Genomic DNA, 55832 nt, shown 5'->3' with positions numbered 1-55832 from the left:
CAACGCCCGAAGGTCCACCATGCCCAAATCCTCGTCCGCTGAACCCGTCGAGGAACGCATCCAGGACATCGACCTCGAGAGCGAGATGCAGGGGTCGTTCCTGGAGTACGCGTACTCCGTGATCTATTCGCGCGCCCTTCCGGATGCGCGCGACGGGCTGAAGCCGGTGCAGCGCCGCATCCTGTTCCAGATGGCCGAGATGGGGCTGCGCCCCGACCGCGGCCACGTGAAGAGCGCGCGCGTCGTCGGCGAAGTGATGGGAAAGCTGCACCCGCACGGCGACTCGGCCATCTACGACGCGCTGGTCCGTCTCGCGCAGGAGTGGGCCCTGCGGCTCCCCCTCGTCGACGGCCACGGCAACTTCGGTTCGCTCGACGACGGTCCGGCCGCCGCGCGGTACACCGAAGCTCGCCTCGCCGGCGCGGCGCTCGCGCTGACAAACGACCTCGACGAGGACGTCGTCGACTTCGTCCCGAACTACGACGGTCAGTTCCAGCAGCCCGCGGTGCTTCCGGCCGCGTTCCCCAACCTCCTGGTCAACGGCGCCAGCGGCATCGCGGTCGGCATGGCGACCAACATGGCCCCGCACAATCTGATCGAGGTCGTGGCCGCCGCCACCTATCTCCTCGAGAACCCGGAGGCCACGACCGAAGAGCTCATGGAGTTCGTCCCGGGTCCCGATTTCCCCTCCGGCGGCATCGTCATGGGTCTGGACGGGATCAAGGACGCCTACACGAACGGTCGTGGAGCGCTGAAGGTCCGCGGCAAAGTCGCGATCGAGTCCCTCGGGCCCCGGCGCACCGGCATCATCGTCACCGAGCTGCCGTACATGGTGGGCCCCGAGCGCCTGATCGAGAAGATCAGGGACGCCGTCCAGTCGAAGAAGCTGCAGGGCATCAGCGATGTCACCGACCTCACCGATCGCCACCACGGTCTCCGCGTCGCGATCACGGTCAAGACCGGCTTCGACCCGAACGCGATTCTCGAGCAGCTGTACCGGCTCACCCCGCTGGAGGACTCCTTCAGCATCAACAACGTCGCTCTCGTCCAGGGCCAACCGCGCACGCTCGGCCTCAAGGAGCTGCTGAGCGTCTACGTCGGTCACCGCATCGAGGTCATCACCCGACGCAGCCGGTACCGACTCGCGCGCCGCGAGGAGCGACTGCACCTCGTCGAGGGTCTGCTCATCGCGATCCTCGACATCGACGAGGTCATCCAGGTCATCCGTTCCTCCGATGACAGCGAGCAGGCACGCAGCCGCCTGCGCACCGTGTTCGACCTGTCCGAGCCGCAGGCCGAGTACATCCTCGAGCTGCGTCTGCGCCGCCTGACCAAGTTCTCCCGCATCGAGCTGGAGACGGAGCGGGATGCCCTCAAGGCGGAGATCGCGGCGCTGCTCGAGCTCCTCGGCAGTGATGCGCTGCTGCGCGCCCAGGTCGCCACGGAGCTGGACGCGGCTGCGGATGCCTATGGCACGCCTCGTCGCACGCTTCTGATGAACGCGAAGCCCGCGGCGCCGCGGCGTGCGAAGGCCGGCGAGACGGACCTGCAGATCGCGGATGCGCCCACGCTGGTCGCCCTGTCCACGACGGGGCGCGCCGTGCGCGTCGACGTCGTCGGCGACCAGGAGATCAGCCGCCCTGCACGTCGCAGCAAGCACGACGCGATCGCGTCCACCGTCGAAGCCACCGTGCGCGGCGAGGTCGGTGCGCTGACATCGACCGGACGCCTGCTGCGCTTCTCCCCCGTCGATCTGCCGTCCGTTCCCGCCAGCTCGGTACAGCTCGGTGCAGGCACGCCGCTGCGCGACTACCTCGGGATCACTGCGCGCACCGAGCGGATCGTCGCGCTCGTGCCGCTCGGCACCGAGACGCCGTTCGCGATCGGCACTGCGCAGGGCACGGTCAAGCGGATCGTGACCGCAACGCTTCCCGTACGGCCCGAGCTCGAGGTCATCGGACTCAAGGCGGGCGATACGGTCGTCGGCGCGGCATCCGCGGCAGACGACACCGAGCTGGTGTTCGTCACGACCGATGCGCAGCTGCTGCACTTCTCCGCATCGGCGGTCCGGCCTCAGGGCGCACCGGCCGCAGGCATGGCGGGCATCAAGCTCGGCGCCGGTGCGACGGTGCTGCACTTCGGCGTGGTCACCACGGATGAGGAGGCGGTGGTCGCGACGGTGTCCGGCGCCGAGGGCATGATCCCCGGGACCGATCCCGGCCGCGCGAAGGTCTCCTTCTTCGCCGAGTACCCCGCCAAGGGCCGCGCCACCGGTGGTGTGCGGGCACACGCCTTCCTGAAGGGCGAGGACCGTCTGACCGTCGCCTGGGTGGGCGATGAGCCCGCCTACGCTGTCGGGGTCGACGGCGCTGTTCGGACGCTTCCGGTGTCCGGCGCCAAGCGGGACGCCTCCGGTCAGCCCGTCGACGGCGTCATCGGATCGATCGGCCGTCCGGTCGTCTGATCAGCCGTCGGCGCACGTGGCGGCCAGCGTGTTCTGGTCGGCCCTGGTGGGCCGCGCCGGCAGCACCCCGGACCTCCCAGCGACCGGCGATGGACCGCGGGAGGCGCGGACAGCGATCAGGCGTCGATGGCCTCGCGGGACAGTCGATCCGAAGACTCGATGATAAACTCGCGGCGCGGAGCGACCTCGTTGCCCATCAGCAGCTCGAACACGCGTCCGGCAGCCTCGGCATCCTCCATGCGCACACGGCGGAGCAGGCGACCGGAGCGGTCCATCGTGGTGGACGCGAGCTGCTCGGCATCCATCTCGCCCAGACCCTTGTACCGCTGGATCGGCTCATGCCAGCGCCTGTTCTGCTTGCGCAGCTTGGCGAGCAGCGTGTGCAGCTCCTGTTCGCTGTAGGTGTAGATCGTCTCGTTCGGCTTCGATCCGGGGTTCATCACGATCACGCGGTGCAGCGGAGGGACAGCCGCGAACACCCGCCCCGCTTCGATGAGGGGGCGCATGTAGCGGAAGAACAGCGTCAGCAGCAGCGTGCGGATGTGCGCACCGTCCACGTCGGCGTCGCTCATCAGGATGACCTTGCCGTACCTCGCCGCCTCGATGTCGAAGCTGCGACCGGATCCGGCACCGATCACCTGGATGATCGACGCGCATTCGGCGTTCGAGAGCATGTCGCCGATGGATGCCTTCTGCACGTTGAGGATCTTGCCTCGAATCGGAAGCAGGGCCTGGAACTCGCTGTTGCGCGCGTTCTTGGCGGTTCCGAGCGCCGAGTCGCCCTCGACGATGAACAGCTCGCTGCGGTCGACCTCTTTGGTGCGGCAGTCGACGAGCTTGGCCGGGAGCGTGGAGGACTCCAGCGCGCTCTTGCGCCGCTGGGTCTCCTTGTGCGCGCGAGCGGAGACACGCGCCTTCATCTCGGCGACGATCTTGTCGAGGAGCTGGTTGGCCTGGTTCTTGTCGTCGCGCTTCGTCGACGAGAACCGAGCGCCGAGCTCCTTGCGCACGACCTGCGCGACGATCTGGCGCACGGCGGGCGTGCCGAGCACCTCCTTCGTCTGACCCTCGAACTGCGGCTCTGCCACCTCCACCGTGAGCACGGCCGTGAGCCCGGCGAGCACGTCGTCCTTCTCGAGCTTGTCGTTGCCGACCTTGAGTCGGCGGGAGTTCTGATCGACCTGCGCGCGCAGCACCTTCAGCAGCTCCTGCTCGAAGCCCTGCTGGTGCGTGCCGCCCTTGGGCGTGGCGATGATGTTCACGAACGAGCGCATGGTCGTCTCGTAGCCGGTCCCCCAGCGCAGCGCGATGTCGACGCGGCAGTCGCGCTGCACCTCCTGGGACGCCATCGTCCCGTTCGCCTGCAGCACCGGCACCGTCTCGGTGAACATGCCCTCTCCCTGGATGCGCCAGGTGTCGGTGACCGGGGCGTCGGTCGCGAGGTACTCGACGAACTCGCTGATGCCGCCTTCGTAGTGATACGAGGTCTCGTTGACCCCGTCCGCGCCGTCTTCCCCGCCGGCAGCACGCTGGTCGCGCACGAGGATCTCCAGCCCCGGCACGAGGAAGGCGGTCTGGCGCGCCCGCGTCTCGAGCTCGGCGAGCTGGAAAGCGGCGTCCTTGGTGAAGATCTGGCGGTCGGCCCAGTAGCGCACACGCGTTCCGGTGACGCCCTTCGCGACCTTGCCGACGACCCGGAGCTCGCTCTTCTCCTCGAACGGGGTGAATACGGCATCCGGACGCGGTGCGCCCGTGTCCTTGAACACACCCGGCTCCCCGCGGTGGAAGCTCATCGCGTAGGTCTTGCCGCCGCGGTCGACCTCGACATCCAGGCGCTCGGAGAGCGCGTTCACGACAGAAGCGCCGACACCGTGCAGACCGCCGGATGCCGCGTACGAACCGCCGCCGAACTTCCCACCGGCATGCAGCTTGGTGTAGACCACCTCGACACCGCTGAGCCCTGTGCGCGGCTCGACATCCACCGGCACACCGCGACCGCGGTCGCGCACTTCGACGCTGCCGTCGTCGTGAAGGACCACGTCGATCTTGGAACCGTTGCCGCCGACGGCCTCATCGACGGAGTTGTCGATGATCTCCCAGAGGCAGTGCATGAGCCCTGGCGAGCCGTTGGACCCGATGTACATGCCCGGGCGCTTGCGGACCGCTTCGAGCCCTTCCAGAACCTGAAGATGATGGGCGGAATACTCGGAGGTCACAGTCTTCAAGTCTAGGTGCGACAGCGCTCTGAACGCCGTCGACACTCCCCGGCGGGCCCAGGCTCGGGGCCGGCGCGTACGCGCTGAGCGAAACACGCCGTGATCCGGGCATGCGCACAGCCGGAGCGTGGTTGTATTGAGCACGCTCCCCAGCGAACCCGACAACCGAGGAGGCACCGAGATGAATGCAACGACAGAACGTGAGACCTCCACGGTGGAGTACCGCCTGACGGCAATGGATCGCTGTGATTCGTGCGGAGCTCAGGCCTACATCGCCGCCGAGGTCAACGGATCGGAACTGCTGTTCTGCGCACACCACGGTCGCAAGTACGAAGAGAAGCTGCGCAGCATCGCGACCAGCTGGCATGACGAGACCGCACGCCTCATCGAGGCGTGACCGCCCGGCGCCGAGCCGGACTCAGATCACGACTCGGCGCACCCGCGGCGACAGCCGCGTGAGGATCTCCTCGCCGACGGTGTCGATGCGCTCCGCCAGATCCGTCGCGCTCGGCTCGCCCTGCTCTCCCGGTCCGAACAGCCGAACCCGCTCACCCGGCGCCGCACCCGTCCAGCCATCCACCATGATCGCATCCAGGCCGATCTCGCGCACGGTGACCGGACCTGACGTCGTGCCGATCTGCGCACCCACCAGCGTGGACGGATAGCCGTCGAGCGATCCGATGCCGATCGACACGACTCCGGCCGACGCATCGACGACGGACGCCGTCAGGGTCGCGATCGGACGGACACCCTCGAGTTCGGGCCCTTCGGCCGAGCGGATGCCGTAGCAGAACGCCCCGATCCGCGAGAGCGACTCGCGCAGCTCGGGGCGCCACCACGACGCGGCGGACGCCGTGAGGTGGAGCACCTCGGGTGCCGGGCCGGTCTCCTCGACGTGGCCGACCGCTTCGCGGAAGCGCGCCTGCGCGTCATCGTCTTCGGCATCGCTGGCCTCCGCGATGTGGCTCCATACGCCCACCAGACGCAGCGATCCTTCATCCTCGCCCGCGCGGGCCTGCGCGACGGCGCCGGGCCATTCCTCGGGGCGTACGCCGTTGCGGTGCAGCCCCGTGTCGATCTTCAGGTGCACGCGCGCCGTGCGAGAGGACTGCGCCGCGACCGCGCGGACACGCTGGAGGTACTCGACCGTGCCGACTCCGAGATCGATGTCACCAGTGAGTGCTTCGGCGATCTCGTCGTCGTCGGACGTGGCCCACGCGAAGATGCGTCCTCGGGCGCCGAGCTGGTCGCGCAGCTGCAGGCCCGTCCGCACGTCGTACGCGCCGAACCATTGCACCCCGGCATCAGCGGCAGCCAGGGCCGACCAGCCGAGACCGTGCCCGTAGGCGTCGTCCTTCATGACCAGCATGAGCGCGGACGGCTCGATGCGCGCACGCACCGCTTCGATGTTCGCGAGGAACGCGGTTCGAGATATCTCCAGTGCCGGGCGCATCACGCCTCCCATTCGCGTCGGGCGTGCAGGCCGGCGACCGTGACGAGCTCGGGGATGCCGAGCCCGGTGGCCGCGCGCCAGTGTGCGAGTTCGCCGGCGACGACCCCCCGTCCGCCGAAGAAGGTGACGTCGTCTCCCGGGGCAGCGTGAACGTCGCCGACGTCGACGACGCAGACGTCCATCGCGACGCGTCCCACGATCGGTCGGCGCACACCGGCGACCTCGACGTCCGCACGATTGCCGAGGGCGCGGACGATCCCCTGCGCGTAGCCTCCGGTCACCAGCGCGACGATCGTGTCGGCGGCGGCGCGGTACGTGTAGCCGTAGGAGACCGCTTCGCCGGCGCGCAGCGGTTTGGTCGACATGACCCGACCGCTCAGGCTCATGACGGGATCGGTGCGCAACGTGCCGTGCTCGTCCGGCAGCCCGTAGAGCAGGAACGGGTCGATGTCCGCCACGCCGGTCGTCGCAGCGTCCAGCCCCGCCCCTCGCAGCCTCCGCACGGTGTCCTCGTCATCGACGAGCGCTCGACGCACGCCCTGCTCGATCAGCGCCGTGGCGACCTCGGAGACGCCGTGGCCCCACGCATCCCGTCGAAGGTCCGCGCGGGTGCCTCCCGCTGCGATCGCGGCACGGACAGCGGCGTCGAGCGCCACGCGCGACAGGATCGCACTCGGCAGGGCGCTGCTGGCAGCGGATGTCACCGGATCGCCTCCGTCACACCTTGATGGTCTTGAAACCCTTGTCGCGGGTGGGGCGCATCAGGATCTTCGTACGAGCGGCTTCGGCGTACTCGTCGAGTTCGCCCGAGACGACCGTCGCCGGCTCGAAACCGCGCCGCTCGCCGACCGTGCCGATCAGCACGTCGGTCAGCGCCGGGTTCAGCGGGAGCACCGGACCCTGGACATTGCCCGCGAACGCATTTCCGCGACGGACGAACTCACCGCGTCGCTCGCCGCGCGCGAAGCTGCCGTGGCCCTCGCGCACGACGCCGTAGGCGGCATCCGCATCCGTGAGGGTCCATTCGGAGGCATGGTCCTCGAAACCGACGACCGCGCCATCCTCCGTATCGACGATGATGTACCCGACCCGACGGTCGCGGACACGAGCGACGCGATACGGCAGGATGCCGAGACCGGACAGCTTCTCGCCGCCGGCGCTCTCGACGCCCTCACCGAGAAGCTCAGCGGATCCACCGATCGAGAACAGCGTTCCGCCGTCGGCGACGAAGGCCTCGAGCTCGCCCGCGCGGGCGGCCAGGTCGGCGTGGACGCCCCGCAGCGCGGAGAGCGGGCCGTTGCCGATCACGAGAACATCGAGATCGGCAGGCAGTTCCTCGCCGCGGTTCACCTTCACGCTGACGGCGTCGATCCCGCGGGCGGCGAAGCGCCGCTCGATCGCGAGGACGTTGCCTCGGTCTCCGGTGATGCCGAGCTCGGTCGGATACAGCTGGGCGATCGTGACCTGGGTCATCGGCGGGCCACCTCCTGGTCACCATGGCCGAGGATCCGACGGCCGATCATCATGAGCTCGTAGTTGACGAACCAGATCTGCCGGCCCGCCGTGGTCGTGGGAAGCGAACGCATGAGCGCCACCGCCTTCTCCATGTCGGGCTCGACGGTGCCGATCTGCACACCCGCATAGGCGAGCGCGAGGGCCAGTTGATGCGCCTTCTCCCCCGTGACCACGTCGACGCGCTGCAGCGCGGCGAAGTCGACGTCGTACAGCCAGGACGTATCGGGCGTCCCATCGTCGATCGCCATGAGCGTGCGCTCGGGCGTACCGTCGAGCGCGTCGAGGTTCATCTGCAGGCTCGGCGCGTTCTTGAACATCACGAACTCGACCTGCTCGCCGGCGGGGTCGCGGTGCAGCGGGATGACCTCGCCCCGTCCGTACGCCGGCGCCATGCGCGAGAACCCGTCTGCGGCCTTGGCCGACGAGAAGCGGTCACCGAGCACGCGGGAGGCGACGGTGAGAGCGGCCGCGGCATCCGCCGCGTAGTGCAGTCCTCGTGCCGGCAGCGTCAGGTCGACGTCGACGTCGTCGACGCTCACCGTGATGTCGCGTCCGGCGACCGAAAGCACCTCGCCGTAGGCCGGGTGCGACAGGCTCCCCGTGACCCCGCTGCGGGTGTCGTCGGCGTTGGCCAACCCGTGCGCGGCGGCCGCGACGATCTCCGGCGCGACGCCGAAGAAGGACAGCTCGCCCTGCAGAGTCGTCGCATCGATCTTGCTGAGATACGGGTCGTCGCGGTTGACGACCACGTGACCCGATGCGCGCGTCGAGGCGTCGAGCATCATGTCGGCGACGCGCTCGGTCTCGTAGAAGCGGAACAACTGGTCGACCTGGACGTTGAGCGAGAGGATCACCGCCGGCGAGAGCCGGTCGGCGAGCTCGGCCGCATATCCCTCATCGACCTCGAGCACGGCCACATCCGCACGGATGCGACCCGTCAGCGTCGCGTCGGCCAGCAGCGCGCTGGTCACGCCCTGGGGAAGGTTGGCACCGGTCGGGTTGGTGAACACCTTCAGACCGTGTGCGCGCAGCACCTCGCTGACCATGTGCGTCGTCGTCGTCTTGCCGTTCGAACCGAGGACGAAGATCACGCCGAAGGGGAACTGATCCGCAAGGGTCGGAAGCAGCGTCGGCGCGAGACGGTTCGTGAGGTAGCCGGGAAACGCCGATCCGCCACCGCGCAGACGCGTGGCGAAGCGGGCGAGCTTTCCCGCGAGTACGGGAAAGACGTACCGGATGCCTGCGGAGCGCGCCTGAGGAGCGGCCCCCATCATTCGAGGTAGTCCCGCAACGACTGCGAGCGGCTGGGGTGACGCAGCTTCGCCATCGTCTTGGACTCGATCTGACGGATCCGCTCACGGGTGACGCCGAACGTGTCGCCGATCTGGTCCAGCGTCTTGGGCTGACCGTCGCCGAGGCCGAAGCGCATGCGGATCACACCCGCCTCACGCTCCGAAAGGGAGTCGAGCAGCTGCTCGAGCTGGCGCTGCAGCATCGTGAAGCCGACGGCGTCAGCCGGGACGACCGCTTCGGTGTCCTCGATCAGGTCACCGAACTCGCTGTCGCCGTCCTCGCCGAGCGGAGTGTGCAGCGAAATCGGCTCACGGCCGTACTTCTGCACCTCGATGACCTTCTCCGGGGTCATGTCGAGCTCCTTGGAGAGCTCCTCGGGGGTGGGTTCGCGACCGAGATCCTGCAGCATCTGGCGCTGGACGCGCGCGAGCTTGTTGATGACCTCGACCATGTGCACCGGGATGCGGATCGTGCGGGCCTGGTCGGCCATCGCGCGCGTGATCGCCTGGCGGATCCACCACGTCGCGTACGTCGAGAACTTGAAGCCCTTGGTGTAGTCGAACTTCTCGACAGCACGGATCAGACCGAGGTTGCCCTCCTGGATGAGATCCAGGAACTGCATGCCTCGACCCGTGTAGCGCTTGGCGAGCGAGACGACCAGACGCAGGTTGGCCCCGAGCAGGTGGCTCTTGGCGCGCTGACCGTCACGGGCGACCCATTGCAGATCGAGACCGAGCTGGCTGGTCTTCTCCGCCGCCGTCATCGTCGACAGCTTCTCCTCGGCGAACAGACCGGCTTCGATGCGCATCGCGAGCTCGACCTCTTCGGCCGCGTTAAGCAGTGCGACCTTTCCGATCTGCTTCAGGTAGTCCTTGACCGGGTCGGCCGTCGCACCCGTGATCTGGGTGGAGTAGACCGGCACGTCTTCGTCGTCGTTCGACGAGATGACGATCGCCCCAGTGGGCAGCGGCTCGGTGAAAGCGGGCTTCTTGGCGTCGTCCTCGTCGTCGCCTTCGGCAGCAGCGGACTCGTCGACGTCGGCGTGGTCCTCTTCGACAACGTCCTCATCGGCCTTCTTGCGCCTCTTGACGGGGGCCTTGGCCTCCGCCTTCTTCGCAGGGGCCTTCTTCGCCGGTGCCTTGGCGGCAGCCGTCGTCTCTTCGGGCTCGACGATCTCGGCGTCGGAAGCGGTCTTCTTCGTCCGGGATGTCTTGGTCGTGGCAGCAGTCACGTTTCGCCTTTCACGAGCGGGCGTGACCCGCTCGGAACTTTTCGGACACTAGTAAGACCCTTGTCAAGTCTGCAGCCTGGGGCTGCGTCTTGACAACGGGTCGGACTACCAGTATCGCACATGTGCGAGGGTGCGGCGCGCCTCACGCCAATCCGTGTCGATCGTCCTCACCCGGAGGGCGCGACGCGAGGTAGCGCTCGAGCTCTGCGGCCAGCTCGTCGGCGCTGGGAAGATCGCGTTCGCTGAACCCGCCGGCGTCGGCTCGATCCGTATCGGTCGGATCGTAGCCCGCCATGTACGCGTCGTACCGGTGCTCCAGCGTCGTCAGCATCTGGCGGAGCTCATCGCTGGCCAGCACCTGATCGTCGACCTTCTTGACGAAGTCCTCGCGTTCCGCGTGCACGGCATCCATGGAGAGGACGAGTCCCGTGGCGCTCATCAGACGATCGGCCGCCGCGGTCACAGCATCCGGATTCTCCGTCTCGGCGAGATAGTGCGGCACCAGCAGCACGAACCCCGCCACTCGGTCACCGCGCTCGACGAAGCGGAATTCCAAGAGGTGGCCAGCGGTGGCCGGCACCTGGGTGCGTGGGCGCCAGATGGATTGCGCGGCGATCAACTCGGAGCGGTTGCCGCTGACGGTCGTCCCGATCGGACGGGTGTGCGGTACCGGCATGGCGATCGCGTGCACCCAGCTGACGCTGGCGACCTCGAACTCGGCGGCGAGGTCGAGCATCGCCTTCGAGAACGCGTTCCAGGCGAAGTCCGGCTCGTACCCCGAGAGCAGCAGGAAGGGCTGCCCCAGGACGTCGTGAGCCAGGGAGAGTTCGAGCCGAGACGGCCGGAACTGCGTCAGATGATCCTGCTCGAAGACGATCACGGGACGACGCGCGCGGTAGTCGAGCAGCACATCGTTGTCAAAGACCACGAGCGGTTGCGGATCGGTCGTCTCATGGAGGTGGTCGATGAGCCCGGATACGGCGCTGCCCGCATCCGTGAAGCCGGTCAGGAGCATGACGAGGGGCAGACCGGAAGGAACGGTCGGCGCGTTCGCCACACGTTCGAAGAGATCACCGGAGAAGGGCATATCCCCATGCTACGAGCAGCCCCGGATCGACGGGCCGGTGTCGCTGTCAGCGAACACGGTGCGAATCAGCCCGGGCTCGACGGGCGACGCATCCCTAGGATGGGAGCATGACGCTTCCCGTGCTCTCGCACACCACCGACGCATTTCCCGGGAGCGCTGCAGACGCCGCAGTGCTCGTCATCTCCGAAACCACCCCTGAAGCACTCGCCGCCTATCCTGGCCTGGCCGAGGCGCTCGAGGGCGTCGGCTTCACCGGCTCGGCGCACGCCTTCGCCCGCGTGCATCTGCCGGAGGTCTCCTCCGTGCCGCTCGCGGTCGTCAGCGCAGGCAGCCCCGCGACGACGTCGTCGGTGCGGGATGCCGCCGGCACTGCCGCGCGAACGCTGACCGGCTTCGCCACCGTGTCGATCGGCCTCACCGAAGATCTGGCGCAATTCGCCGCTGCGGCGGCCGAAGGCGCGGTCTACGGCGGCTACCGATTCGACGGCTACCGCTCCGAGACGGGAAAGAGCCGCGCCGACAAGATCATCGTCCACGGCGAGACGCTCGTGGATGCCGATATCGCCCGCGCCCAGACGCTCGGCGACGCGATGGCGCTCGTGAAGGACCTCGTCGCGGTGCCTGCGCAGTGGCAGAGCCCCGACGATCTCGCACGCAGCGCCGTCGAGAGCGTGGCCGACGCCGACATCTCGGTCGAGGTGCTCGACGAGACCGCGCTCGCAGAGCAGGGCTTCGGCGGCATCCTCGGCGTCGGACAGGGTTCCGACCGCCCGCCGCGCCTCGTGCGCCTGAGCTACTCGCCCGCAGATGCCGGCCGCCATATCGCTCTGGTCGGCAAGGGCATCACCTTCGACACCGGCGGCCTCTCGCTCAAGCCCGCGGCCAGCATGGTCGGCATGAAGTTCGACATGGCGGGTTCCGCGACGGTCCTCGCCGCGATCCGAGCGATCGCCGCCCTGCGGCTTCCGGTGCGCGTGACCGCTTGGATGTGCATCGCGGACAACATGCCGTCCGGACGCGCGACCCGCCCCGGCGATGTGCTGCGCATGCTGGACGGCACCACGGTCGAGGTGCTCAACACGGATGCCGAGGGCCGCCTCGTGCTCGCGGATGGTCTCGTCGCCGCGAGTCGCGAGAATCCGGATGTCATCATCGACGTCGCGACGCTCACCGGCGCGATCCTCGTGGCACTCGGTCACCGGCACACCGGTGTGATGGGCTCTGACGATGCCGTCGCCGAGTACCTGGAGGCCGCGGGCAGCGTCGGCGAACCCGCGTGGGCCCTACCGCTGCCGGAATACATGGCGGAGTCGCTCCAGTCCCCCATCGCCGACATGATCAACGCGAACATGGGCGACCGGGCAGGCGGGTCGATGTTCGCCGGTCTCTTCCTGCAGCGCTTCATCGGCCGCATCGGAGAGGGCGACGACGCACCGCGCATTCCGTGGGTGCATCTGGACATCGCCGGCTCCAGCGAGCACAGCGGCGCGCCGTACGGATTCGTGGACAAGGGACCGACGGCCGCGACCGTCCGCTCTCTCGTCGCCTTCGCTGAAGCGGCGGCTGACGCGAACAAGCGGGAGGACGTCGCATGAGCGCGCACACCTTCGATGTCGTCGTCCTCGGCGGCGGAAGCGGCGGATATGCCGCCGCGCTGCGCGCGGCGGAACTCGGCAAGAGCGTCGCGCTGATCGAGAAGGACAAGGTGGGCGGCACCTGCCTGCATCGCGGTTGCATCCCGACGAAGGCGCTCCTGCATGCGGCCGAGGTGGCCGACCATGTGCGCGATGCCGCATCCGTCGGAGTCACGGCGACGCTCCAGGGCGTCGACCCGGCAGGCGTGCGCACCTACCGCGAAGGCATCGTCGCCAAGAAGTTCAAGGGCCTCGAAGGACTGGTAAAGGCTCGCGGCATCACCGTCGTCGCCGGAGAAGGCCGATTGAATGCCGACTGTACGGTCTCGGTCGGCGACGACGTGTACACCGGCGTCGACGTCGTGCTGGCCACGGGGTCGTACAGCCGCAGCCTGCCTGGCCTCGAGATCAGCGGGCGCATCCTCGCGAGCGAGCAGGCCCTTGCGCTGGACGAGATCCCGGAGCGGGTGCTGATCCTCGGCGGCGGCGTCATCGGCGTCGAGTTCGCCAGCGTGTGGCGATCGTTCGGTGCCGAGGTCACCATCATCGAGGGACTCGAGCACCTCGTCCCCAACGAGGACATCGCACTGAGCAAGGGCCTGGAGCGCGCGTTCCGCCGTCGCGGCATCCAGTACTCGCTCGGAACCCGATTCCAATCGGCGCAGCAGGATGATTCCAGTGTCACGGTCACACTCGAGGACGGCCGGACGTACACGGGCGACTACCTGCTCGTTGCCGTCGGCCGCGGCCCGGCAACCGATGGACTCGGTTTCGCCGAGGCCGGGGTCACGCTGGACCGTGGATTCGTGATCGTCGACGAGCAGCTGCGCACCGGAGTGGCGGGGCTCTGGGCCGTCGGAGACATCGTCCCCGGTCTGCAGCTCGCGCACCGTGGGTTCCTGCAGGGGATCGCCGTCGCAGAACGGATCGCGGGGCTCTCCCCCGCGCCCGTTCCGGAATCGCAGATCCCCAAGATCACCTACTCGAATCCCGAAGTCGCGTCGGTCGGATTGTCCGAAGCCGCTGCCGTGGCCGAGCACGGCGCCGACGGCGTCGTCAGCTACGAGTACAACCTCGCCGGCAACGGCAAGAGCGAGATCATCGGCACCGGCGGGCTGGTCAAGGTCGTACGCCAGAAGGACGGTCCTGTCCTCGGCGTCCACCTCCTCGGCGATCGCGTCGGCGAGCTCATCACCGAGGGCCAGCTGGCCGTCGCCTGGGAAGCTCACCCCGAGGACATCGCACCTCTCATCCACGCTCATCCGACGCAGAGTGAGGCGCTGGGCGAGGCCTTCCTCGCACTCGCCGGAAAACCACTGCACGCGCTCTGAGCACCAACCGGCGTCCAGGTCAGTAAGCTTGATGCGTCACATACTTCCTTAAGGAGACTCTGTCATGAGCACATCCGTGGTCCTCCCCGCTCTCGGAGAGAGCGTCACCGAGGGTACGGTCACCCGCTGGCTCAAGCAGGTAGGAGACACCGTTCAGGCTGACGAAGGCCTGCTCGAGATCTCGACCGACAAGGTCGACACCGAGATCCCCTCGCCGGTTTCCGGCGTGATCGAGGAGATCCTTGTCGCCGAGGACGAGACCGTCGAGGTCGGCGCGCTGCTGGCGCGCATCGGCGATGGTTCCGCTGCCGCGCCCGCGTCGGATGCTCCGGCTGCCGCGCCGGCTGAGCCCGAGGCTGCACCGGCGGAGGCCGCTCCGGCTCCCGCAGAGCCCGCACCTGCCGCCGAGGCACCCGCCGCCGAGGCACCTGCTGCTCCGGCACCTGCCGCCGGAGGCGACAGCACCGAGGTCGTCCTGCCCGAATTGGGCGAGAGCGTCACCGAGGGAACGGTCACCCGCTGGTTGAAGCAGGTCGGCGAAGAGGTCGCCGTCGACGAGGCTCTGCTGGAGATCTCGACCGACAAGGTCGACACCGAGATCCCCTCGCCGGTCGCCGGCGTGCTCCAGGAGATCCTCGCCGCCGAGGATGAGACGGTCGCCGTCGGCGCCGTCCTCGCCCGCATCGGCTCGGGTGCACCTGCTGCTGCGGCGCCGGCCGACGAGGCTCCGGCCGCTCCCGCGCCCGCCGCTGAGGCTCCCGCGCCCGCCGCTGCCCCGGCACCCGCTGCTGCTCCGGCACCGGCCGCTGCTCCGGCACCCGCCGCTGCTCCGGCACCCGCCGCTGCTCCGGCACCCGCCGCTGCTCCGGCACCCGCCGCTGCTCCGGCACCGGCAGCCGCTCCGGCACCCGCCGCTGCTCCGGCTCCGGCAGCCGCCGCCGCTGAGTCCGACAGCGTGTACGTCACGCCGCTCGTGCGCCGCCTCGCTTCCCAGCAGGGCGTCGACCTCAGCACGGTCAAGGGAAGCGGCGTCGGCGGACGCATCCGCAAGGAGGACGTGCTGAAGGCGGCCGAGTCCGCGAAGTCCGCCCCTGCGGCGGCTGCGAAGCCGGCGCCGGCACCGCTCGAGGTCTCGCCGCTTCGCGGCACGACGCAGAAGATGTCGCGCCTGCGCAAGGTCGTCGCCGAGCGTGCCGTGGCATCGATGCAGCAGACGGCGCAGCTGACCACGTTCGTCGAGGTCGATGTGACGGCTCTCGCCAAGTACCGCGACAGCGTCAAGGGATCGTTCCAGCAGAAGACCGGCGACAAGCTCTCCTTCCTGCCGTTCTTCACGCTCGCCGCGGCCGAGGCACTGCAGGCGTTCCCGATCATCAACGCGACCGTGGATGGCGACAGCATCGTCTACCCGGCGTCGGAGAACATCTCCATCGCCGTCGACACCGAGCGCGGACTGCTCACGCCGGTCGTCCGGGATGCGGCGTCGAAGAACCTCGCACAGCTCGCGCACGAGATCGCGGACCTCGCCGCTCGGACGCGCGACAACAAGCTGAAGCCCGACGAGCTCGCCGGCGGCACCTTCACGGTGACCAACACGGGTTCGCGCGGCGCGCTGTTCGACACGCCGCTCGTGTTCCTCCCGCAGTCGGCGATTCTCGGCACCGGGACGGTGTTCAAGCGCCCCGGCGTGATCACCGTCGACGGCGTGGACGCGATCGCGGTTCGCTCGTACGTGTACCTCGCGATCTCGTACGATCACCGGATCATCGACGGTGCCGACGCCGCGCGGTTCCTCGGTGCGATCAAGGCGCGCCTCGAGGCCGCTCAGTTCGAGGCGAACCTCGGCGCCTGAGCCTCAATCGAACTCCGGCTGGTCCGCGACGTCATAGACGTCGCGGACCAGCCATTTCTCGTTCTGGCGCACCAGCACGAGCATCTGCTCACCCGTCTCGTCCGACCCCAGCCTGATCACAGCGAGATCCCCGTAGTCGTCCACGAGCGCAGGTTCGGCCGCGGCATCCGATCGAAGCACGTCCTGGACACGTGCGGTCGAATCTGCTGACAGCGCCTCCGTACATGCGTCGTCCGCCACGGCAGCGCAGTCGTCCAGAGCTGCCAGCACGGCAGCCGCCGACGTCAACGGGCCGTCGTCCCCCGTCGCAGCACCTCCCCGCGAGTCTCGGGTCTCGACCGCGCTGCTGTCCGGCGACGGCCTCGGCGTCGGCGCGTCGGCCACCGGCGTCGCGATCGCCGATCCGACCGCGAGGGACGACGCGGGTTCGTCGTCCGGCCACAGGAGACCGGCGCAGAGAACCGCGGCGGCCGAGGCCGCCGCGACCATCATCGGCCTTCGACGCGCTCGCGTCTGCGTCTGCGTCTGCGTCTGCTCCCGCATCATCCGCTTCGGACTCGATGACGCGAGCCGTCGTTCCCGTCGCGGTACGAGCGCCAGCGCCCGGCTCAGAAGCTGCGCGCACCACGCCAGCACAGGGCGCCGACGCGTACGCACGCGTCGGCGTTGCGGGGTCTCGCGGACCCCGACCCTCATCGATGCGATCGACGTCTCCTGTGGCGTGTGAGGCGTGCGCTGGTTCAGCTGAAGTGCCCGTGGTGCGGCGAAATCCAGCAGTTCACGCTCCCAGGCCCGCACCCGAGTGCCTGTGGGAATGCTGTCGGCCACGGACTCCTGAATCCCGCGCAGAATCCGTCGCTGAGCGCGATCCGCACACGCGGTCTGTGCCGAAGCCAGGATGTCGACCACTCCGTCGCGGGCCGACAACGTGCCGCCGGGAACGCACAGCGGGCGTCCGGCATCGGTCAGCCACCACTGCCCTGGGAACTCCGGATCCGCCCGCTCCGCGATCTCACGCAACCCGCGCAACATGCTCAGCACCAGGGTCACCCACTCGCCGGGTTCGAGGGGAGCGGACGCGGCGGTCCGTTGTGCGAGGAACGCCGTGACCCGCGTGGTGCACCACGGCATGAGTGCGCCGTGACCGGTCGCGGAGCGGGCGACGTCAGTCGGCGCGGCCACATGAGAAGCCCCGGTGAACCGCCAATCGATCGCGCACTCACCAGGATCGATGTCGCACCACACCCCGACGTCATCGCCGTCGGTGACGAGCGTGCCCTGCCACGGGCCCTCGCCTGCCGCGAGCGATCGGATCGATCGGTGCGCGCCCGCGACCAGCACGCCGTCATCCTTGGCCATCCTCATGCCACGAGCAGACCACACCTCGCGATTCCTGCGAGTACGGGGCTCCTGCGAACGCACAGCGCCGGGGAGAAGTCGCCGTCGGCTCCTGTCGGTGCAGGGTGAGTGCGCCCGCCGCGAACGCGTCACAGGTGCACACGCCGACTCGGTAGTCTTATACGCATGGCAAAGCGTGATCCCGAACCCGAGAAGCGTCCTGGGTTCTTCTCCCAGCTCAAGTCCCTGTTCCGGTTCACGCGCGAGGTCTACTCGTGGCTGCCCTGGGCGCAGATCGGGATCCTGGTCGCCGGAATCCTGCTCGGTCTCATCGTCGGCTACCTGATCCCGCCTTTCCAGGTGTGGACGCTGGTCCTGTGGGCGATCACCGGTCTCATGGTCGGTGTGCTCGGCGCGCTCATGCTGATGACGCGGATGTCCACGAAGGCGATGTACGCGAAGATCGACGGCATGCCCGGAGCATCCGGCCATGTGCTGAGCACCAGCCTGGGCCGCAACTGGCAGGCCTCCGACACCCCTGTGGGCATCAACCCGAAGACGCAGGAAGCCGTGTACCGCGCGGTCGGCCGTGGCGGCATCGTCGTCGTCGGTGAAGGCGCACGCGGCCGCCTGACGCGACTCGTGAACGAAGAGCGCACCAAGGCCCAGCGCGTCGCCCACGGCGTTCCTGTGACGGTGCTCTACGTGGGCCACGGCGATGACGAGGTCGCGATCGCCGATCTCTCCAAGACGATCAAGAAGCTGCCGAAGGCGATCGACAAGACGACGATGGCGGCCGTCATCCGGCGGATCGACTCCGTGTCGCAGTCCGTCACCTCGCTGCCGATTCCGAAGGGCGTCGATCCGATGAAGGCTCGCGCCCAGCGCCCTCGTTGACGCGATAGAGACCACCAGAAAGCGCCTCTGCTCCACACCGGGAGCAGAGGCGCTTCGCGTTCAGCCGCGAGCGTCCTTGGGCAGACGCCGCACCTTGGCGCGACGACGGCGCCGCTCCGGGATCATCGAGCGCATCTCCTCGAGTTTGCCGAAGCAGAGCAGGCGATCCCCCGCCTCCAGGACGACGTGCTTGCGCGGGTTGGGTATGACCGTCACCCCACGGTGCAGGGTCAGCGCGGTGATGTCGCGGTCCCACAGGCCCAGCTCTCCCAGTTGCTTGCCGACCTGTTCGGCGCCGGCGTGCATGACGAGCTCGGCCACGCCGTAGCCGGTGGACACGCTGAGACGCTGGCGTACATCGATCTCGGGGAACGCCACCTGGCCGGCGATGTAGTCGATGATGGCACCGGCGACGTCGAGGTTCGTCGCCTGCTCGATACCCTGCAGCCCCGGTGAGGAGTTCACTTCCATCACGAGCGGGCCGTCGTCGCCCTCGAGCATGTCGACACCGGCGACGCGCAACCCCATGATCTGCGCCGATCGCACGGCGGTCTGCTCGTAGATCGGGTCCAGCTCTACCGGTTCGACGGTGCCGCCGCGGTGCACGTTGGAGCGGAACTCGTCGCCAGCGGCCACGCGTCGCATCGCCGCGACGACCCGGTCGCCGACGACCAATGCGCGGATGTCACGGCCGCGGCTCTCGGCGACGAACTTCTGGATGAGGACGTTCTGCTTCGTCGAGTGCAGCGTCTCGATGATCGCCTCGGCGACCTTGACCTGCGGCGCGAGGATCACCCCGATCCCCTGCGTGCCCTCGAGCAGTTTGATCACGACGGGAGCGCCGCCGACCAGCTCGATCGCTGGCCGCACGTCGGCGCGGTTGCGCACGAAAGCAGTGGCCGGCATCGCGATGTGATGGCGCGACAGGATCTGGTTGGCCCGCAGTTTGTCCCGCGCCTGCGAGATGCCGTTCGCGGTGTTCGGCGTATAGACGTCCATCTGCTCGAACTGACGGACGACGGCCGTACCGAAGTACGTGATCGAGTTGCCGATCCGGGGCAGGATCGCGTCGTAGTCGCTGAGCGGACGTCCGCGGTACTGCAGATCGGGTTCATCCTCGGTGAGGTCGATGGCGAAGCGCAGGGTGTTGAGCACCTTCACCTCGTGTCCGCGCTGGACGGCGGCTGTGCGCAGCCGCTGGGTCGAGTAGGCGTGCGGCGCACGGGAGAGGACGGCGAGCTTCACGGGAATTTCCTGCCAGGATGTAGATCATGAGTCGGACACTCCATTCAAACACCCTCACGGGGTGGCGTGAATGGGTCAGCCTGCCGGATGCCGGCGTCGACTGGATCAAGGCGAAGATCGACACCGGTGCGCGCACGTCGTCGCTGCACGCCTACGACGTCGAGGAGTTCGAACGCGAGGGCGAGGAATGGGTCCGCTTCCGCGTGAAGCCCTGGCAGGAGAGCCAGAAGGACACCACGACCGTCGAGTGCCCCGTCCATGACAGGCGTCGGGTGCGCAGCTCTTCAGGTCACCAGCAGGATCGGCTGGTCGTGCTGCTGGCGATCCGCCTCGTCGATCGACTGATCGTCTCGGAGGTCACGCTGAGCAACCGGGACGAGATGGGCTTCCGGATGCTGATCGGACGCGAGGCGCTGCGCCGCGGATTCGTGGTCGACCCGGCTCGCTCGTTCCTGGGCGGCCGAGCACCGAAGGATATGCGCCGCCGCAATCGCGGTCGCAACTGAGTCAGGGTGTCAGGCTCGCAGCAGGATCGTGCCGGCTGCCTTGTCGTGCAGCCCACGCTGATCCTGGTCCCAGATGACTGCCGGCACCACCACGACCAGCAGCAGCGTACGCACGATCGGCCGCCACAGTCCGACCCAGGCGCCGTCGGCGCGCACCACGCGCAACCCGACGATGCGGTGCCCAGGGCTGCCGCCGAGCGTCGGGATGAACACGATCTGCAGCACGGCGAACACGATCATGGGCGTGAACATCGTCACGCCCGCCTCGCCGGGCAGCGCGAACTGCTGATAGCCGAAGAACGCCGTAGCGATGATCGTCGCGGCCGCGTAGTCGATCACCAGGGCCGCGATGCGCCGACCGACGCGTCCGATGCTGCCGGATCCGGCTTCGGGAAATCCCAATCGTTCGCCCGGGTAGGTGTTCGCAGCATCCGTCACCCCCTGATTCTACTGAGCCCCTGTAACATGCCGGAAACATTCAGGACACGGCAGAGAAACCACACGGCCCTAGCCTTCACAAAGGTCTCCGGCCCCCTACCCGCCATCAGGAGTGATACATGTTCACCGATTCATCCGAGGTGCTGAGCTACATCAAGGAGAACGACGTCAAGTTCCTTGACATTCGTTTCACTGATCTGCCCGGCGTGCAGCAGCACTTCAACATCCCCGCGTCGACGGTAGACGAGGACTTCTTCACGGAGGGCCAGCTGTTCGACGGCTCGTCGATCCGCGGCTTCGCGTCGATCCACGAGTCGGACATGCAGCTCATCCCCGACGTCACCACCGCGTACCTCGATCCGTTCCGCGAGGCGAAGACGCTCGTGATGGTCTTCGACATCTACAACCCCCGCACTGGAGAGATCTACTCGAAGGACCCGCGTCAGGTCGCCAAGAAGGCCGAGAAGTACCTCGCCTCCACCGGCATCGCCGACACCGCGTTCTTCGCTCCGGAGGCCGAGTTCTACATCTTCGACGACGTCCGCTACTCGGTCACCGCAGGCGAGAGCTTCTACAAGGTCGACTCCGAAGAGGCCGCGTGGAACACCGGCCGCGAGGAAGAGGGCGGGAACCTCGCCAACAAGACCCCGTACAAGGGCGGCTACTTCCCCGTCTCCCCCGTCGACAAGACGGCCGATCTCCGTGACGACATCACCCTCAAGCTCATCGACGCTGGCTTCATCCTGGAGCGTTCGCACCACGAGGTCGGCACCGCGGGTCAGCAGGAGATCAACTACCGCTTCGACACCATGGTGCACTCGGCGGACGACATCCTGAAGTTCAAGTACATCGTCAAGAACACCGCGGAGGAGTGGGGCAAGGTCGCGACCTTCATGCCCAAGCCGCTGTACGGCGACAACGGATCGGGTATGCACACCCACCAGTCGCTGTGGCAGGACGGCAAGCCGTTGTTCTACGACGAGGCCGGTTACGGACAGCTCAGCGACATCGCCCGCTGGTACATCGGCGGCATCCTCGCGCACGCTCCGGCGCTGCTCGCCTTCACGAACCCGACGCTGAACAGCTACCACCGTCTGGTCAAGGGCTTCGAGGCGCCGGTCAACCTGGTCTACTCGGCCGGAAACCGCTCGGCTGCGATCCGCATCCCGATCACGGGTTCCAACCCGAAGGCCAAGCGCATCGAGTTCCGCGCGCCGGATGCCTCGGGCAACCCTTATCTCGCCTTCGCGGCGCAGCTGATGGCGGGCCTGGACGGCATCAAGAACCGCATCGAGCCCCATGAGCCGGTCGACAAGGACCTCTACGAGCTTCCCCCTGAGGAGGCCAAGAACATCCCGCAGGTCCCGAACTCGCTGCTGGACTCGCTGGACGCACTCCGTGACGACCACCAGTTCCTGCTCGAGGGCGGCGTGTTCACCGAGGAGCTCATCGAGACCTGGATCTCCTACAAGATCGAGAACGAGATCCTGCCGATCGCGCAGCGTCCGCACCCGTTCGAGTACGAGCTCTACTTCGGCGTCTGACGACGGTCGAACGCACTCATCGAGAGCCCGCCCCGGCAACAGCCGGGGCGGGCTCTCGCGTGTGAGGGAATAAGAGCACCCGCTGACCCGATTGTCCCCGGTATGAGAGAGCATGCACGGACCAGGACGATGCTCGTCTTCGACGTCCTCGGAACACTCGTGGATCAGACGGGGAGCCTCGAGCGTCAGGTCGCTTCTGTGACGGCACTCGATGGCGAAGCCGTCGCCGACGTCGTGGCTCGCTGGCTCGGATTCGTCTCGGTTCAGGAGAAGGAGATCCTGGCCGGACGGCGCTCGTTCGTCCCCAGCGAGGGGCTGGATGCCGAGGCGCTCGCGAACCTCTCACGAGCCGGGCTGATCTCCGAGGCAGAGGTCTCACACCTCCTGGATGCTTCGCAACGCCTCTCCGTCTGGCCGGACACGCTGGCAGGCATGAACGCGCTCAGCGCCGAGCACATCGTGACCGGATTGTCGAACGCCAGTCGCCGCGTGCTCACAGGGTTGAGCGCCGACAGCGGCATGCGCTGGCACGGCGTGTTCTCCGCCCAGGAGTCCGGCACCTACAAGCCGGACCCGGCCGTGTACCGTCTGGCTCTCGCGAACTCGCCGCTGGACGCCGCACCCCCGTTCCTGATCGCCGCGCACTCGTGGGACCTCCGCGCGGCTCGCGCCGCTGGAATGCGCACCGCCTATGTGCCGCGGCCGAACGGTGAACCGCCTGAGGCCGGCGAGAGATTCGACATCCACGCCGTCGACCTCGCCGATCTGGCAGTGCAGCTGCGACGACGCTGAGCTCGGCTCACCGTATTTTCAGTGCTCCAGGCTGGACGCGAACGCTGAAGGCCGTGACCTCTCCGATCTCCTCGCCGTCGATCTCGAACATCAGCGGCGATTCCAGCTCAACGCGGAGGCGCTCCGCCGTCACATGACTGGTGGATTCCGTGCTGACGGCGACGGCCTCACGGTCGAAGATTCGTCGGATGCCGTTGTCCCACACCACGGAACGCACCGTGTCCATCCACTGCAGCGCCCCATCCGCGCTCACCAGCAGCAGATCCAGGCGCCCGTCGTCGAGCACGGCGTCCGGGAGGAGGCGGATTCCCCCCTGCACCATCCCGCAGTTGCCGATGAGCATGGTGTGACCGCGCACCTCCTGCGGCTCGTCATCGTCGATCGTCAAGGTGATGCCGGTCATCTCCGTACCGGCCAGCGCCCGCCCCATGGCCTCGACGTACGCCAGCCATCCGGCCTTCTCCTTCAGATCGTCGTCCGTCTCGACGAGCATCTGCGCGTCGACGCCGAACCCCACCATCACCGCGAACGCATGCTCGGTGCCGTCGATGTCTACCCAGCCGAGATCGATCGACGAGGCCTCTCCGTCCGCGATCCGTGCCAGCGCTGCCGGGATGTCGTCCAGCGGCACCTCGAGGTTGCGTGCGAGGAGATTGCCCGTTCCTCGGGGAACGATCCCGAGCGCGGCATCCGAACCGGCCAGCGCCTCCGCGACGGCACGCACCGTGCCATCGCCGCCGACCGCGAGGACCGTGTCGCATCCGGCCGCCATGGCCTGCTCCGCCATCCCCCGCCCCGGATCGTCCACGCTGGTCTCCCACCACTGGATGCTGTCGCCGAAGGCGGTTTCCACGGCGGCGCGCAGTTCCGCCTCTTCGACCTTGGACGGATTCCAGACGACACCGATGCTGTTGCTCATGAGTACATGCTGGGCCGCCGCGACCGATAAGGCAACTGCGCCGACTGCCGACTTGACCTTGCCACAGTGACAAGGTGTGTGATGGGGTGTGGAGGTGGTCGAGATGACTGACACGGAGTTCCCTTCGGCACTCGAGCGAGCATTGGCTGTGGACTCACCGTCAGCACGCCTGCAGGCCGCGCTCACAGCGGGGAGCGCACCCGACCCGGCGTTCGTCGACGTGCTGATCGCGCGGTGCGCGATCGAGCCGGACTTCTACGTTCGGGACATGCTGACCTGGGCGCTGACGCGCCATGACACCGCACTGGTCCTGGCGTCGCTCCTGCCGGAGCTGCACTCCGACACACCGCAGGCGCGGAGCCAGGCTCTGCACACGCTGACGAAGATCGCGGACCCGTCCTCGTGGGCCGCGATCTCTCCCGCTCTCCTGCGCGATCACGACGACCAGGTCGCACGCACGGCGTGGCGCGCCGCTGCCGGTCTCGTGCCGGTGGGACACGAACCCGAGCTCGCAGGGCTGCTCGCAACGCAGCTCGGCCGCGGCGATCGCGACGTGCAGCGCAGTCTGAGTCGTGCCTTCGCCCAGCTCGGGCCTGCGGCATCCGTTGTCATCGAAACCGCGACGACGCACGACGACGAGGCGGTCCGATCCCACGCGCTGGCCACTGCGAGGCTGATCGCCGACCCGGATGAGGACTTCGATGCCGCCATCACGGAAGCGCGCAGGACCGTCGCCCTTCGAGCTGCGCCACAGGTCGGGGGCTGAACCCGTGCTGATCGGCGAGGTCGCCCGGCGCTCGGGCGTCAGTCGTCGCATGCTGCGCCATTACGACCGGATCGGACTCGTCTCGCCGTCAGAGCGCACTCACGGCGGTTATCGGGAGTACAGCGACCAGGATGTGCAGCGACTCTTCCATGTCGAAGGACTCAGGTCGCTGGGACTCGGTCTGCAGGAGATATCGGATGCTCTGGCTGATCTCTCATTCAGCCCCGCTGAGATGATCGACCGGCTCATCGCGCGAACGCAGGAGCGCCTGGCTCGTGACACGGAGCTCCTCCGGAACCTGAGCCGCGTGCAGGCCAGTGGCCCCGGCGACTGGTCAGGCCTGCTGCGCACCGTGGGATTGATACGGGGGCTGGACGTCGAGGACGCGTCGTCGCGGCAGCGCCTGGCGCTCTCGCTGGACGCCTCTGATGCGCAGAACGCCGTGCCGCTCCTCGAGGCCGCGCTGAACGAGACGGACCCCAACGCGGCCGGCGCGCTGGACTGGGCGCTGGCTCGGCTGCCGGAGGCCGCGGTGCGCCATCTCGCCGAGGCCCTGGATTCGCCGATCGCCGCGCGGCGCCTGCGAGCGACCGAAGCGCTGCGCAAGAGCGACTCTCCGTCGGCATCGCAAGCGCTCGCCGCCGCCTTCGGGAACAGCGATCCCGTGGTGCACGCACGTGCCGCCATCGAACGCGGACGGCGCGGGGAGGACGACGCGATCCCGGCTCTCGTGGCCCTGATCGTCGAGGGACGAGACGATGTCGAGGCTTCCGACGCTCTTGCGCTGCTGGCGAAGGATCCGGACGGCGCTGGCCGGATCGCGGAGGCGATCACGACCGAGCTCGGTAGCGCCGGCCCCGCCGAGCGACGCAGACTCACCGCCGCACTCGCGGATATCCCCGGACGAGCGGTCGACGATCTGCTCACCGCGCTGAAGAGCGATCCCGACCCCGGTGTGTCCGCGACGGCGGCGTACATCGCCCGCGAGCGCCTTGGGGTGCGACCACCCGATCCCCCGCGGCGGCGCATCCGCGCCGGCGCTCAGCCGTAGAAGAGCTCTTCGAAGACGCGACGTGCCCGTCGGGTGACGCCGAGGTAATCCTCCTCGACCTCGGTGGCAGACCGGTCGGGGTACCCGAGCAGCCGACCGATCCCGTCCAGCTGACGGCGATCCGAAGGGAGAACGTCGCTGGTCTGGCCGGTCAGCAGGGTGATCGCTGAGCGCAGCCTGCTCGCCAACCGCCACGCCTCCCGCAACCGGTCAGCGCCGTCGGCCGGAACGAGATCGTCCGCCACCGCCGCATCCAGCGCCTGCAGCGTCGAGGTCGTGCGCAGACCGACGACCTCCGCAGCGTGCTGGAGCTGGATCAGCTGGACGAGCCATTCGACATCGCTGAGCGAACCGGGGCCGAGCTTGAGATGCCTCCGCGGGTCCGCACCCTGGGGCAGTCGCTCGCCCTCGACACGCGCTTTGATGCGCTTGATCTCTCGCAGACCCTGCAGGTCCACCTGCTCCGGATACCGGACGCTGTCGGCGAGTCGCATGAACCGGCTGATCAGCGTGGCGCTTCCCGCGACGCCTCGTGCGCGCAGCAGCGCCTGCGCCTCCCAGGACAACGACCAGCGGCGGTAGTACTCCGCGTAGGCGTCGAACGTGCGCACCACGGGTCCGTTGCGGCCCTCTGGTCTGAGGTCGGCATCCAGATCCAATGGAACGCGCTGGTCGGTCAGATGCTCTCGCAGACCGTTCACGAGCTTCACGGCCAGCTGCTGGGCGCGCTGCGGTTCGACGTCGTTCGCCTCGTAGACGTACAGGATGTCGGCATCCGACCCGAACCCGAGCTCGGCGCCGCCGAAGCGGCCCATCCCGATCACGGCGAAGTCGAGGCTGTCGTCCTCAGCCGGGACGACCTCGCGCCTCACCGCACGGAGCCCGGCCTGGATCGTCGCGTCGGTGATGCCGGTGAGCGCGACGGCGATCTGCTCGATCGTGAGCACGTCCAGCACCGCCCCCATGGCCGTGCGCAGCAGCTCACGACGGCGCAGACCCCGCACGGCGCGCAGCGCATCGGTCGTCTTCTCGTGCCGCGTCTGAATCGCACGCGCTTCCTCGTCCAGCGCGGACTCCGAGCGCGGACGCAGCGACTCGGCACTGTCCAGCCAGGCCACGGATTCCGGTATCCACTCCATCAGCTCACCCACGTAGCGCGACGAGGACAGCAATCTCGTCAGGCTTTCGGCCGCACCCGACGAGTCGCGCAGCATCCGCAGGAACCACGGGGTGTCGCCGAGGCGCTCGCTGATGCGGCGGAACGCGATCAGCCCGTAATCCGGATCGGTGCCGTCCGCGAACCAGCGCACCATGACCGGCATGAGATGGCGCTGGATCGTCGCCTTGCGGCTCAGACCGTTCGTGAGGGCGCCGATGTGGCGGAGGGCACCGGCCGGGTCGCGGAAGCCGATGGCTGCCAGGCGATCGTGCGCCTGCTCGGTCGAGAGGCTGCGCCCTTCCTCCGGCAACGACGCGACCGCGGTGAGCAGAGGACGATAGAACAGCCGGGTGTGGATGTCGCGGACTTCGCGGCGCACGCGCTCCCACAACTCCCACACCCCGGCGCCGGAGTCGGCGAGTCCGCTCGCACGCGACAGGATGCGCCGGCCCTCGTCCGTCCGTGGCATCAGGTGCGTGCGCGAGAGCTCTCTCAGCTGCAGCCGGTGCTCGAGCAGCCGGAGTGTCCGGTAGTCCTCGGCGAACGTGGAGGCATCTGCGCGACCGATGTAACCGCGTTCGACCAGGGCATCGAGCGATTCCAGCGTGCCGCGGGTGCGGATGCGGGGGTCTGCGAGGCCGTGGACGAGTTGGAGCAATTGAACCGTGAACTCGATGTCGCGCAGTCCGCCCTCGCCGAGCTTGAGCTGGTAGGCGGCATCCTCCGGATCGATGTGCGCAGTGACGCGCTCCCTCATTCGCTGGACGCTGTCGACGAAGTTCTCCCGAGCGGCGCTGGACCAGATCTTCGGCTGCACCGCTTCGATGTAGGCCTCGCCCAGGTGCGCGTCTCCCGCGAGCGGCCGGGCCTTGAGCAGAGCCTGGAACTCCCAGCTCTTCGCCCAGCGATCGTAGTAGGCCAGGTGCGAGGCCAGCGACCGCACCAGAGCGCCCTGCTTCCCCTCGGGGCGCAGAGCGGCATCCACCTCCCACAGCGGCGGTTCGACCTCGATCCCCGACAGACCGCGCATGGTCTCGCGCGCCAGACGCGTCGAGAGGTCGATCGCGCGGCTCTCCTCGACGACGTCTTCGTCGGCGCTGCCGCCGACGAAGATGACATCCACATCGCTGACATAGTTCAGCTCTCGGGCGCCGGCCTTGCCCATGCCGATGATCGCGAGCTGCGTCGCGGCCACAGCAGCGTGCGACGTGGTCGATGCGACTCTGGTCCGTGCCACAGCGAGCGATGCCTCCAGCGCGGCAGCGGCGGCATCGGCCAGCCCGGCGCTGACCACGGGGATCAGATCCGCCGGCCGAGGATGCGAGAGGTCCGCGATCGCGATCCGGGCGAGTTCGCGACGGTAGGCGACCCTGAGCCGCACCCACGCTTCGTCGTCCGAGGTGTCCGCGAACCCGTCGACGGCTCCGACGGCGGCGAGCATCCTGTGCTTCAGCGCTGCGGCGTCGGGCACTTCGACAGCGGGCTCCGACAGCACGTCGAGCGCTTCGGGATGCCGGAGGAAGAAGTCTCCCAGCCCGATCGACGCACCCAGCACCCGCCAAACGCGCACGCGGATCTCTTCGATGCTCAGCAAGCGGCTCACGGCCGTGCTGTCGCGTCGCGCGATGCGCAGCATCCCGGCCACGGCGGCATCCGGGTCAGCGCCGCCGGCTGCGCCATCGATCAGAACGGCCCGATCGATGCCGGTCAGCTCGGCGAGTTCAGTGAGGGACCGCGCGGCAGCGCTGAGCTCTGCGAAGCCCAGGCGCGCCAGCGCAGACAGCGAGACGGAGTCGACCGGCCGTGCCATGCGCGGTCAGAGCAGCTCGAGGTTGCTCTTCAGCTCGAACGGCGTGACCTGACCGCGGTAGGCCTCCCACTCGCGACGCTTGTTGCGCAGCACGTAGTTGAACACCTGCTCCCCCAGTGTCTCGGCGACGAGCTCCGAGCCCTCCATGTACTCGAGCGCGTGGTCGAGGCTCGCCGGAAGCGCTTCGTACCCGAGAGCTCTGCGCTCGGCGTCGCTGAGTGCCCAGACGTTGTCCTCGGCCTCCGGGGGCAGGTCGTAGCCCTCTTCGATGCCTTTGAGTCCGGCCGCGAGCATGAGTGCGTAGGCGAGATACGGGTTGGCCGCCGAATCGATGCCGCGGTACTCGATGCGCGACGAGCCGCTCTTGTTGGGCTTGTACATCGGCACCCTCACGAGCGCGGAGCGGTTCGTGTGCCCCCAGGTCACGAAGCTCGGAGCCTCGTCCCCGCCCCACAGACGCTTGTACGAGTTCACGAACTGGTTGGTGACGGCGGCGATCTCGTTCGCGTGCTTGAGGAGACCTGCGATGAACTGCCGTCCCGTCTTGGAGAGCTGGTACTTCGCGCCCTCCTCGTAGAACGCGTTGCGCTCGCCTTCGAACAGGGACATGTGCGTGTGCATGCCGCTGCCGGGGTGATTGCTGAGCGGCTTCGGCATGAACGTGGCGTACACGCCCTGCTCTATCGCGACCTCCTTGATGACCGTGCGGAACGTCATCACGTTGTCGGCCATCGTGAGCGCATCCGCGTAGCGAAGGTCGATCTCGTTCTGCCCCGGGCCGCCTTCGTGGTGGCTGAACTCGACCGAGATGCCAAGATCCTCGAGCATCCGCACCGACCGACGGCGGAAGTCGTGCGCCGTCCCGCCTGGAACGTTGTCGAAATACCCGGCCGAGTCGACCGGGACGGGGCCCTCCGGGCCGAACGTCGACGACTTCAGCAGGTAGAACTCGATCTCGGGATGCGTGTAGAAGGTGAATCCGGCATCCGCGGCCTTGGCGAGGGAACGCTTGAGCACATGACGGGGATCCGCCACGGCCGGCTGGCCGTCCGGCGTCGTCAGGTCGCAGAACATGCGTGCCGTCGGGTCGATCTCGCCGCGCCACGGCAGCGTCTGGAACGTGGTGGGGTCCGGCTGCGCGAGCAGGTCCGATTCGGACGTCCTGGTCAGGCCCTCGATCGCCGATCCGTCGAACCCGATGCCCTCGGCGAAAGCGCCCTCGACCTCGGCCGGCGCGATCGCGACCGACTTCAGAGTGCCGATGACGTCCGTGAACCAGAGGCGGACGAACTTGACGCCGCGCTCCTCGATCGTGCGCAGAACGAAGTCGCGTTGCTTGTCCATGCCCATCGTCAGGAGTCCCAGCCGTTCTCGGCTGCTTCTTCTTCGGCCCAAGCCGCCGCCCGGCGCTTGACGACCTCGGGCGCGTTCGTCGCCTCCTCCGCCGTGTCGAAGGGGCCGATACGGTCCGTCGAGGGCGAGATCATGCCGAATTCGACCTCGCCGGTCACGGAGTTGTACCAGTACTTGTGATCGTTGTCCGGCATGGCGGATCCCTTCGTAAGCAACTGTCACGATCCTACTGTCGGTCTGCCCGCTCGGTAGGCTATTGCTCATGGCAAAAGCGATCGGCGTCGACATCGGCGGCACAGGTATCAAAGCAGGCATCGTCGACCTCGAGCACGGCACGATGGCATCCGATCGGGTACGCGTCCCGACTCCCGAGGGCGCATCGCCGGAAGACGTGCTGATCGCTGTGCAGACCGTGCTGAAGACGCTGGACGTGCACGACGCGACGCTGCCGCTCGGCGTCGCCTTCCCCGCGATCGTCAAGCGCGGCAAGACGCTGTCCGCCGCGAACGTGTCGAAGCAGTGGGTGAACTTCGAGGCCGAGCAGTTCTTCCGCGACGGGCTCCAGCGCAACATCGTGTTCGTGAACGATGCCGATGCCGCCGGTGTCGCCGAAGCACGGCACGGTGCGGCCCGCGACGTCATCGGTCTCACCCTGCTGACGACCCTCGGCACCGGGATCGGCTCTGCCTTCCTGTACGACGGCGTCCTCGTACCGAACACCGAGCTCGGCCACCTCAACTACGGCTCCTACGAGTCCGTCGAACGCTGGGCGGCGACGTCCGCACGCGAGCGCGAGGGCCTCAGCTGGGCCGAATGGGCCGAGCGCCTGCAGGCGTTCTACTCCCACATCGAGTTCCTGTTCAGCCCCGACCTGTTCGTGGTCGGCGGCGGTGTGTCCAAGAACGCGAGCGACTTCCTCCCGCTGCTGGACCTCAAGACCCCGATCGTCCCGGCGATCCACCGCAACAATTCCGGCATCATCGGCGCGGCGTCGCTCGCGGGCGACTAGGACCGGAAGGGCGAAGGCCCCGGCATCCTGATTCGGATGCCGGGGCCTTCGCCGCTCTGGTCGCCATCACGAGCCCCGAACGATCGCTATTTCATGCGTCCGAAGGTCGCATCGATATCTGCCATCTCCATCGCGGCGGTCGCTTCGATCAGCGCCCGCAATTCGTCGTCCGCGCCGGGTGAGAACTCCTCGAACCGCTCGGGCGAGATCGTCATCGGCGATCCGGGCGGCGCCTGCTCGGTGGCGTCGAGCTCCGTTCCGTCGTTCGAGGGGGATGCGCCTTGGAAGATCTTGCCGGCTTCGGACTGCGCGGTGAGGTCAAACGAGTACTGTTTGCTCTGCAGCCCCAGGTCGAGGAGCTTCTTCACTTCGGGGAACTGCTCGGCGTTCGTCTTCGGGATCGGGAGCGAGGTGCGCCAGTTCACGCCCAGCGTCTCGAGCGCCTTGGCATAGGCATTCTCATGGGCCTGGTCACGGACGATGAGGTACGAGATCGTGCTGCGCGCCGTCTTGTTGTCCGTCATCTCGTACAGGCGGCACTTCTGCAACCGGCCGGTGGACTCGAGCATGAGGTTGTAGAGCAGGTCGAGCACGAGGTTCCCTGAGTTGTACACGTAGCTGCCGGACCACGGATTGCCGACCGCATCCACGGGTAGTGCTCCCTGTGCGCCGACGAGGTAGTGGTGGATGTTGCTCGTATCGACCGCGATGCGCAGCGGCGTCGCGCCCCCCTCGCCCGGCTGGTCGACCGGATCGGTCGGCTTGCCCTGGTAGCGGGGGGAGCCGTCGAGCAGTCGTGAGATCGTCGTGCCGATCAGCTCGACGTGGCTGATCTCCTCTGTGCCGATTCCCTGTATGAGGTCCTTGTACGGCTTGCCGTCCGGGCCGCGGAAGTTGATGCTCTGGAAGAGGTACTGCATCATCGTCCGCATCTCGCCGAACTGTCCGCCGAGCCCTTCCTGCAGCGCGTTCGCGGCGGCGGGATCGGGCTCGTCTTGCGCGATCTCGTTGATGAATTCCTGGACGTGGAAATACATGGTGCCTCCGTCGGCTGAGTGTTGGATGTCGGCCCATGCTCTTCCTCCTGGCCGCTTTCCGTACCTCCCTCGACCTCCGTCGGAAGTGGACGTACTATGCAGCGTCGCCGCAGATCAGTACTCCCAGTCGGAGAACGGGGCGACCGGAGCTTCCTCCGCGACCACGGCGATCCCTTCGCGTTCCACCGTGATGATGATCCTCGAACGCGAGGAGACGAGAACGCTCACGAGTTCATCCCCGTCGGAGAGGTGGACGAACGCCGGTTCAGATCGGGCGGCGGCCTCGATCTGCCCCATGAGGTCGACGAGGTCGCGGTCGCGGTCCAGGAGAAAGCGCTGCCCATCGATGACGATGTGCGTGCTGCTCTCCGCTCCGGCGTTGATCATGCTGCGACCGTACGCCCGTCCTGTGCGGACACAGCTGGGGGTTGCTTGTTGATGCTGCCGCGAGTAGCGGTCACGAATGCACGGAGATCGACGGGGCGGTCAGACGTGCGCGGGCACGTCGACCCGCTCCACGGACGCCGTCCGCTGCGGCTCGGGAACGAGGTAGAGACCGCCGGGCGCGCTGGCCGTGAACGCGAGCGCTTCGATCCAGTCGCGGTTGATCGCAGGATGCCGACTGCCGCTGAACTTGAAGACGAGAGAGCTGCCGGCATGAACCCACACAGTCGTGCGCCCGCCGCCCACGCTCTGGTCTTCTCTCCACGTGAAGCCGAACGGCTCTCCGCGGCGGAGCTTCGCCGTCATGACGAGCTGCAGATGGGTGAGCGCCCGATCTTCGAACTCGGTCTTGACTCCGCCTTCATAGATGAACTTGCCCATGATGGGCTCCTCTTTTCGCCACGGAACCCGTGCCAAGAGGCGCAACCGAATGATCGCTGGTGGTACTCCCAGGATCGCACACTTCGATGAACATCGGCACCCGACTTCAGCGCGGACGCCGGCGGACGGTCCGGGCGAGGGAATACCTGATCCGCCGGGAAAAGGTGAATGGGTCGGCCTGTACGCCGGGTTCTGTTCCGGGGTTCTTCGCCCCTTCGACGGTCATCTCTCTCGGCGACACGTTGCCGTGGCGCTCCAGCGGTCTACCCGAGGACTCGGCGAGCCGCGTCATCATCCTCTGTCTGACCTTGCTCCGGGCGAGGTTTACCTGGCGGGCCGTGTCACCACGGCCCCCGGTGGTCTCTTACACCACCCTTTCACCCTTACCGGACCGAGGCCCGGCGGTCTGCTCTCTGTGGCACTGTCTCGCGGATCACTCCGGGTGGGTGTTACCCACCGCCCTGCCCTGCGGAGCCCGGACGTTCCTCGGTGCGGTCTCCCGCCACGCGACCGTCCAGCCGGCCCATTCACGACACCAGTCTACTTCTCGGCGGTCTCCGCGATTCGCAGATCGAGCGGGACGTCCAGCGGAAACGACCCGAACAGCCGCTCCGTCGCCACCACTGCCGCCGCATGCACGGCATCCGCCGCCTGAGCGGCCGCCTCGGCAGGAACGTGCAGGATGACCTCGTCGTGCAGGAAGAACGCCAGGTGCGCGGCGCGCGCGAAAGGGCCGGATGCCGGCGCCGGCACCTGAGCATGCGGGAGCGCATGGAGTCGGTGACGGATCTCTGCCAGCCAGATCAGCGACCATTCGGCCGCTGTGCCCTGGACGACGAAGTTGCGTGTGAAGCGGCCGCGCTCGCGCGCCCGGCGCTGCGCCTCGCGGACCAACGCCGGGGATGCATCCGCACCGCTCGCAGCGGATTGCCCGGCTGTCCACGCCGACGGTGGTTTCGGCGAGGAGCGCCCGAGCCACGTCGAGACGACCCCGCCGTCCTCGCCGGTGCGCGCCGCGTCATCCACGAGTCGCATCGCGCGGGGATACACCTTGCGCAGACGAGGCACCAGGCGGCCGCTGTCCCCCGTCGTGGCGCCGTACATCGCGCCGAGCACGGCGTACTTCGCTTCCTCCCGTGTGGCGACCGCGCCGGATGCCACCACGCCTGCGTACAGGTCGCGGCCGCGAGCGGCCTGGGCCATCGCCTCGTCGCGCGCCATGGCGGCCAGCATCCGCGGTTCCAGCTGCGCCACGTCGGCGACGACGAGCTTCCAGCCGGGATCCGCGCGCACGGCGGGGCGGAGCATGCGCGGCAGCTGCAGCGCTCCCCCGCCAGCGGACGCCCAGCGTCCGGTGACGACCCCTCCGGGGATGTACACCGGACGGAACCTGCCGTCGTGGACCCAATCGGTGAGCCACGTCCACCCGTTCGCGCTGAGCAGTCGGGCGAGTTTCTTGTACGCGAGCAGCGGCGCGACCGCCGGATGATCGAACTCGGCCAGCTCCCATCGACTCGTCGACTCCGCCAGGACGCCGACACGGTGCAGAGCGCGCAGGAGCTTCTGCTGACTGTCCAGGTTCAGCTGCGTGTCGCCCAGCTCGGCACGCACCTGCTGTGCGAGTTCCGCCATCTTCGCGGGGACTCCGCCGGCGCGCCGCTGTCCGAGCATGTCGACCAGGATGCGTTCGTGGGTCGCGGCATGCCAGGGGAGGCCGCCGGCGCGCATCTCCTCCGCGACGAGACCGCCGGCGGACTCCGCAGCGCACAGCAGGGCGAGGCGCCCGTCGGTCGCGGCGGACAGCGCACGCAGCTGCGCCCGGTACTGCTGCAGGAGCTCCTCGATCGGGTCGTGCGCCGATTCGGCCCGCAGCGCATCGAACAGGGTCGGCTGCTCTGGCTCGGCCGTCGTCGGCACCCAGGCGCGCGACGGTGCGAGCGGCTCTGCGAGCAGCGCCGTATCGCGGAGGATCGCATGGCACAGGACGAGATCGTGTGTTCGTCCGAGCCGCCCGCCGGCGTGCAGCAACGACGGATACACCTCCCGAGCGCTGCGGATCACCCACCGTGTCGAGGAGGAATCCTCGACGGACGCGATCCACGCCGGCATCGCAACGTGCGCCACCGCGCGCCGGTCGAGCTCGACGCCGTCGGCATCCAGTTCGACCGCGACGTACGCGTCACGCGTGTCGACGAGCGCGATGCGCCGCTCAGCGCTGCGCGACACCGTAAGGGGCGCGCGGACGCATCACAGCCCGGATTCCTCGGTGCGCACGAGGATGCAGCCGCATTCGGGGCAGGACATGACCTGATCGGCCGGCGCCTGGCGGATGTTGGCGAGGTCGATTCCGGAAAGCATCATCCGGCACCCTTCGCAGGTGCCACCGCGCAGCAGAGCCGCGCCCGTCGCGCGTACGGCGCGCCGAGTGTAATCCGCGAGCAGCGCTCCGTCGATCCCGGCGACGATCGCGGCGCGGTCGCGAGCGAGGTGGTCGCCCTCGGTCGTCGCGGCGGCGATTCCTGCCTTCGCCTGCGTCGTGAGCTCGGTGCCTTCCGCGGTGGTGGCATCGATCAGCTTCTGTTGGGCGGCGACCGCGGCTTCGGCTTCTTCCACGCGCGCCATGACCTCGAGCTCCTGATCCTCGAGGTCGGTCATGCGACGGCCGAGGCTTGCGAGTTCGCTCTCGAGGCCCTGCGCGTCCTTCGGGCTCGTGACGACCGCGAGTCGTTCGGCGTCACGGGAACGACGCTGCTCCACGACCGCGACGTCCGACTCGAGTCGGCGCAGCTCGGCCGCGGCGTCGTCGCGGACACCGGCCAGTGCGGTGAGCTCGCGCAGCTGCGCCTGGCGGAGCGCGGAGAGTTCGTTGATGCGGGCGGCATTCGCCGGCTGGGTGCGCGCACGCTCTGCCTGCTGGATGCGACGATCCAGGTCGGCGACGTCGAGGAGGAGGCGCTGCTGTTCGGGGCTGGCGTTCACGTTCCCAACCTAGTCGCTGTCGCCGACCTGTGCGGGGCCGTGCTCAGCCCGGCACACCGTCCACGTACAGCCAGTCGCGTCCCTCTCGAACGAATCGGCTTCGCTCGCGCATGGACCCGGCGACCCCGTGCTCCCGGAAGAACGCCTCGAACAGCACGACGCCCTCGCGGTCGAACGGTCCGCCCCGCGCTGTTTCGACGATGTCCAGGCGCGTCCATCGGATGTCGTCGTCGAGTTCCAGTTGAGCCGGGCGCGTCGAGGGGTGCCATGTTCTGGTCAGGTAGGCGGCGTCGCCGCGAGCAAAAGCCGTGAAGCGCGAGCGCATCAGGCGTTCGGCCGTCGGCGCGGCGCCGCCGGAGAGCAGGGGGCCGCAGCATTTCTCGAATGTGTCGCCGGAGAGGCAGGGGCAGCGCATGCGTCCATTCTCATGCGTAGGCTGTCAGCACGCGTTCGACGAAGGAGAGACTCGATGACCTCGCTGCCCACGTTCACCGCACACAACGGCTTCGCGCTGCCGGCCATCGGCCTCGGCACCTACGGCCTCAGAGGAGCGAGCGGCGCGGCGTCCGTCACGTCCGCGATCGACGCCGGATATCGGCTGGTCGACTCGGCCTTCAACTATGAGAACGAGGGGGCCGTCGGACGCGGGGTCGCGGAGGCCGAGACCGACCGCGCCGCCGTCATCGTGACATCGAAGCTCCCCGGTCGCCACCACGCGTCCGACAAGGCGCCGTGGAGCATCGACGAGAGCCGCTATCGGCTCGGACTCGACGCGATCGACCTGCACCTCATCCACTGGCCGAACCCCAGCCAGGACGAATACGTGCAGGCCTGGACCGCTCTCGTCGAAGCGCAGCAGAACGGCGTGGTCCGTCAGATCGGTGTGTCGAACTTCCTTCCCGAGCATCTGGAGCGCCTCGAGCGAGAGACCGGAGTCCTCCCGGTGGTGAACCAGATCGAGTTGCACCCGTACTTCCCGCAGACCGAGCAGCTCGCCTATCACCGCGAACACGGAATCATCACCGAGGCGTGGAGCCCGCTCGGACGCGCCGAGGAGCTCCTGGACGAGCCCGTCGTCACCGAGATCGCCGCCGCGCACGACATCACGCCCGTGCAGACGGTGCTGGCCTGGCACGTATCCCGCGGGGTCGTCTCGATCCCGAAGGCCTCCTCTCCCGAGCACCAGCAGAGCAATCTGGCTGCGGCATCCTTCGTTCTCGCGGATGCCGAGGTCGAAGCCATCACGGCACTGGGTCGCGCCGACGGCCGCCTGTTCGACGGCGACCCCCGCAGACATGAGGAATCCTGACGGTCACGCCACCGGATCAGCGCCGCCGAGTTCGTCCGTGTACGGCTTCGACGACGACGTCAGCAGCGAACCGAACGCGATCAGCAGACCAGCGACGACGAAAGCCGCCGTCTGCGCGTACCCGGTCCCGGGCGGGACATCCCAGTGGCCGCCGACGAAACCCAGCCACAGTGTGCACTCGGTGAGGTAGTTCATCCCGATCACGATGACGAGGGCGATCACGCCCAGGGTGCGTTCGAAGCCCGACCGGGCGATCGCGAACGCCCCGGTGACCAGACCGATGCTGATCAGCCACATGACCTGGAGCGGCACGAGGTGCTGCGGCCTGCCCATGGCGGCGTAACACGCCTCCGTGGTCTGATCGCCCGCGCAGGGCAGCCAGGCCACCCCGGTGAGGACGACGCCGAGGACTCCGAGCCCGATGAGTCCGAGCGCGAGACTCGCGGCGACGCTGCGGCGGAACGCCTTCATATCGGTGCCCCCGTTCCATCGCGCGTCATCGCGCATCCACGCGCGATGCTGGCACGACCGTAGCGCGGCCATCACGTCCGCGCCAGCGGACCCTCTAGAATGGGAGGACCAGGGCCTTTAGCTCAGCTGGTAGAGCGCCACGTTTACACCGTGGATGTCGTCGGTTCGATCCCGGCAGGGCCCACAGTCATGCAGCTCGAGCGCCCCCGCAGACCGTACCGGCCAGGTGCGCCGTCGCCGCTCCGCGTCTGATGGGGACCAGTACCCATTGTGTGCAGAAACGCGGTCGTCGTACAGTCTCCGCGGGAGGCCCCGATGGGAATGATGCTGCCGAATGAACTGATCTGGATCATGGAGAAGCTGGGCTTCGAGTGGCCGGACGTCGACGAAGACGAACTGCGCCGCGCAGGCGACATCATTGGCACCTTCACCGGAGAACTCGAGGGCCGGATACAGGCTGTGGATCGACAGATCAACGGTGATATCGCAGCCGCCATGCGCGGAACGGCGGGACCCGCCTTCGTCGCCGCATGGAACACCAATCGTTCCAGCAACCTGCAGCGGCTGCTCGACGCGTTGGGGCCGGCACCGGCCGGGCTGGAGATCGCGGCGGGCGTCGTCGTCGGGCTCAAGGTGAAGGTCATCGCCGACATCACCACGACGGCGATCGCACTGGTCGCGATGCTGACCAACCCGCTCACGGCAGCAGGATCCGGCCTGATGCTCATCGCGAAGAAGAAGCTGCTGAACGCGGCGGTCGAGATCGCACTCGAGCAAGCGCTCGAGCAGGTTCTGCCGATGGTGATCGAACCGCTCGTCGAGGAGCTGCCCGGCCTGGTGATGGCCGCACTGGACGCGCCGTTGGTCGAGGCCACCGTCGGGGACTCCGACGAGTTCTACGCGGACCTGCAGGCGCTGGAACAGGCCGAGTCGGATCTGGACCTCCATGCCACTGACATCGACGAGCTGATCGAGCGGCTCGGCGCCGACCTCGCCGGCCTGAACATCACAGGAGACTGAACGATGGGACGAGTAGGAGACGTGCTCGCGCGGCCGATCATGAGAGCGCTCGATGATGCGGCCCCGAATCTCAAAGCGCTCGCCGACATCCCTCGGAAACTGCGAGCGAAGGCACGGGGAAACCAGAGCGGTGTCAGGTCCATCGACCGGTACGACGCGAATGCGACGCATGTCGACATCACGATCCAGCGGTTCAACCGGAACCCGGAGCACCGTACCGAACAGTTCGACGATCAGCTGAACGAGCAGATCGACACGCTGGAGAACACGACGATGGCGGACTGGGTGCTCAACCGCGTCGACTACCTCAGGAACGGGCGGCCTCACGACTCGGTCGTCATGCAGGAGCTCACCCGAGACGCTGCGCACAACGACGCGCTCGTGGAGATCATGAGGGAGAACCCGGGCTTGGACCCGGCGACCGCGACCCGCCTCGTCGACCAGTGGATGGAGACGCAGGCTGCACTCCACCGCCTCGACGGAATCGCAGGAGGCGACGTGACCGACGTGCCCCGGGTGGGCGACGGGAACGTGAACTCATCGCTCGGCCGACAGTGGCAGGACCGCGTCGCGGATCTCGATGCCGCGGTGATCGACTTCATCCGGAACAACCCGGGGGTCGACCTCAACACCGTCTTCATGAACATCCGCTTCCGATAGGTTGACACCATGATCGAGATTTCGGACTTCGTCTCGCACGGACCGGTGCAACCCGAGGTCATCGAGGCCTACCGCGGCCGCGTTCCGGCCGACGTGATCGAACTGTGGGAGACCTACGGGTACGGCACCTTCGCATCGGGATTCCTGCGCGTGATCGACCCCGCCGTCTACGAGACGGAGCTGGCGGATTGCATCGGCAAGACCCAGGGGGACGGCATAGCCATTCCGGTCATGGTGACGGGGCTCGCCGACCTCATCACCTGGGAGCCGAGCGTCGGCTTCGTGGGCATCATGTACCGCGAGGGACGCGCCTCGGGTCTCAACAGCGAGCTCAGCGGGTTCCTGGAGATGCTGAACATCGCAAGAGACTTTTACTTGTCGAGGACGCTGAACTGGGACATCTTCCCCAAGGCGGTCGAGATGCACGGCGAGCTGCCATACGACCAGTCGTTCACCTTCGTTCCCCTGCGCTCGCTGGGCGGGCCCGAAAAGGTCGAGAACCTGAAGAAGCGCGAGACGATCGCCGCCATCCAGGTGATGGTGGAGTTCCAGGGCGTCATCGGTCACTGAGCCGCACTGCCCGCAACCGTCGCGCCCGGTGTGCGCTCGGGTCGTGGATCAGGGCTAGGCTGTTTGCGGCGCGCGTTGTGCAGAGCCGACAAGGCTCCCCGTGTCGCTTCCCGTTTCCTTGGCAAGACCTGCCAGCTTGACGAAAGGCTCCACGTGACCGTCCACGATCAGGATCCGTACTCCCAGGGCTCTCTCGACAGCGATCCGGAAGAGACGGGCGAATGGCAGCAGTCCCTCGACGAGCTCGTCGAGGCGAAGGGCCACGGCCGCGGGCGCGAGATCATGCTCAGCATGCTCAAGCGCTCCAAGGAGCTGCACCTGGGTGTGCCGATGGTCCCCACCACCGACTACATCAACACGATCGCCACGGAGAACGAGCCGGAGTTCCCGGGTGACGAGGAGCTCGAGCGTCGCTACCGCCACTGGATCCGCTGGAACGCGGCCATCACGGTGCACCGCGCGCAGCGCCCCGGCATCGGCGTCGGCGGCCACATCTCGACCTACGCATCCGCGGCTTCGCTCTACGAAGTCGGTCACAACCACTTCTTCCGTGGTCAGGACCACGCTTCCGGCGGCGACCAGATCTTCTACCAGGGCCACGCCTCCCCCGGCATGTACGCCCGTGCGTTCCTGGAAGGGCGTCTCACCGAGAGCCAGCTGGACGCGTTCCGCCAGGAGAAGTCCGGCGCGCCGAACGGCCTGCCGTCCTACCCGCACCCGCGGATGATGCCGGAGTTCTGGCAGTTCCCGACCGTGTCGATGGGCCTCGGACCCATCAACGCGATCTACCAGGCGATGACGAACAAGTACCTCGCCAACCGCGGCATCAAGGATGTCGCGGACTCGCACGTTTGGGCGTTCCTGGGCGACGGAGAGATGGACGAGGTCGAATCCCGCGGCCAGCTTCAGGTCGCCGCCAACGAGGGCCTGGACAACCTCACCTTCGTGATCAACTGCAACCTGCAGCGCCTGGATGGTCCGGTGCGCGGCAACGGCAAGATCATGCAGGAGCTGGAGAGCTACTTCCGTGGTGCCGGCTGGAACGTGATCAAGGTGGTCTGGGGCCGCGAGTGGGACGACCTGCTCGCCCGTGACGCCGACGGCGCCCTGCTGAACCTGATGAACGTCACGCCGGACGGCGACTTCCAGACCTACAAGGCCGAGAACGGCGCGTACGTCCGCGAGAACTTCTTCGGACGCGACGAGCGCGCGCTGTCCCTCGTGAAGGACCTCAGCGACGACGACATCTGGAAGCTGCGCCGCGGCGGTCACGATTACCGGAAGGTGTACGCGGCGTACAAGGCGGCGATGGAGCACAAGGGCCAGCCGACGGTCATCCTCGCGAAGACCGTCAAGGGCTACGGCCTCGGTCCGCACTTCGAGGGCCGCAACGCGACCCACCAGATGAAGAAGATGACGCTGGACGACCTCAAGCTGTTCCGCGACACGATGCAGATCCCGATCACGGATGCTCAGCTGGAGGCCGACCCCTACCGCCCGCCGTACTACCACCCCGGCGCGGAGGACGAGACGATCCAGTACATGCTGGACCGACGCCACGACCTGGGCGGATTCCTTCCTGAGCGACGCACGACCCACGTCGACTTCGCCCTCCCCGAGGACAAGGACTACGCGCTGCTGAAGAAGGGTTCAGGCAACCAGGAGGTCGCCACGACGATGGCGTTCGTCCGCATGCTCAAGGACCTCATGCGGGTGAAGGGCTTCGGCCAGCGCATCGTGCCGATCATCCCGGACGAGGCGCGCACGTTCGGAATGGACGCGTACTTCCCGACCGCGAAGATCTACAACCCGAACGGCCAGAACTACACGTCGGTCGACCGCGAGCTGCTCCTGGCGTACAAGGAGAGCCCGCAGGGCCAGATCATGCACGTCGGCATCAACGAGGCAGGCGCGACCGCTGCCCTCACGGCGACCGGAACGTCGTACTCGACGCACGGCGAGCCGCTGATCCCGATCTACATCTTCTACTCGATGTTCGGCTACCAGCGCACCGGCGACGCCTTCTGGGCCGCGGCCGACCAGATGGTACGCGGTTTCGTGATCGGTGCGACCGCCGGCCGCACCACCCTCACCGGTGAGGGCACGCAGCACGCCGACGGTCACTCTCCGCTGCTCGCGTCCACCAACCCGGCTACGGTCACCTACGACCCGGCATTCGGCTACGAGGTCGCGCACATCGTGCAGGCCGGCCTCGAGCGCATGTACGGCGGGTCGCACCCCGACCCGGACGTGATGTACTACCTCACGGTGTACAACGAGCCGATGAAGCAGCCCGCGGAGCCCGAGGATGTCGATGTCGACGGCATCCTGAAGGGCATCCACCGGATCGCCGTCGGAGAGGGCGACGGACCGCGCGTCCAGCTGCTGTCCTCGGGCGTCGGAGTCCCGTGGGCCCTGGAGGCTCAGGATCTGCTCGCCAAGGACTGGGGCGTCGTGGCCGACGTCTGGTCGGTGACGAGCTGGACGGAACTGCGCCGCGACGGACTCGCCGCCGACGAGCACAACTTCCTGCACCCGGAGCAGGAGCCGAAGGTCGCCTACCTGACCGAGAAGCTCGCGTCGGCAGAGGGCCCCGTCATCGCCACGAGCGACTACATGCACGCCGTGCAGGATCAGATCCGCCAGTGGGTTCCCGGCGACTACTACACGCTCGGCGCCGACGGCTTCGGTTTCGCCGACACGCGCGCAGCGGCCCGCCGGCACTTCAAGATCGACGGACCGTCGATGGTCGTCCGAGCGCTGCAGAGCCTGGCCGACCAGGGCCGGCTCGACCGCTCGGTGATCGGTCAGGCGATCCAGAAGTACGACCTGCACAACGTCAACGCCGGCTCGAGCGGGAACGCCGGCGGCGAGAGCTGAGCCGAAGGTGACAGGCTCGTCCCCCGCCTCGATGGACAAGACAGCGACGCTCGCGTGGCTGCGCCGGATCTCCGGCGACATCGCGACGGTGACGATCAAGCGCCTCGAAGACACGCTCCCCTGGTACGCCGACATGCCACCGGCCCGCCGCTCTGCGGTCGGGCTGGTGGCGCAGGCGGGCATCACCTCGTTCATCCAGTGGTACGACGACCCGACGTCGACGCCGTGGATCGCGGCGGACATCTTCGCCGCGGCCCCACGTGAGCTGCTGCGCAGCGTCAGCCTCCAGCAGACGCTGCAGCTGATCCGTGTGACGGTGGAAGTGACGGAGGAGCGAGTCGCAGGCAAGGGCGAGCATCTGCGGGAGGCGATCCTGCTCTACTCGCGCGACGTGGCCTTCGCGGCCGCCGACGTGTACGCCCGCGCTGCCGAAGCCCGTGGACTCTGGGATGCCCGCCTCGAGGCGCTCGTCGTCGACTCGATCCTCACGGGCGAGGCCGATGAGGAGCTGCCCAGCCGCATCGCGGCGCTCGGCTGGCACGGCCATGGCGAAGTCTGCGTGATCGTCGGCACGACACCCGCGCAGTTCGACATCGATCAGGTCCGTCGCACTGCCCGCAAGCTCGCCGTCGATGTGCTCGTCGGCGTGCAGGGATCGCGCCTGGTCCTCGTCGTCGGCCGTGCGCAGGATGCCGGTCAGGACGGCGAAGACGACGAGCTCGCGTTCGACGAGATCGCGACGCGGCTCGAGCCGTCCTTCGGTCCCGGCTACGTCGTCGTCGGTCCGGCAGTCGCAGCCCTGGTGGACGCCGGGCAGAGCGCCCGCGCGGCCCTCGCCGGCTTCGCGGTGGCGCGGGCCTGGCGTGGAGCGCCGCGCCCGGTCGAGGCGGACGATCTCCTTCCCGAGCGGGCCCTCGCAGGAGATCCGCTGGCGAAGCAGACCCTCATCGAACGCATCCATCGCCCACTGCAAGCGCACTCGACCGACCTCGTCACGACGCTGTGGAGCTACCTCGACAACGGCCGCTCGCTCGAGGCCACAGCACGAGAACTGTTCGTTCATCCGAACACCGTGCGCTATCGCCTCAAGCGAGTGAGCGAGGTCATCGGCTGGGATGCCACGGGTCCACGCGAAGCCCTCATCCTGCAGACGGCGCTCATCCTCGGTTCGATCGGGACGATCGAGCCGACCAGGCGACGCACAAACCCTCGTCGTCCGCGCTGAGCCCTGTACGCCACACACAAGGGATCTTCGCAATCTTGTGAGAGATCCCCCACTATGTGCGGCGGATCGTTGGCAGACTGGACTGGTGATTGTCGTCGCCTGCCCCGGACAGGGCTCTCAGACCCCCGGCTTCCTCTCCCCCTGGCTCGAACTGGACGGCGTAGCGGAGCGTCTTGCGGCGTACTCCGAGGCCGCGCAGGTCGATCTCGTCCTGCACGGGACCGAATCGGATGCCGAGACGATCCGCGACACCCGCATCGCGCAGCCGCTGATCGTCGCTGCGTCGCTGATCGCGGGTGAGGAGCTCGCCGCCAGAGCGGGCCGCCGTGCCGATGGCATCGCCGGGCACTCGGTCGGCGAGATCGCCGCACTCGTCGGCAGCGATGTGATCGATGCGGAGACCGGCATGCGCCTGGTCGGCATCCGCGGCCGGGCGATGGCGGATGCGGCCGCGAAGGAACCCACCGGCATGAGCGCCGTGCTCGGCGGCGACGAGGACGCACTGCTCGCCCGCCTCACCGAGCTCGATCTCGCTCCGGCGAACTACAACGGCGGCGGCCAGATCGTCGTCGCCGGTGCTCTCTCCGCTCTCGATGCCCTCGCGGCGGAGCCCCTGAAGGGCACACGCGTGATCCCGCTGCAGGTGGCCGGCGCCTTCCACACCCCCTACATGCAGGCGGCCGTGGAGACGCTCAGGGATGCCGTCGAGGCTGTCTCGGCATCCGATCCGTCCCTCAGGCTGTGGACCAACCGCGACGGTTCCGTCGTCACGGACGGCGCACGCGCCCTCGAACTGCTCGTCGGCCAGGTCGCGTCCCCCGTGCGGTGGGACCAGTGCATGACCTCATTCGTCGAGAACGGCATCTCAGGACTCATCGAGCTGGCACCCGCCGGCGCCCTCACCGGACTCGCCAAGCGCGGCCTCCGCGGCGTGCCGACCGTCGCAGTGAAGACCCCCGAAGACCTCGACGCAGCGGTAGAGCTGCTGAACGGAGCAGCCGCATGACCGCCACCCTGCAGCAGATGACAGGGCCCGCATACACCCGCATCTATGCCTTCGGTGCGGCGCGCGGTGAGAACGCGGTCCCCAACGAGGACCTCATCGAGCCGATCAACTCGAGCGACGAGTGGATCCGCCAACGCACCGGCATCGTCACCCGCGCACGTGCCGTCGCCGAGACCGACGCGATCGACCTCGCCTCCGATGCCGCAGCCGAGGCGATCGAGCGCAGCGGCGTGGACGCCGCCGATGTCGACCTGGTCATCGTCGCGACGATCAGCAACCCGAAGCAGACGCCGTCGGTGTCTGCCATCGTGGCCGACCGCGTGGGTGCCAACCCCGCGGCCGCCTATGACATCAACGCGGCATGCGCAGGATATGCCTACGCCGTCGCGCAGGCCGATGCCCTCATCCGCGCCGGCGCGGCGCGCTACGCGCTCGTCATCGGCACCGAGAAGCTCTCCGATGTCGTCGACCCCGCCGATCGCAGCATCTCGTTCCTGCTCGGTGACGGCGCTGGTGCCGCGCTCATCGGGCCCAGCGAGACCCCGGGGATCGCACCGGCCGTGTGGGGCTCGGACGGCTCCAAGGCCGACGCCGTCGGCATGAACCACACCCTCACGGAGTTCCGCGACGGCGTCGCACCCTGGCCGACGCTTCGCCAGGAGGGCCCGACGGTGTTCCGCTGGGCGGTCTGGGAGATGGCCAAGGTCGCGCGCGAAGCGCTCGACGTCGCGGGCATCGAGGCGGCGGACCTCGCCGCCTTCATCCCCCATCAGGCGAACATGCGCATCATCGATGAGTTCGCGAAGCAGCTGAAGCTCCCTGAGACCACGGTGATCGCACGCGACATCGAAACCACGGGCAACACGTCGGCCGCTTCGATTCCGCTTGCGAGCCACCGTCTGATGGCGGAGCACCCCGAACTGTCCGGTGGTCTCGCACTTCAGATCGGCTTCGGCGCAGGCCTCGTCTTCGCGGCGCAGGTCGTCGTCCTCCCCTGATCCGTGCCCGCGGTTCTCTAGACTGTTCCACGGTTCCGATAACAACCCGCAAGAAAGAGGAAGACCACATGGCTTTCACCAACGATGAGGTCCTCGCAGGCCTCGCCGAGCTCATCACCGACGAGACGGGCATCAACGCCTCCGAGGTCGCGCTCGAGAAATCCTTCACCGACGACCTCGACATCGACTCGATCTCCATGATGACGATCGTCGTCAACGCCGAGGAGAAGTTCGGCGTGACGATTCCGGACGACGAGGTCAAGAACCTCAAGACCGTCGGCGACGCGGTCAACTTCATCGTCGCCGGCCAGGAGTAAGACCTGACGGATGCCACTCCCGCCTCCAGCGGGCGTGGCATCCTCCGGCTTGCGCCGCACCATTCGCTCGACTCCCGCTCGAAGGAACCACACCCCATGACCAAGCGCATCGTCGTCACCGGCATCGGCGCCACGTCCGCCATCGGCGGCACGGCTCCGGAGAACTGGACCAATCTGCTCGCCGGCATGTCCGGAGGACGCAGCCTCGAGCACGAATGGGTCGCCGAGCTCGAACTGCCGGTCACTTTCGCCGCCGAGGCGATCGTGCGCCCGGAGGAGGTGCTCGCACGTCCCGTGGCGAAGCGCCTCGACCCCTCGTCGCAGTTCGCCCTCATCGCCGCCATGGAAGCATGGGAGGACGCCGGATCGCCCGATGTCGACCCTGAGCGCCTCGGCGTCGATTTCGCCACCGGCATCGGCGGCGTGTGGACGTTGCTCGACGCGTGGGACACGCTGCGTGAGAAGGGCCCCCGGCGCGTCATGCCGATGACGGTCCCGATGCTCATGCCGAACTCGGCAGCCGGCAACCTCTCCCTGCACTTCACCGCACGCGCGTTCGCCCGTACCGTCGCCTCGGCGTGCGCCTCCAGCACCGAGTCTCTGGTGAACGCGTACGAGCACCTGCAGGCCGGTCTCGCAGACGTCGTGATCGCCGGCGGCACCGAATCCGCCATCCACCCGATCACGATCGCCTCCTTCGCGTCGATGCAGGCGCTGTCGCGTCGCAACGACGACCCTGCGACCGCCTCGCGTCCCTACTCCGCCGACCGCGACGGGTTCGTGATGGGCGAGGGCGCGGCCGTGCTCATCCTCGAGACCGAGGAGCACGCGAAGGCGCGCGGGGCCACGATCTACGCCGAGCTCGTCGGCGGTGGTGTCACCGCCGACGCCTATCACATCACCGCGAACGCGCCGGAGGGCGCCACCCGCGCGGTCAAGCTCGCCCTCGAGACCGCCGGTCGTACGCCAGACCAGATCACCCACGTCAATGCGCACGCGACCTCGACGCCCGTCGGCGATCCGAACGAGTACACCGCACTGAAGAACGTGATCGGTGACCGCGTGCACGACGTCCCCGTCTCCGCGACGAAGGCCTCCACGGGTCATCTGCTGGGCGGCACCGGTGCGCTGGAGGCGATCTTCACGGTGCTCGCGATCCGGAACCGTGTGGCACCTCCGACCATCAACCTGACCACCCAGGATCCCGAGATCCCGTTGCGCGTCTCCGGCGAACCGCAGCCGCTCGGCGATGGTCCGCAGCTCGCGATCAGCAACTCGTTCGGCTTCGGCGGCCACAACGCGGTCGTCGCGTTCGCGGACTACAGCGGCTGACCTGACACGGACACGTGAAACGGCCCCCGGCGAACCGGGGGCCGTTTTCGTGTGAGCGGGATTCGCTGTCTCAGCGTCCGGGATGACTCACCGGCATCCGATACCGACGCCTCCCGCCCAGGTCCTCGTCGGCTCAGCCGACCTTGTGCAGCCAGACGACTCGTGCGTCGTCACTGGCGTGACGGAACGGCTCGAGCTCCTCATCCCACGCGGAACCGAGCGCGACGTCCAGTTCGCGCTGCAGTTCGATCGCGCTGCCGGCCGCGATCTCCATCGCGTAGCGGATGCGGTCCTCGCCGATGACGATGTTGCCCGCGGCATCCGTCTGCGCGTAATGGATGCCGAGATCCGGTGTGTGCAGCCAGCGTCCGCCGTCGCTGCGCGGCGTCGGGTCCTCGGTGACTTCGAAGCGCAGATGCTCCCAGCCGCGGATCGCTGTGGCGAGAGCGGCCCCGGTGCCCACCGGACCGTCCCAGTAGAACTCGGCACGGCGGGATCCTTCGAGGACGGGTTGTTCCGCCCAATCGAAGTTCACTGCACGACCGATAGCGCGTCCCACCGCCCATTCGAGGTGCGGGCAGAGCGCGCGAGGTGCGGAGTGGATGTACACCACTCCGCGTGCGTAAGCCGTCGCCATGATCTCTCCGTTTCATCAGGTGCGTCTTCCCCAACGACCTGAACCACACGAAGAAGTGGCGAGAGTATGCGGTTATGCGCCCATTCTCCAGCACGAAGGCGGAAATCACAAGGATGTGATTCCCGCCTTCGTGACAAGAGGACCCGCTCAGGCCTCGCTCATGGCCTGCTTGACCTGCTGGCCCTTCGCGGCGTAATACGCGGCACGGGCGGCGTCCTTGCGTGCCTGCTCGGCGTAACCCGCCTCGAGCACGTCCTGCGGAAGCTCGAACTGGGTGTGCTGGCTGGTGCCGTTGTACTTCTCGATGTAGGCGTCGAGCTCGGGGCCCGAGGTCCACGACGTGATGAGGTTGTAGCGCGGCTCGGTGCCGACATGCGTCGCCGCGTGCCAGAGCCGCTGCGTGTCGATGATGAGCTGGGCGCCGGCCGGGAGCGCGATGCGCACCTCACCTGCGGGGTCGGTGCGGTTCTCCCGGAGGACGAAGAAGCTGTCCTTGTCGTCCGTGAGGTTGAAGAATCCGCGGACGACCCATCCGGTGCCGTCCGGGTTCAGACGGTTGTTGTCGTCCTGGTGCAGGTTGTACAGGCACTCGCCGTACGTGTTCGGCTGCAGCTCGATGACGCGGCAGCGACCCACATTGGCACCGGGCTCCTGCGCGCGACGCGTCAGGTTGGGCGCCTTGGCCGTCTGCTCGTCGATCCAGACGCCGTCCTTGTCGGTGCGCGGCGGCTTGTGGTTCCAGAATCCGTTGCACTCGATCTCGCCCTTGGCGCTCGCGAGCGGAGCGAAGCGGGTATCGCCGGAGGACTTCCAGTCGACGTACTCGATGTCGAGCCATTCCTTGGGGTCGAGCGCCTGGTTGTAGCTGTCGAGGACGACGAAGCCGGTCTCCTCGAGGGCAGCGGACTTGATGTATCCCATGATCTGGATCATGTTCCTTTCATCGGGGGCCAGCACGTTTTAACAGGCCCTGATAAGGCAAGCCTAACAGCGACGCCGACGAGGGCTGCGGCGCTCGGCCGTGCAAAATCGGCCAGGGCTAGACTCGATCAGGCGGGTCTCGGACTCCCGCTCTTTCCGGAGGCATCACTCAGTCATGGCAACGGCCACCAACGTCGAAGCGACCGCAGTAAACACGATCGAATGGCTCGCCGCCCCCGGGACGACGATCGTCGTACCGGTCTATCAGCGGCAGTACCGCTGGGACATCGGCGCGTGCGAGCGGTTGCTGTCCGACGTCAGGGCCGTGGCCGGCGAAGACGATGCGCACCGGCACTTCATCGGATCGATCCTGTCCGCGCAGGATGCGTCCGAGCGCGATCTGATCCTCATCGACGGCCAGCAGCGCATCACGACGCTCATGCTCCTGGTCGCAGCCCTGCACCACGCGGTGCGGGATCACGACGAGGTCATGGCTTCGGAGCTCGAGCGCGTACTCGTCCGAGCCGACGACGCCAGCAGGACGAAGCTGCGCCCCCATCACGCCTGGGCCGAACTCTACGAGACCGTCGTGCTGGATCGGCGCGGCGACGCCGATCGTGAATCGCGGTTCGACGACAACTACGCGTTCTTCCGCAGCCAGGTCCACGCCGATGAGGCGCCCCGGATCTGGCGAGGCCTCAAGAAGCTGGAACACGTCTCGATCACGCTCGAGCCGCAGGCGAACGCGCAGCAGATCTTCGAGAGCCTGAACTCCACCGGCGAGCCTCTGCGTGATCACGAGCTGATCCACAATTACATCCTGATGGGCCTCACGCACGCCGAGCAGCTGAACGTCGAAGAACGCTTCTGGCTGCCGATCGAGCGGCACACGGGCGAGACGATCGGCGCATTCTGGCGCCACTACCTCGTCATGCGCACGGGGCGCGAGGTCGCGGCCAACGGGGAGCACGGCGTGTACAGCGCGTTCCGGCATTCGTTCCCCCGCGTGGATGTCGCGCATCTCGAGGCGGATGCCGAGATCTGGCGCCACTTCGCCGAGATCTACGGAATTCTGCTGAACCCGTCACGCGAGCGGGACGCCGTCATCCGCCGCCAGCTCGAGTTCGTGAACACCTTCGGGCGCGCGGCGTACCCCCTCGTGATGAGCGCCTACAGCGACCACTCTCGAGGGCTGATCGAGCGAGACGAGCTCATCGAGACCCTGGAGTGGGTGCAGGCGATGTATCTGCGCCGTGCGATCGTCAATCTCCCGACGGAGCGTCTGATCGCCCGACTGTGCCGGGCGCGGACAGCGGGACGGGACGCGCTGATGCGCGCGTTCGCGCGCATCACCCCATCCGACGAGCGCGTCAGCGCGGTGCTCAAGTACGGCGAACTCCCCCACGCCGCATACGTGCTCGCTCGGCTCGAGGACGTCGAGGATGCCGCCGAACTCGACCTCGAGCACATCGTGCCCGCAGCGCCCGGTGACACCTGGTCCGGAGACGGAACGCGCATCTGGAGCGAGCTGAGCGAGGACGAGCAGAACAGCCATCGCGCGCTCGCTCCCACACTGGGCAACCTCACTCTGCTGGAGCAGCGCTTCGCCGAGGGTGTGTTCGGGGCGTCGTTCCCGGACAAGCAGCGCGATGCTTACGCGCGCAGCTCGATCGCCGCCACGCGAGCGCTCGCCGAGGCGAACGGCTGGGGGACGGCGGCGATCACGCAGCGGACCGTGCGGCTGACCGCCGATCTGGTGCGGATCTGGGCACGACCCGAGCTGCCTGAGATCGACGACGACGGACTGACTCCGATTCTCGACGCGGTGCGACGGCGCGGCTGGCCTGCCGGCTGGGATCGGGAGTTCTCGTACGTCGAGTATCGCGGCGAGCACTGGGACGTGCGCGACGTGAAGTACCTGTTCAATCGGGTCTTCCGACGCGCGTGGACGGATGACCGTGCCGCTGCGCTCTCCTACAGTGCGCGTCGCGGTGGCCCGATCTACGACGAGATGGCCTGGAAAGGCCAGTGGGATGAGCTCGACGGCTCGCACTTCCTGTACATGGGGTGGGACTCGAACTACATGATGAGCGCGGTGCAGGGCGTGCTCGAGGAATCCGGCATCGCCGCGGAGGTCTTCGTGAAGTACTCCTACATCGGCGACGTGATGTGATGCGGCAGAAGAATCCGCCTCCGTCCGCCGCGCCGGCGCAGGCTGCCGTCGATCCGCTGGAGCGCCTGTTCGCGGACATCGCGCTCGGCTGGAACGATGACTCTCCGCGCGAGTGCGAGTGCGATCACGGCGACGAAGAGGCATACGCCGCCTGTGGTCGTCGTGCCGAATGGCGGGTGACGATCGATTGCACGTGCGGCGAGAACCATCCGCGCACGGTCGAGCTGCTGTGCACGAGATGCCTGCGCACCGCGCGAAAGGACCTCGGCGACGAATCGATCACGGCTCGTCCGCTGTGATCGACGCGCCGCCTGTGACCGCGATCAGTACTCGATGATCCCGTTCCGATCGAAGAACTGACCCGTCGGTCCGTTCGAGGGGAGCTGGGCGAGCGCAACCGTCGCATCGGTCCCCTCCGTCACGGTCTGATGCCCGGAGTGATGGTTGAACGCCGTCGCCGTGTATCCGGGGTCGCTCGCGTTGATCCGCATGCCCGGGAGCGATTTCGCGTACTGCACGGTCAAAGCGATGACGGCGGCCTTCGAGCTCGCGTAGGGCACCGCCTTCACAGGGTGCTCGTCCGCGCCGGGTGTCGCCAAGCGACGGGGAAAGCCCACGCCGGACGCGACATTGACGATCACCGGAGCCGACGACAGACGCAACAGTGGAAGAAGCGCTTGCGTGACGCGGACCAGCCCGACGACGTTCGTCTCCAGCACGTCGCGGAGCACGTCCGCGTCGAGGTCATCGACGTCAAGGCCGCCGCCGAGGATGCCCGCGTTGTTGACCAGGACGTCCAGCTCCGGCAGGTCCGCCGCCGCCTGATCGACGCTGCGCTGATCGGTCACGTCCAGTTCGATCGGTATCGCTCCGATGGCTTCGGCGTCCGCGCGGGTGCTCAGATCTCGCATACCCGCGTAGACCGTATGGCCCGCCCCGACCAGACGTCGTGCCGTCTCGAGACCGAGGCTGCGATTCGCTCCTGTGATGAGTGTCGTTGTCATGTGCTCAGCTTCAGCGCTGCAGCGGCCAGTCACCAGGCCCCCGTCGACGGTAGGTCTCGCAGGACCACCCGCACCTGCTGCGGCGACGGGATGATGGATGGATGGAAGAATTCGGAACCGTCCTGCGCGCGTGGCGCGACCGGGTCCAACCGCGCCAGCTCGGGCTCCCTCAGGGCGCGAATCGTCGCACCAGAGGGCTGCGGCGCGAAGAACTCGCACTCGCCGCCGGCGTGAGCGTCGACTACCTGGTGCGAATGGAGCAGGGACGGGCGACGAACCCCTCGCCGCAACTGCTCGGAGCTCTCGCACGCGCTCTGCAGCTCAGCGTCGATGAACGCGACCACCTGTATCGCCTCGCCGGTGCTCCCGTCCCGAACCCGGCGACGGTTCCGACGCACATCGGCCCCGGCGTGCAGCGGATCGTCCAACGGCTCGGGTCGCTGCCGGTCGCGATCTTCAGCGCAGCGCAGGATCTGCTGTGGGCGAGCCCGTTGTGGGATGCGCTTTTCGCCGATCCTTCGGCCGAGACGGGGATGCGCATCAATCTGCTGTGGCGTGTCTTCGTCGACGAGGATGTGGGGGTCAGTCATGACGGCGGCGAGGAGAAGTTCCGGGCGGGACTCGTCGCGGATCTGCGCGAGGTCACCGGACGCTATCCGGACGATCCTCGCCTGCGCCTGCTTGTCGATCGACTTCTGGAGTCCTCGGAGTCCTTCGCGACGCTCTGGGCGCACACGGAGGTCGCGAAGCAGCACTCCAGCCAGAAGATCGTGCACACCGATACCGTCGGCGACGTGATCATCGACTGCGACATCCTGAGCGCTCCGGACAGCGGCGACCTGCGCATCGTTGTCTACACGGTCGAGCCCGGCTCGGAAGCCGAGCGCAAGCTCGACCTGCTGCGTGTCGTCGGATCGCAGTCGCCCTCGAGGGACCCAGCGGCGTACTCCGCGGGACCGAGCGCGTCAACCCGCTAGGAGAAAACATCGCCCGCTCGTACCGTGAGAGCACATCACGGAAGGAGCCGATCATGTCGAACCAGTTTTCCTCCCCGTTCCCGATTCAGCCGGACGGTGCGGATGCGGAGGAGACCGTCACGCGCGAAGTCGACGGCGAGGAGGTCCTCGACGAGGACATCGATGCCGATCAGATCGACAGCGCCGAGGCCGACCGTCTGGCGGCGGGCGATCCGGACGCGGACTCATGACCTCTCCGGGGACACCGGAGGAACAGGCCGGCGAGGAGATGCCGTCGGACGACGAGCTGACAGAGCCGAGCGCCGAGAAGGAGCCGTCGGAGGAGCCGCAGGCGCCGTCGCGGGATGAGGACGAGCCGAGCCACGAGGCCGTCGGCATCGGCATCGTCGGCCGACCACAGGTCGAGCCTGAGGCGGACGACGAGGGCTGACCGTCAGTCGCGCAACGACGCGGCGACCCGGCGAAGCGCGTCAGCGGAAAGCCGGAGCGACGATGACTCCTCATCCGACAAGGTCGTGGCGCGGATCGGCACAGCGCCGGCCGCGCTCACGATCGAAGGGAGCGACAGAGCGACCCCGTCGACACCGTGGAAGTCGTCCAGCACGGTGCTCACCGGCAACACCGCGTGCTCATCGCCGAGGATGGCCTCGATGATCCGCGCGCTGGAAAGCCCGATCGCGTAGTTTGTCGCGCCTTTGCCCTGAATGACGGTGTACGCGGCGTCTCTGACATCCACGGCGATGGCGTCCAGTTCTTCGCGGCTGATTCGTGGATGCCCCGGGGCCTCCCACTCGAGAATCGGCACGGTGCCGATCGTGGCCTTCGACCACAGGGGGAACTCGGTGTCGCCATGCTCTCCGACGATGTACGCGTGCACGCTCGACGTCGATACCCCGGCGCGTTCAGCCAGCTTCCACCGAAGGCGGGACGTGTCCAGCACCGTTCCGGAGGCGAAGATCCGCTCGCGCGGCAGCCCGGTCGCCTCATGCGCGAGCACGGTGAGGACGTCGCAGGGGTTCGTGACGATGACGTAGATCGCGTCCGGTGCCACGTGGAGCAGCCGGGGCATCATGCCGCGGATGATGCCCGCGTTGACAGCCGCCAGTTCGATCCGTGTCTGACCGGGCTTCTGCTTCGCCCCTGCCGTGATGACCACGACGTGAGAGCCCGCCACGACCGAGATGTCGCTGCCGCCGATGACATCGCTCGAACCGGTGAACTGGGTGCCATGGGCGAGGTCGAGCACCTCGGCGTCGACCTTCGCGGTGTCGATGTCGTACAGTGCCACGTGGCGTGCGGAGCCCCTGATCAGCGCGGCGTACGCCACGCTGGACCCCACGCTCCCGGCGCCCACGATGGTGACCTTCGAATTCTCGATGACTGCCATGCGCACAGTCTGTCAGGCAGCGGTCGCCGAGACGAGTGGTGGGGCCGGTGGGACTTGAACCCACGATCGTCGGGTTATGAGCCCGCTGCCTTGACCAGCTTGGCCACGGCCCCGTGCAGACCAGCTTATCGGTGCCGAGGGAGACTACAGAGCGACCGCGGCCTCGTGGGTGCGCACGTGCTCCAGATAGATCTCGGCGTTCGCGAGCAGCCCCGCCTTCTCGTCATCCGTGAGCGTGCGGCGCACCTTGGCGGGGACACCTGCGACCAGCGAACCATCGGGGATCTCGGTGCCGCCGAGCACGACGGCACCACCGGCGATGAGGCATCCGGCACCGATCACCGCACCGGAGAGCACGACGGCTCCCATGCCCACGAGTGAGCCGTCGCCGATCTTGCAGCCGTGGACGACGGCGTTGTGCCCGACCGAGACCTGGCGTCCGATGATCGTCGGATGCCTCCTGTCCACGTGGACGGAGACGTTGTCCTGCAGGTTGCTGCCCGCCCCGACCGTGATGGAAGCCGAGTCCGCACGGAGGACGGCGTTGTACCAGATGCTGGAACCGTCTTCGAGAGTCACAGCGCCGACGACGCGCGCACCGTCCGCGACGAACGCATCGTCCGCGATCGTCGGCGTCCGCTCCGGGAGGGCGATGATGGATGCCGTAGGCGAGATGCTCATAAGGCGAGACTACCCTCACACGCCCGGAATTCCGCGGGATTCCGGGGTCGTAAGCCGAGCCTCAGCTTGCTTGCGGAATGTCTGAGGCTGAGTACGGTTGTGTTCAACAGGTACGAAGAAGACGTCCGGGAGGAACCAGAATGAGCAAGGCACAGACCATCTCCACCACCGCCAGCGACCCCACGGTGGCCGCAGCGGCAGCGCAGTTCCTCTCGCCGGTCGTGCTCGGCCTTCAGGCCCTCACGATCAACGGCAAGCAGGCGCACTGGCACGTGCGCGGCGCCAACTTCATCGGTGTCCACGAGCTGCTCGACACGATCGTCGCCCACGCGGGCGACTTCGCCGACACTGCGGCGGAGCGCATCGTGGCCCTGGGGCTGCCGATCGACGCGCGCGTCGCCGCCGTCGCAGCGAAGACTCCGAACACCCCTGTTCCCGCAGGCTTCGCGCAGTCCGACGAGATCATCCGCTCGATCGTCGCGGACATCGATGCGATCCTCGTGGACACGAAGGCCGCCAT

General features: G+C 67.8%; 53 protein-coding genes, 2 tRNA genes, 1 other RNA gene and 1 pseudogene (1 of these 57 running past the window's edge). 29 read left to right on the top strand and 28 right to left on the bottom strand.

What is annotated here, in order from left to right:
* Positions 1–19 precede the first annotated feature (19 nt).
* On the top strand, positions 20–2464 hold the full coding sequence (locus ACFCYE_RS08030) for a DNA topoisomerase (ATP-hydrolyzing) subunit A (protein WP_376177773.1): 2445 nt from the start codon (positions 20–22) through the stop codon (positions 2462–2464).
* Positions 2465–2580: 116 nt separating this feature from the next.
* On the opposite strand, the gene ACFCYE_RS08025 is transcribed toward ACFCYE_RS08030, so the two are convergent.
* Complete coding sequence (locus ACFCYE_RS08025) at positions 2581–4680, bottom strand: type IIA DNA topoisomerase subunit B (RefSeq protein ID WP_376177771.1); 2100 nt, start codon at positions 4678–4680, stop codon at positions 2581–2583.
* A 181-nt stretch (positions 4681–4861) separates the two neighbouring features.
* Here ACFCYE_RS08025 and ACFCYE_RS08020 point away from each other — a divergent pair, with 181 nt between their 5' ends.
* The gene (locus ACFCYE_RS08020) at positions 4862–5077 is read left to right on the top strand and encodes a hypothetical protein (protein ID WP_264157765.1); all 216 of its coding nucleotides are present in this window, start codon (positions 4862–4864) and stop codon (positions 5075–5077) included.
* 21 nt (positions 5078–5098) lie between these two features.
* On the opposite strand, the gene ACFCYE_RS08015 is transcribed toward ACFCYE_RS08020, so the two are convergent.
* The 6 genes and pseudogenes from ACFCYE_RS08015 to ACFCYE_RS07990 form a co-directional block, all read right to left on the bottom strand.
* The gene (locus ACFCYE_RS08015) at positions 5099–6133 is read right to left on the bottom strand and encodes an alanine racemase (protein ID WP_376177770.1); all 1035 of its coding nucleotides are present in this window, start codon (positions 6131–6133) and stop codon (positions 5099–5101) included.
* Entirely contained in the window at positions 6133–6837 is a 705-nt protein-coding gene (locus tag ACFCYE_RS08010) for an alanine racemase (protein WP_376177769.1), read from the bottom strand. The genes ACFCYE_RS08015 and ACFCYE_RS08010 overlap by 1 nt, the downstream gene beginning before the upstream one ends.
* A 13-nt stretch (positions 6838–6850) precedes the next feature.
* Positions 6851–7606, bottom strand: a complete 756-nt coding sequence (locus tag ACFCYE_RS08005; RefSeq protein WP_376177767.1) for a type 1 glutamine amidotransferase — start codon at positions 7604–7606, stop codon at positions 6851–6853.
* Entirely contained in the window at positions 7603–8919 is a 1317-nt protein-coding gene (locus ACFCYE_RS08000; RefSeq protein ID WP_376177766.1) for a MurT ligase domain-containing protein, read from the bottom strand. The genes ACFCYE_RS08005 and ACFCYE_RS08000 overlap by 4 nt, the downstream gene beginning before the upstream one ends.
* Positions 8919–10175: pseudogene (locus ACFCYE_RS07995) on the bottom strand (RNA polymerase sigma factor); the annotation flags it as partial. The pseudogene ACFCYE_RS07995 and the gene ACFCYE_RS08000, both read right to left, overlap by 1 nt.
* A gap of 139 nt (positions 10176–10314) precedes the next feature.
* Positions 10315–11259, bottom strand: coding sequence for a proteasome assembly chaperone family protein (locus ACFCYE_RS07990; protein ID WP_376177765.1), 945 nt, complete (start codon positions 11257–11259; stop codon positions 10315–10317).
* Positions 11260–11366: 107 nt separating this feature from the next.
* Between ACFCYE_RS07990 and ACFCYE_RS07985 the strand changes: the two genes are divergently transcribed.
* From ACFCYE_RS07985 to sucB, 3 genes are all read left to right on the top strand, one after another.
* Positions 11367–12854, top strand: a complete 1488-nt coding sequence (locus ACFCYE_RS07985) for a leucyl aminopeptidase (protein WP_376177764.1) — start codon at positions 11367–11369, stop codon at positions 12852–12854.
* Positions 12851–14224 carry a dihydrolipoyl dehydrogenase gene (gene lpdA / locus ACFCYE_RS07980; RefSeq protein WP_376177763.1) on the top strand — a complete coding sequence of 458 codons (1374 nt, stop codon included), beginning with the start codon at positions 12851–12853 and terminating at the stop codon, positions 14222–14224. Before ACFCYE_RS07985 ends, lpdA begins: the two co-directional genes overlap by 4 nt.
* Positions 14225–14288: 64 nt before the next feature.
* Complete coding sequence (sucB, locus tag ACFCYE_RS07975) at positions 14289–16076, top strand: 2-oxoglutarate dehydrogenase, E2 component, dihydrolipoamide succinyltransferase (protein ID WP_376177762.1); 1788 nt, start codon at positions 14289–14291, stop codon at positions 16074–16076.
* A gap of 3 nt (positions 16077–16079) precedes the next feature.
* Here sucB and ACFCYE_RS07970 read toward each other — a convergent pair whose 3' ends face one another.
* Positions 16080–17441: a hypothetical protein gene (locus ACFCYE_RS07970; RefSeq protein WP_376177760.1), complete on the bottom strand. Its 1362-nt coding sequence runs from the start codon at positions 17439–17441 to the stop codon at positions 16080–16082.
* Positions 17442–17600: 159 nt separating this feature from the next.
* Between ACFCYE_RS07970 and ACFCYE_RS07965 the strand changes: the two genes are divergently transcribed.
* Positions 17601–18311: a DUF4191 family protein gene (locus ACFCYE_RS07965; RefSeq protein WP_376177759.1), complete on the top strand. Its 711-nt coding sequence runs from the start codon at positions 17601–17603 to the stop codon at positions 18309–18311.
* 60 nt (positions 18312–18371) lie between these two features.
* On the opposite strand, the gene ACFCYE_RS07960 is transcribed toward ACFCYE_RS07965, so the two are convergent.
* The gene (locus ACFCYE_RS07960) at positions 18372–19556 is read right to left on the bottom strand and encodes a RimK family alpha-L-glutamate ligase (RefSeq protein WP_376177757.1); all 1185 of its coding nucleotides are present in this window, start codon (positions 19554–19556) and stop codon (positions 18372–18374) included.
* Between the two features lie 26 nt (positions 19557–19582).
* Here ACFCYE_RS07960 and ACFCYE_RS07955 point away from each other — a divergent pair, with 26 nt between their 5' ends.
* Positions 19583–20062 (top strand): ATP-dependent zinc protease, encoded by a 480-nt coding sequence (locus ACFCYE_RS07955; protein ID WP_376177756.1) that lies wholly within the window; start codon positions 19583–19585, stop codon positions 20060–20062.
* A 9-nt stretch (positions 20063–20071) separates the two neighbouring features.
* Here ACFCYE_RS07955 and ACFCYE_RS07950 read toward each other — a convergent pair whose 3' ends face one another.
* Positions 20072–20500, bottom strand: coding sequence for an RDD family protein (locus ACFCYE_RS07950; RefSeq protein ID WP_376177754.1), 429 nt, complete (start codon positions 20498–20500; stop codon positions 20072–20074).
* A gap of 119 nt (positions 20501–20619) precedes the next feature.
* Between ACFCYE_RS07950 and glnA the strand changes: the two genes are divergently transcribed.
* Together glnA and ACFCYE_RS07940 are read left to right on the top strand one after the other, a co-directional pair.
* Positions 20620–22044, top strand: coding sequence for a type I glutamate--ammonia ligase (gene glnA / locus ACFCYE_RS07945; RefSeq protein ID WP_264157751.1), 1425 nt, complete (start codon positions 20620–20622; stop codon positions 22042–22044).
* Positions 22045–22146: 102 nt separating this feature from the next.
* Positions 22147–22836, top strand: coding sequence for an HAD-IA family hydrolase (locus ACFCYE_RS07940; RefSeq protein WP_376177753.1), 690 nt, complete (start codon positions 22147–22149; stop codon positions 22834–22836).
* A gap of 7 nt (positions 22837–22843) precedes the next feature.
* Here ACFCYE_RS07940 and ACFCYE_RS07935 read toward each other — a convergent pair whose 3' ends face one another.
* Entirely contained in the window at positions 22844–23755 is a 912-nt protein-coding gene (locus ACFCYE_RS07935; protein WP_376177752.1) for a diacylglycerol/lipid kinase family protein, read from the bottom strand.
* Positions 23756–23858: 103 nt separating this feature from the next.
* Between ACFCYE_RS07935 and ACFCYE_RS07930 the strand changes: the two genes are divergently transcribed.
* Positions 23859–24521: a HEAT repeat domain-containing protein gene (locus ACFCYE_RS07930; protein ID WP_376177750.1), complete on the top strand. Its 663-nt coding sequence runs from the start codon at positions 23859–23861 to the stop codon at positions 24519–24521.
* Positions 24522–24525: 4 nt separating this feature from the next.
* Entirely contained in the window at positions 24526–25572 is a 1047-nt protein-coding gene (locus ACFCYE_RS07925; RefSeq protein ID WP_376177748.1) for a MerR family transcriptional regulator, read from the top strand.
* Here ACFCYE_RS07925 and ACFCYE_RS07920 read toward each other — a convergent pair.
* The 3 genes from ACFCYE_RS07920 to ACFCYE_RS07910 are packed head-to-tail and all read right to left on the bottom strand — an operon-like array spanning position 25563 to position 30088.
* A complete protein-coding gene (locus ACFCYE_RS07920; protein WP_376177747.1) occupies positions 25563–28541 on the bottom strand; it encodes a bifunctional [glutamine synthetase] adenylyltransferase/[glutamine synthetase]-adenylyl-L-tyrosine phosphorylase in 2979 nt (992 codons plus the stop codon). The two genes, ACFCYE_RS07925 and ACFCYE_RS07920, sit on opposite strands and share 10 nt — an antisense overlap.
* 6 nt (positions 28542–28547) lie before the next feature.
* Positions 28548–29885, bottom strand: coding sequence for a glutamine synthetase family protein (locus ACFCYE_RS07915; protein ID WP_376177746.1), 1338 nt, complete (start codon positions 29883–29885; stop codon positions 28548–28550).
* Positions 29886–29893: 8 nt separating this feature from the next.
* Complete coding sequence (locus tag ACFCYE_RS07910) at positions 29894–30088, bottom strand: SPOR domain-containing protein (protein ID WP_376177744.1); 195 nt, start codon at positions 30086–30088, stop codon at positions 29894–29896.
* 68 nt (positions 30089–30156) lie between these two features.
* Between ACFCYE_RS07910 and ppgK the strand changes: the two genes are divergently transcribed.
* Positions 30157–30903 (top strand): polyphosphate--glucose phosphotransferase, encoded by a 747-nt coding sequence (ppgK, locus tag ACFCYE_RS07905; protein ID WP_376177742.1) that lies wholly within the window; start codon positions 30157–30159, stop codon positions 30901–30903.
* A gap of 86 nt (positions 30904–30989) precedes the next feature.
* On the opposite strand, the gene ACFCYE_RS07900 is transcribed toward ppgK, so the two are convergent.
* The 7 genes from ACFCYE_RS07900 to ACFCYE_RS07870 all read right to left on the bottom strand — a co-directional run bounded on the left by ACFCYE_RS07900 (position 30990) and on the right by ACFCYE_RS07870 (position 36159).
* Positions 30990–31940 (bottom strand): manganese catalase family protein, encoded by a 951-nt coding sequence (locus ACFCYE_RS07900; protein WP_376177741.1) that lies wholly within the window; start codon positions 31938–31940, stop codon positions 30990–30992.
* A 114-nt stretch (positions 31941–32054) separates the two neighbouring features.
* On the bottom strand, positions 32055–32327 hold the full coding sequence (locus ACFCYE_RS07895) for a hypothetical protein (RefSeq protein ID WP_376177740.1): 273 nt from the start codon (positions 32325–32327) through the stop codon (positions 32055–32057).
* Between the two features lie 99 nt (positions 32328–32426).
* On the bottom strand, positions 32427–32765 hold the full coding sequence (locus ACFCYE_RS07890; protein ID WP_376177739.1) for an ATP-dependent DNA ligase: 339 nt from the start codon (positions 32763–32765) through the stop codon (positions 32427–32429).
* 165 nt (positions 32766–32930) lie between these two features.
* Positions 32931–33291, bottom strand: an RNA gene (gene rnpB / locus ACFCYE_RS07885) — RNase P RNA component class A.
* A gap of 14 nt (positions 33292–33305) precedes the next feature.
* Positions 33306–34991 carry a bifunctional 3'-5' exonuclease/DNA polymerase gene (locus ACFCYE_RS07880; RefSeq protein ID WP_376177737.1) on the bottom strand — a complete coding sequence of 562 codons (1686 nt, stop codon included), beginning with the start codon at positions 34989–34991 and terminating at the stop codon, positions 33306–33308.
* 21 nt (positions 34992–35012) lie between these two features.
* The gene (locus ACFCYE_RS07875) at positions 35013–35744 is read right to left on the bottom strand and encodes a zinc ribbon domain-containing protein (RefSeq protein WP_376177736.1); all 732 of its coding nucleotides are present in this window, start codon (positions 35742–35744) and stop codon (positions 35013–35015) included.
* 43 nt (positions 35745–35787) lie between these two features.
* A complete protein-coding gene (locus tag ACFCYE_RS07870) occupies positions 35788–36159 on the bottom strand; it encodes a YchJ family protein (protein ID WP_376177735.1) in 372 nt (123 codons plus the stop codon).
* 54 nt (positions 36160–36213) lie between these two features.
* On the opposite strand from ACFCYE_RS07870, the gene ACFCYE_RS07865 reads away from it, so the two are divergent.
* On the top strand, positions 36214–37053 hold the full coding sequence (locus tag ACFCYE_RS07865; protein ID WP_376177733.1) for an aldo/keto reductase: 840 nt from the start codon (positions 36214–36216) through the stop codon (positions 37051–37053).
* 3 nt (positions 37054–37056) lie between these two features.
* Here the strand turns inward: ACFCYE_RS07865 and ACFCYE_RS07860 are convergent, their stop codons facing one another.
* A complete protein-coding gene (locus ACFCYE_RS07860) occupies positions 37057–37560 on the bottom strand; it encodes a hypothetical protein (protein ID WP_376177731.1) in 504 nt (167 codons plus the stop codon).
* A 75-nt stretch (positions 37561–37635) separates the two neighbouring features.
* On the opposite strand from ACFCYE_RS07860, the gene ACFCYE_RS07855 reads away from it, so the two are divergent.
* The 10 genes from ACFCYE_RS07855 to ACFCYE_RS07810 all read left to right on the top strand — a co-directional run bounded on the left by ACFCYE_RS07855 (position 37636) and on the right by ACFCYE_RS07810 (position 47532).
* Positions 37636–37708, top strand: a tRNA-Val gene (locus ACFCYE_RS07855).
* A gap of 131 nt (positions 37709–37839) precedes the next feature.
* Entirely contained in the window at positions 37840–38544 is a 705-nt protein-coding gene (locus ACFCYE_RS07850; RefSeq protein ID WP_376177730.1) for a hypothetical protein, read from the top strand.
* 3 nt (positions 38545–38547) lie between these two features.
* Positions 38548–39204 carry a polymorphic toxin type 15 domain-containing protein gene (locus ACFCYE_RS07845; RefSeq protein WP_376177728.1) on the top strand — a complete coding sequence of 219 codons (657 nt, stop codon included), beginning with the start codon at positions 38548–38550 and terminating at the stop codon, positions 39202–39204.
* A 9-nt stretch (positions 39205–39213) separates the two neighbouring features.
* Positions 39214–39774 carry a T6SS immunity protein Tdi1 domain-containing protein gene (locus ACFCYE_RS07840; protein WP_376177727.1) on the top strand — a complete coding sequence of 187 codons (561 nt, stop codon included), beginning with the start codon at positions 39214–39216 and terminating at the stop codon, positions 39772–39774.
* Between the two features lie 153 nt (positions 39775–39927).
* Complete coding sequence (aceE, locus tag ACFCYE_RS07835; protein ID WP_376177725.1) at positions 39928–42654, top strand: pyruvate dehydrogenase (acetyl-transferring), homodimeric type; 2727 nt, start codon at positions 39928–39930, stop codon at positions 42652–42654.
* A gap of 31 nt (positions 42655–42685) precedes the next feature.
* Positions 42686–43879 (top strand): PucR family transcriptional regulator, encoded by a 1194-nt coding sequence (locus ACFCYE_RS07830; protein WP_376177723.1) that lies wholly within the window; start codon positions 42686–42688, stop codon positions 43877–43879.
* A gap of 85 nt (positions 43880–43964) precedes the next feature.
* Positions 43965–44885, top strand: a complete 921-nt coding sequence (locus tag ACFCYE_RS07825; RefSeq protein WP_376177721.1) for an ACP S-malonyltransferase — start codon at positions 43965–43967, stop codon at positions 44883–44885.
* Complete coding sequence (locus ACFCYE_RS07820; protein ID WP_376177719.1) at positions 44882–45883, top strand: beta-ketoacyl-ACP synthase III; 1002 nt, start codon at positions 44882–44884, stop codon at positions 45881–45883. The genes ACFCYE_RS07825 and ACFCYE_RS07820 overlap by 4 nt, the downstream gene beginning before the upstream one ends.
* A gap of 68 nt (positions 45884–45951) precedes the next feature.
* Positions 45952–46200 (top strand): acyl carrier protein, encoded by a 249-nt coding sequence (locus ACFCYE_RS07815; RefSeq protein ID WP_017202249.1) that lies wholly within the window; start codon positions 45952–45954, stop codon positions 46198–46200.
* Between the two features lie 96 nt (positions 46201–46296).
* A complete protein-coding gene (locus ACFCYE_RS07810) occupies positions 46297–47532 on the top strand; it encodes a beta-ketoacyl-[acyl-carrier-protein] synthase family protein (RefSeq protein ID WP_376177717.1) in 1236 nt (411 codons plus the stop codon).
* 133 nt (positions 47533–47665) lie between these two features.
* Here ACFCYE_RS07810 and ACFCYE_RS07805 read toward each other — a convergent pair whose 3' ends face one another.
* Positions 47666–48169 (bottom strand): DUF3145 domain-containing protein, encoded by a 504-nt coding sequence (locus ACFCYE_RS07805; protein ID WP_376177716.1) that lies wholly within the window; start codon positions 48167–48169, stop codon positions 47666–47668.
* A 147-nt stretch (positions 48170–48316) separates the two neighbouring features.
* The gene (locus tag ACFCYE_RS07800) at positions 48317–49090 is read right to left on the bottom strand and encodes a hypothetical protein (protein WP_318841139.1); all 774 of its coding nucleotides are present in this window, start codon (positions 49088–49090) and stop codon (positions 48317–48319) included.
* Positions 49091–49265: 175 nt separating this feature from the next.
* On the opposite strand from ACFCYE_RS07800, the gene ACFCYE_RS07795 reads away from it, so the two are divergent.
* Positions 49266–51263 carry a DUF262 domain-containing protein gene (locus tag ACFCYE_RS07795; RefSeq protein ID WP_376177715.1) on the top strand — a complete coding sequence of 666 codons (1998 nt, stop codon included), beginning with the start codon at positions 49266–49268 and terminating at the stop codon, positions 51261–51263.
* Positions 51263–51562 (top strand): hypothetical protein, encoded by a 300-nt coding sequence (locus ACFCYE_RS07790; protein ID WP_376177714.1) that lies wholly within the window; start codon positions 51263–51265, stop codon positions 51560–51562. The genes ACFCYE_RS07795 and ACFCYE_RS07790 overlap by 1 nt, the downstream gene beginning before the upstream one ends.
* A gap of 24 nt (positions 51563–51586) precedes the next feature.
* Here ACFCYE_RS07790 and ACFCYE_RS07785 read toward each other — a convergent pair whose 3' ends face one another.
* A complete protein-coding gene (locus tag ACFCYE_RS07785; protein WP_376177713.1) occupies positions 51587–52267 on the bottom strand; it encodes an SDR family NAD(P)-dependent oxidoreductase in 681 nt (226 codons plus the stop codon).
* Positions 52268–52368: 101 nt separating this feature from the next.
* Here ACFCYE_RS07785 and ACFCYE_RS07780 point away from each other — a divergent pair, with 101 nt between their 5' ends.
* Genes ACFCYE_RS07780 through ACFCYE_RS07770 form a run of 3 tightly spaced genes read left to right on the top strand, consistent with a single transcriptional unit; the run spans position 52369 to position 53674 of the window.
* Positions 52369–53244 (top strand): helix-turn-helix domain-containing protein, encoded by an 876-nt coding sequence (locus ACFCYE_RS07780; protein WP_376177712.1) that lies wholly within the window; start codon positions 52369–52371, stop codon positions 53242–53244.
* A gap of 53 nt (positions 53245–53297) precedes the next feature.
* Positions 53298–53474: a hypothetical protein gene (locus ACFCYE_RS07775; protein WP_376177711.1), complete on the top strand. Its 177-nt coding sequence runs from the start codon at positions 53298–53300 to the stop codon at positions 53472–53474.
* Positions 53471–53674 (top strand): hypothetical protein, encoded by a 204-nt coding sequence (locus ACFCYE_RS07770; RefSeq protein WP_376177709.1) that lies wholly within the window; start codon positions 53471–53473, stop codon positions 53672–53674. Before ACFCYE_RS07775 ends, ACFCYE_RS07770 begins: the two co-directional genes overlap by 4 nt.
* A 3-nt stretch (positions 53675–53677) precedes the next feature.
* Here the strand turns inward: ACFCYE_RS07770 and ACFCYE_RS07765 are convergent, their stop codons facing one another.
* From ACFCYE_RS07765 to ACFCYE_RS07755, 3 genes are all read right to left on the bottom strand, one after another.
* The gene (locus ACFCYE_RS07765) at positions 53678–54631 is read right to left on the bottom strand and encodes an L-lactate dehydrogenase (RefSeq protein ID WP_376177707.1); all 954 of its coding nucleotides are present in this window, start codon (positions 54629–54631) and stop codon (positions 53678–53680) included.
* Positions 54632–54667: 36 nt separating this feature from the next.
* Positions 54668–54744: transfer RNA gene (locus tag ACFCYE_RS07760), tRNA-Ile, on the bottom strand.
* A 31-nt stretch (positions 54745–54775) separates the two neighbouring features.
* Entirely contained in the window at positions 54776–55312 is a 537-nt protein-coding gene (locus tag ACFCYE_RS07755) for a gamma carbonic anhydrase family protein (protein WP_376177705.1), read from the bottom strand.
* Positions 55313–55452: 140 nt separating this feature from the next.
* On the opposite strand from ACFCYE_RS07755, the gene ACFCYE_RS07750 reads away from it, so the two are divergent.
* Positions 55453–55832, top strand: partial view of a Dps family protein gene (locus ACFCYE_RS07750; RefSeq protein ID WP_376177704.1) — the 5' portion only. Its footprint extends 106 nt past the window's final position; the window shows 380 of its 486 coding nt (coding positions 1–380); the start codon lies at positions 55453–55455; the stop codon falls past the right edge of the window.

It is taken from the genome of Microbacterium sp. NPDC056234 (genome assembly GCF_042267585.1).
GTDB lineage: Bacteria > Actinomycetota > Actinomycetes > Actinomycetales > Microbacteriaceae > Microbacterium.
Note: the sequence above shows the minus strand (reverse complement) of the source record. Positions and strands in the feature narration are given on the sequence as shown.

Coding starts and splice junctions, on each gene's coding strand:
- ACFCYE_RS07755 (WP_376177705.1), bottom strand. CDS start 55,312: ATGAGCATCTCGCCTACGGCATCCATCATCGCCCTCCCGGAGCGGACG.
- ACFCYE_RS07790 (WP_376177714.1), top strand. CDS start 51,263: ATGCGGCAGAAGAATCCGCCTCCGTCCGCCGCGCCGGCGCAGGCTGCC.
- ACFCYE_RS07810 (WP_376177717.1), top strand. CDS start 46,297: ATGACCAAGCGCATCGTCGTCACCGGCATCGGCGCCACGTCCGCCATC.
- ACFCYE_RS07890 (WP_376177739.1), bottom strand. CDS start 32,765: ATGGGCAAGTTCATCTATGAAGGCGGAGTCAAGACCGAGTTCGAAGAT.
- sucB (WP_376177762.1), top strand. CDS start 14,289: ATGAGCACATCCGTGGTCCTCCCCGCTCTCGGAGAGAGCGTCACCGAG.
- ACFCYE_RS07805 (WP_376177716.1), bottom strand. CDS start 48,169: ATGGCGACGGCTTACGCACGCGGAGTGGTGTACATCCACTCCGCACCT.
- ACFCYE_RS08000 (WP_376177766.1), bottom strand. CDS start 8,919: ATGGGGGCCGCTCCTCAGGCGCGCTCCGCAGGCATCCGGTACGTCTTT.
- ACFCYE_RS07780 (WP_376177712.1), top strand. CDS start 52,369: ATGGAAGAATTCGGAACCGTCCTGCGCGCGTGGCGCGACCGGGTCCAA.
- ACFCYE_RS07845 (WP_376177728.1), top strand. CDS start 38,548: ATGGGACGAGTAGGAGACGTGCTCGCGCGGCCGATCATGAGAGCGCTC.
- ACFCYE_RS07800 (WP_318841139.1), bottom strand. CDS start 49,090: ATGGGATACATCAAGTCCGCTGCCCTCGAGGAGACCGGCTTCGTCGTC.
- ACFCYE_RS07820 (WP_376177719.1), top strand. CDS start 44,882: ATGACCGCCACCCTGCAGCAGATGACAGGGCCCGCATACACCCGCATC.
- ACFCYE_RS07815 (WP_017202249.1), top strand. CDS start 45,952: ATGGCTTTCACCAACGATGAGGTCCTCGCAGGCCTCGCCGAGCTCATC.
- ACFCYE_RS08030 (WP_376177773.1), top strand. CDS start 20: ATGCCCAAATCCTCGTCCGCTGAACCCGTCGAGGAACGCATCCAGGAC.
- ACFCYE_RS07775 (WP_376177711.1), top strand. CDS start 53,298: ATGTCGAACCAGTTTTCCTCCCCGTTCCCGATTCAGCCGGACGGTGCG.
- ACFCYE_RS07940 (WP_376177753.1), top strand. CDS start 22,147: ATGAGAGAGCATGCACGGACCAGGACGATGCTCGTCTTCGACGTCCTC.
- lpdA (WP_376177763.1), top strand. CDS start 12,851: ATGAGCGCGCACACCTTCGATGTCGTCGTCCTCGGCGGCGGAAGCGGC.
- ACFCYE_RS07920 (WP_376177747.1), bottom strand. CDS start 28,541: ATGGCACGGCCGGTCGACTCCGTCTCGCTGTCTGCGCTGGCGCGCCTG.
- ACFCYE_RS07870 (WP_376177735.1), bottom strand. CDS start 36,159: ATGCGCTGCCCCTGCCTCTCCGGCGACACATTCGAGAAATGCTGCGGC.
- ACFCYE_RS07895 (WP_376177740.1), bottom strand. CDS start 32,327: ATGATCAACGCCGGAGCGGAGAGCAGCACGCACATCGTCATCGATGGG.
- ACFCYE_RS07990 (WP_376177765.1), bottom strand. CDS start 11,259: ATGCCCTTCTCCGGTGATCTCTTCGAACGTGTGGCGAACGCGCCGACC.
- ACFCYE_RS07915 (WP_376177746.1), bottom strand. CDS start 29,885: ATGGACAAGCAACGCGACTTCGTTCTGCGCACGATCGAGGAGCGCGGC.
- ACFCYE_RS07765 (WP_376177707.1), bottom strand. CDS start 54,631: ATGGCAGTCATCGAGAATTCGAAGGTCACCATCGTGGGCGCCGGGAGC.
- ACFCYE_RS07965 (WP_376177759.1), top strand. CDS start 17,601: ATGGCAAAGCGTGATCCCGAACCCGAGAAGCGTCCTGGGTTCTTCTCC.
- ACFCYE_RS07770 (WP_376177709.1), top strand. CDS start 53,471: ATGACCTCTCCGGGGACACCGGAGGAACAGGCCGGCGAGGAGATGCCG.
- ACFCYE_RS07840 (WP_376177727.1), top strand. CDS start 39,214: ATGATCGAGATTTCGGACTTCGTCTCGCACGGACCGGTGCAACCCGAG.
- ACFCYE_RS07900 (WP_376177741.1), bottom strand. CDS start 31,940: ATGTATTTCCACGTCCAGGAATTCATCAACGAGATCGCGCAAGACGAG.
- ACFCYE_RS07865 (WP_376177733.1), top strand. CDS start 36,214: ATGACCTCGCTGCCCACGTTCACCGCACACAACGGCTTCGCGCTGCCG.
- ACFCYE_RS08005 (WP_376177767.1), bottom strand. CDS start 7,606: ATGACCCAGGTCACGATCGCCCAGCTGTATCCGACCGAGCTCGGCATC.
- ACFCYE_RS07785 (WP_376177713.1), bottom strand. CDS start 52,267: ATGACAACGACACTCATCACAGGAGCGAATCGCAGCCTCGGTCTCGAG.
- ACFCYE_RS07970 (WP_376177760.1), bottom strand. CDS start 17,441: ATGAGGATGGCCAAGGATGACGGCGTGCTGGTCGCGGGCGCGCACCGA.
- ACFCYE_RS07930 (WP_376177750.1), top strand. CDS start 23,859: ATGACTGACACGGAGTTCCCTTCGGCACTCGAGCGAGCATTGGCTGTG.
- ACFCYE_RS08015 (WP_376177770.1), bottom strand. CDS start 6,133: ATGCGCCCGGCACTGGAGATATCTCGAACCGCGTTCCTCGCGAACATC.
- ppgK (WP_376177742.1), top strand. CDS start 30,157: ATGGCAAAAGCGATCGGCGTCGACATCGGCGGCACAGGTATCAAAGCA.
- glnA (WP_264157751.1), top strand. CDS start 20,620: ATGTTCACCGATTCATCCGAGGTGCTGAGCTACATCAAGGAGAACGAC.
- ACFCYE_RS07795 (WP_376177715.1), top strand. CDS start 49,266: ATGGCAACGGCCACCAACGTCGAAGCGACCGCAGTAAACACGATCGAA.
- ACFCYE_RS07850 (WP_376177730.1), top strand. CDS start 37,840: ATGGGAATGATGCTGCCGAATGAACTGATCTGGATCATGGAGAAGCTG.
- ACFCYE_RS07955 (WP_376177756.1), top strand. CDS start 19,583: ATGAGTCGGACACTCCATTCAAACACCCTCACGGGGTGGCGTGAATGG.
- ACFCYE_RS07830 (WP_376177723.1), top strand. CDS start 42,686: ATGGACAAGACAGCGACGCTCGCGTGGCTGCGCCGGATCTCCGGCGAC.
- ACFCYE_RS07985 (WP_376177764.1), top strand. CDS start 11,367: ATGACGCTTCCCGTGCTCTCGCACACCACCGACGCATTTCCCGGGAGC.
- ACFCYE_RS07860 (WP_376177731.1), bottom strand. CDS start 37,560: ATGCGCGATGACGCGCGATGGAACGGGGGCACCGATATGAAGGCGTTC.
- ACFCYE_RS08020 (WP_264157765.1), top strand. CDS start 4,862: ATGAATGCAACGACAGAACGTGAGACCTCCACGGTGGAGTACCGCCTG.
- ACFCYE_RS07910 (WP_376177744.1), bottom strand. CDS start 30,088: ATGCCGGACAACGATCACAAGTACTGGTACAACTCCGTGACCGGCGAG.
- ACFCYE_RS07935 (WP_376177752.1), bottom strand. CDS start 23,755: ATGAGCAACAGCATCGGTGTCGTCTGGAATCCGTCCAAGGTCGAAGAG.